The 55040-nt window shown below is 69.9% G+C and carries 52 protein-coding genes and 4 pseudogenes (1 of these 56 running past the window's edge); 26 read left to right on the top strand and 30 right to left on the bottom strand.

What is annotated here, in order from left to right:
* The 3 genes from ACWGIH_RS36465 to ACWGIH_RS36455 form a co-directional block, all read left to right on the top strand.
* Nucleotides 1-901 carry the 3' portion of an ROK family protein gene (locus ACWGIH_RS36465; RefSeq protein WP_453449345.1) on the top strand. 320 nt of this gene lie to the left of the window's left edge, so only the last 901 of its 1221 coding nucleotides appear in the window; its start codon lies off the left edge, out of view; the stop codon is at nucleotides 899-901.
* Between the two features lie 261 nt (nucleotides 902-1162).
* Nucleotides 1163-2065, top strand: coding sequence for a Gfo/Idh/MocA family protein (locus ACWGIH_RS36460; protein ID WP_453449344.1), 903 nt, complete (start codon nucleotides 1163-1165; stop codon nucleotides 2063-2065).
* A gap of 156 nt (nucleotides 2066-2221) precedes the next feature.
* Entirely contained in the window at nucleotides 2222-2683 is a 462-nt protein-coding gene (locus tag ACWGIH_RS36455) for a hypothetical protein (RefSeq protein WP_453449343.1), read from the top strand.
* Nucleotides 2684-2689: 6 nt separating this feature from the next.
* Here the strand turns inward: ACWGIH_RS36455 and ACWGIH_RS36450 are convergent, their stop codons facing one another.
* Complete coding sequence (locus ACWGIH_RS36450) at nucleotides 2690-2944, bottom strand: hypothetical protein (RefSeq protein WP_453449342.1); 255 nt, start codon at nucleotides 2942-2944, stop codon at nucleotides 2690-2692.
* A gap of 167 nt (nucleotides 2945-3111) precedes the next feature.
* Here ACWGIH_RS36450 and ACWGIH_RS36445 point away from each other — a divergent pair, with 167 nt between their 5' ends.
* Both ACWGIH_RS36445 and ACWGIH_RS36440 read left to right on the top strand, forming a co-directional pair.
* Entirely contained in the window at nucleotides 3112-3795 is a 684-nt protein-coding gene (locus ACWGIH_RS36445) for an alpha/beta fold hydrolase (protein WP_453449341.1), read from the top strand.
* A gap of 67 nt (nucleotides 3796-3862) precedes the next feature.
* On the top strand, nucleotides 3863-4240 hold the full coding sequence (locus tag ACWGIH_RS36440) for a nuclear transport factor 2 family protein (RefSeq protein WP_053663874.1): 378 nt from the start codon (nucleotides 3863-3865) through the stop codon (nucleotides 4238-4240).
* 270 nt (nucleotides 4241-4510) lie between these two features.
* On the opposite strand, the gene ACWGIH_RS36435 is transcribed toward ACWGIH_RS36440, so the two are convergent.
* Nucleotides 4511-5521, bottom strand: coding sequence for an NADP-dependent oxidoreductase (locus ACWGIH_RS36435; protein ID WP_453449340.1), 1011 nt, complete (start codon nucleotides 5519-5521; stop codon nucleotides 4511-4513).
* A gap of 111 nt (nucleotides 5522-5632) precedes the next feature.
* On the opposite strand from ACWGIH_RS36435, the gene ACWGIH_RS36430 reads away from it, so the two are divergent.
* Entirely contained in the window at nucleotides 5633-6199 is a 567-nt protein-coding gene (locus ACWGIH_RS36430; RefSeq protein ID WP_453449339.1) for a TetR/AcrR family transcriptional regulator, read from the top strand.
* 128 nt (nucleotides 6200-6327) lie between these two features.
* Nucleotides 6328-6867, top strand: a complete 540-nt coding sequence (locus ACWGIH_RS36425) for an SMI1/KNR4 family protein (protein ID WP_453449338.1) — start codon at nucleotides 6328-6330, stop codon at nucleotides 6865-6867.
* 73 nt (nucleotides 6868-6940) lie between these two features.
* Here ACWGIH_RS36425 and ACWGIH_RS36420 read toward each other — a convergent pair whose 3' ends face one another.
* Nucleotides 6941-8899, bottom strand: coding sequence for an acyl-CoA dehydrogenase family protein (locus ACWGIH_RS36420; RefSeq protein ID WP_453449337.1), 1959 nt, complete (start codon nucleotides 8897-8899; stop codon nucleotides 6941-6943).
* 134 nt (nucleotides 8900-9033) lie between these two features.
* Between ACWGIH_RS36420 and ACWGIH_RS36415 the strand changes: the two genes are divergently transcribed.
* From ACWGIH_RS36415 to ACWGIH_RS36395, 5 genes and pseudogenes are all read left to right on the top strand, one after another.
* Nucleotides 9034-9204: a hypothetical protein gene (locus ACWGIH_RS36415; RefSeq protein WP_453449336.1), complete on the top strand. Its 171-nt coding sequence runs from the start codon at nucleotides 9034-9036 to the stop codon at nucleotides 9202-9204.
* A gap of 4 nt (nucleotides 9205-9208) precedes the next feature.
* Nucleotides 9209-9460: a hypothetical protein gene (locus ACWGIH_RS36410; RefSeq protein ID WP_453449335.1), complete on the top strand. Its 252-nt coding sequence runs from the start codon at nucleotides 9209-9211 to the stop codon at nucleotides 9458-9460.
* A 74-nt stretch (nucleotides 9461-9534) separates the two neighbouring features.
* A pseudogene (locus ACWGIH_RS36405) lies at nucleotides 9535-9714 on the top strand (YwqG family protein); the annotation flags it as partial.
* Between the two features lie 241 nt (nucleotides 9715-9955).
* A complete protein-coding gene (locus ACWGIH_RS36400; RefSeq protein WP_453449334.1) occupies nucleotides 9956-10906 on the top strand; it encodes an RNA-binding protein in 951 nt (316 codons plus the stop codon).
* Between the two features lie 186 nt (nucleotides 10907-11092).
* The gene (locus ACWGIH_RS36395; protein WP_453449333.1) at nucleotides 11093-12730 is read left to right on the top strand and encodes an amidase; all 1638 of its coding nucleotides are present in this window, start codon (nucleotides 11093-11095) and stop codon (nucleotides 12728-12730) included.
* 36 nt (nucleotides 12731-12766) lie between these two features.
* On the opposite strand, the gene ACWGIH_RS36390 is transcribed toward ACWGIH_RS36395, so the two are convergent.
* Together ACWGIH_RS36390 and ACWGIH_RS36385 are read right to left on the bottom strand one after the other, a co-directional pair.
* Entirely contained in the window at nucleotides 12767-14089 is a 1323-nt protein-coding gene (locus ACWGIH_RS36390) for an MFS transporter (protein ID WP_453449377.1), read from the bottom strand.
* 312 nt (nucleotides 14090-14401) lie between these two features.
* The gene (locus ACWGIH_RS36385) at nucleotides 14402-15043 is read right to left on the bottom strand and encodes a TetR/AcrR family transcriptional regulator (protein WP_453449332.1); all 642 of its coding nucleotides are present in this window, start codon (nucleotides 15041-15043) and stop codon (nucleotides 14402-14404) included.
* A 169-nt stretch (nucleotides 15044-15212) separates the two neighbouring features.
* Here ACWGIH_RS36385 and ACWGIH_RS36380 point away from each other — a divergent pair, with 169 nt between their 5' ends.
* Together ACWGIH_RS36380 and ACWGIH_RS36375 are read left to right on the top strand one after the other, a co-directional pair.
* Nucleotides 15213-16622, top strand: a complete 1410-nt coding sequence (locus ACWGIH_RS36380) for an MFS transporter (protein WP_453449331.1) — start codon at nucleotides 15213-15215, stop codon at nucleotides 16620-16622.
* Nucleotides 16622-17842 carry an FAD-dependent monooxygenase gene (locus ACWGIH_RS36375; RefSeq protein ID WP_453449330.1) on the top strand — a complete coding sequence of 407 codons (1221 nt, stop codon included), beginning with the start codon at nucleotides 16622-16624 and terminating at the stop codon, nucleotides 17840-17842. The genes ACWGIH_RS36380 and ACWGIH_RS36375 overlap by 1 nt, the downstream gene beginning before the upstream one ends.
* 31 nt (nucleotides 17843-17873) lie before the next feature.
* Here the strand turns inward: ACWGIH_RS36375 and ACWGIH_RS36370 are convergent, their stop codons facing one another.
* The 6 genes from ACWGIH_RS36370 to ACWGIH_RS36345 form a co-directional block, all read right to left on the bottom strand.
* Nucleotides 17874-18347, bottom strand: coding sequence for an ATP-binding protein (locus tag ACWGIH_RS36370; RefSeq protein WP_453449329.1), 474 nt, complete (start codon nucleotides 18345-18347; stop codon nucleotides 17874-17876).
* 91 nt (nucleotides 18348-18438) lie between these two features.
* Nucleotides 18439-18843 carry a response regulator gene (locus tag ACWGIH_RS36365; RefSeq protein ID WP_453449328.1) on the bottom strand — a complete coding sequence of 135 codons (405 nt, stop codon included), beginning with the start codon at nucleotides 18841-18843 and terminating at the stop codon, nucleotides 18439-18441.
* On the bottom strand, nucleotides 18840-19904 hold the full coding sequence (locus ACWGIH_RS36360; RefSeq protein WP_453449327.1) for a PAS domain-containing sensor histidine kinase: 1065 nt from the start codon (nucleotides 19902-19904) through the stop codon (nucleotides 18840-18842). The genes ACWGIH_RS36365 and ACWGIH_RS36360 overlap by 4 nt, the downstream gene beginning before the upstream one ends.
* Before the next feature lie 47 nt (nucleotides 19905-19951).
* A complete protein-coding gene (locus tag ACWGIH_RS36355; RefSeq protein ID WP_453449326.1) occupies nucleotides 19952-20563 on the bottom strand; it encodes a response regulator in 612 nt (203 codons plus the stop codon).
* Nucleotides 20564-20640: 77 nt separating this feature from the next.
* Entirely contained in the window at nucleotides 20641-21084 is a 444-nt protein-coding gene (locus ACWGIH_RS36350; protein WP_453449325.1) for an STAS domain-containing protein, read from the bottom strand.
* Nucleotides 21085-21425: 341 nt separating this feature from the next.
* Nucleotides 21426-21869, bottom strand: a complete 444-nt coding sequence (locus ACWGIH_RS36345) for a MarR family winged helix-turn-helix transcriptional regulator (protein ID WP_453449324.1) — start codon at nucleotides 21867-21869, stop codon at nucleotides 21426-21428.
* 171 nt (nucleotides 21870-22040) lie between these two features.
* Here ACWGIH_RS36345 and eno point away from each other — a divergent pair, with 171 nt between their 5' ends.
* Complete coding sequence (gene eno / locus ACWGIH_RS36340) at nucleotides 22041-23330, top strand: phosphopyruvate hydratase (RefSeq protein ID WP_453449323.1); 1290 nt, start codon at nucleotides 22041-22043, stop codon at nucleotides 23328-23330.
* 129 nt (nucleotides 23331-23459) lie between these two features.
* On the opposite strand, the gene ACWGIH_RS36335 is transcribed toward eno, so the two are convergent.
* The 3 genes and pseudogenes from ACWGIH_RS36335 to ACWGIH_RS36325 form a co-directional block, all read right to left on the bottom strand.
* On the bottom strand, nucleotides 23460-24296 hold the full coding sequence (locus ACWGIH_RS36335) for an alpha/beta fold hydrolase (protein ID WP_453449322.1): 837 nt from the start codon (nucleotides 24294-24296) through the stop codon (nucleotides 23460-23462).
* Nucleotides 24293-24885 (bottom strand): annotated as a pseudogene (locus tag ACWGIH_RS36330) (TetR/AcrR family transcriptional regulator). Before ACWGIH_RS36330 ends, ACWGIH_RS36335 begins: the two are co-directional and overlap by 4 nt.
* Nucleotides 24886-24980: 95 nt before the next feature.
* Nucleotides 24981-25244 (bottom strand): annotated as a pseudogene (locus ACWGIH_RS36325) (MmyB family transcriptional regulator); the annotation flags it as partial.
* On the opposite strand from ACWGIH_RS36325, the pseudogene ACWGIH_RS36320 reads away from it, so the two are divergent.
* Nucleotides 25230-25499: pseudogene (locus tag ACWGIH_RS36320) on the top strand (short chain dehydrogenase); the annotation flags it as partial. The pseudogenes ACWGIH_RS36325 and ACWGIH_RS36320 overlap by 15 nt on opposite strands.
* A gap of 42 nt (nucleotides 25500-25541) precedes the next feature.
* Here the strand turns inward: ACWGIH_RS36320 and ACWGIH_RS36315 are convergent.
* The 4 genes from ACWGIH_RS36315 to ACWGIH_RS36300 form a co-directional block, all read right to left on the bottom strand.
* Nucleotides 25542-26726 carry a PP2C family protein-serine/threonine phosphatase gene (locus tag ACWGIH_RS36315; RefSeq protein WP_453449321.1) on the bottom strand — a complete coding sequence of 395 codons (1185 nt, stop codon included), beginning with the start codon at nucleotides 26724-26726 and terminating at the stop codon, nucleotides 25542-25544.
* A 430-nt stretch (nucleotides 26727-27156) separates the two neighbouring features.
* Nucleotides 27157-28395, bottom strand: a complete 1239-nt coding sequence (locus ACWGIH_RS36310; protein ID WP_453449320.1) for an MFS transporter — start codon at nucleotides 28393-28395, stop codon at nucleotides 27157-27159.
* 138 nt (nucleotides 28396-28533) lie between these two features.
* A complete protein-coding gene (locus tag ACWGIH_RS36305) occupies nucleotides 28534-29013 on the bottom strand; it encodes a hypothetical protein (RefSeq protein ID WP_453449319.1) in 480 nt (159 codons plus the stop codon).
* Between the two features lie 66 nt (nucleotides 29014-29079).
* Nucleotides 29080-29589, bottom strand: a complete 510-nt coding sequence (locus ACWGIH_RS36300) for a nucleoside deaminase (protein WP_453449318.1) — start codon at nucleotides 29587-29589, stop codon at nucleotides 29080-29082.
* 134 nt (nucleotides 29590-29723) lie between these two features.
* Between ACWGIH_RS36300 and cynR the strand changes: the two genes are divergently transcribed.
* The 3 genes from cynR (at nucleotide 29724) to ACWGIH_RS36285 (ending at nucleotide 32068) form a co-directional block, all read left to right on the top strand.
* Nucleotides 29724-30626, top strand: coding sequence for a transcriptional regulator CynR (cynR, locus tag ACWGIH_RS36295; protein WP_453449317.1), 903 nt, complete (start codon nucleotides 29724-29726; stop codon nucleotides 30624-30626).
* A 220-nt stretch (nucleotides 30627-30846) separates the two neighbouring features.
* The gene (locus ACWGIH_RS36290) at nucleotides 30847-31497 is read left to right on the top strand and encodes a DUF1707 SHOCT-like domain-containing protein (protein ID WP_453449316.1); all 651 of its coding nucleotides are present in this window, start codon (nucleotides 30847-30849) and stop codon (nucleotides 31495-31497) included.
* Between the two features lie 187 nt (nucleotides 31498-31684).
* Complete coding sequence (locus ACWGIH_RS36285; RefSeq protein WP_453449315.1) at nucleotides 31685-32068, top strand: winged helix-turn-helix transcriptional regulator; 384 nt, start codon at nucleotides 31685-31687, stop codon at nucleotides 32066-32068.
* 739 nt (nucleotides 32069-32807) lie between these two features.
* Here ACWGIH_RS36285 and ACWGIH_RS36280 read toward each other — a convergent pair.
* On the bottom strand, nucleotides 32808-33800 hold the full coding sequence (locus tag ACWGIH_RS36280; RefSeq protein ID WP_453449314.1) for a MerR family transcriptional regulator: 993 nt from the start codon (nucleotides 33798-33800) through the stop codon (nucleotides 32808-32810).
* A 199-nt stretch (nucleotides 33801-33999) separates the two neighbouring features.
* Here ACWGIH_RS36280 and ACWGIH_RS36275 point away from each other — a divergent pair, with 199 nt between their 5' ends.
* The 5 genes from ACWGIH_RS36275 (at nucleotide 34000) to ACWGIH_RS36255 (ending at nucleotide 39399) form a co-directional block, all read left to right on the top strand.
* The gene (locus tag ACWGIH_RS36275) at nucleotides 34000-34617 is read left to right on the top strand and encodes a sigma-70 family RNA polymerase sigma factor (RefSeq protein WP_453449313.1); all 618 of its coding nucleotides are present in this window, start codon (nucleotides 34000-34002) and stop codon (nucleotides 34615-34617) included.
* Between the two features lie 244 nt (nucleotides 34618-34861).
* On the top strand, nucleotides 34862-35623 hold the full coding sequence (locus tag ACWGIH_RS36270; RefSeq protein WP_453449312.1) for an anti-sigma factor: 762 nt from the start codon (nucleotides 34862-34864) through the stop codon (nucleotides 35621-35623).
* Nucleotides 35624-35782: 159 nt separating this feature from the next.
* Nucleotides 35783-37033 carry a lycopene cyclase family protein gene (locus ACWGIH_RS36265; RefSeq protein ID WP_453449311.1) on the top strand — a complete coding sequence of 417 codons (1251 nt, stop codon included), beginning with the start codon at nucleotides 35783-35785 and terminating at the stop codon, nucleotides 37031-37033.
* 69 nt (nucleotides 37034-37102) lie between these two features.
* Complete coding sequence (locus tag ACWGIH_RS36260; RefSeq protein ID WP_453449310.1) at nucleotides 37103-37822, top strand: methyltransferase domain-containing protein; 720 nt, start codon at nucleotides 37103-37105, stop codon at nucleotides 37820-37822.
* On the top strand, nucleotides 37819-39399 hold the full coding sequence (locus ACWGIH_RS36255; RefSeq protein ID WP_453449309.1) for an FAD-dependent oxidoreductase: 1581 nt from the start codon (nucleotides 37819-37821) through the stop codon (nucleotides 39397-39399). Before ACWGIH_RS36260 ends, ACWGIH_RS36255 begins: the two co-directional genes overlap by 4 nt.
* A 20-nt stretch (nucleotides 39400-39419) precedes the next feature.
* Here ACWGIH_RS36255 and ACWGIH_RS36250 read toward each other — a convergent pair whose 3' ends face one another.
* Genes ACWGIH_RS36250 through ACWGIH_RS36235 form a run of 4 tightly spaced genes read right to left on the bottom strand, consistent with a single transcriptional unit; the run spans nucleotide 39420 to nucleotide 44225 of the window.
* Complete coding sequence (locus tag ACWGIH_RS36250; protein WP_453449308.1) at nucleotides 39420-40439, bottom strand: DUF5914 domain-containing protein; 1020 nt, start codon at nucleotides 40437-40439, stop codon at nucleotides 39420-39422.
* On the bottom strand, nucleotides 40436-41473 hold the full coding sequence (locus ACWGIH_RS36245; RefSeq protein ID WP_453449307.1) for a phytoene/squalene synthase family protein: 1038 nt from the start codon (nucleotides 41471-41473) through the stop codon (nucleotides 40436-40438). The genes ACWGIH_RS36250 and ACWGIH_RS36245 overlap by 4 nt, the downstream gene beginning before the upstream one ends.
* Nucleotides 41470-43005: a phytoene desaturase gene (locus ACWGIH_RS36240; protein WP_453449306.1), complete on the bottom strand. Its 1536-nt coding sequence runs from the start codon at nucleotides 43003-43005 to the stop codon at nucleotides 41470-41472. Before ACWGIH_RS36240 ends, ACWGIH_RS36245 begins: the two co-directional genes overlap by 4 nt.
* The gene (locus tag ACWGIH_RS36235; protein WP_453449305.1) at nucleotides 43002-44225 is read right to left on the bottom strand and encodes a polyprenyl synthetase family protein; all 1224 of its coding nucleotides are present in this window, start codon (nucleotides 44223-44225) and stop codon (nucleotides 43002-43004) included. The genes ACWGIH_RS36240 and ACWGIH_RS36235 overlap by 4 nt, the downstream gene beginning before the upstream one ends.
* Before the next feature lie 627 nt (nucleotides 44226-44852).
* Between ACWGIH_RS36235 and ACWGIH_RS36230 the strand changes: the two genes are divergently transcribed.
* A complete protein-coding gene (locus tag ACWGIH_RS36230; protein ID WP_453449304.1) occupies nucleotides 44853-45794 on the top strand; it encodes a winged helix-turn-helix domain-containing protein in 942 nt (313 codons plus the stop codon).
* A 376-nt stretch (nucleotides 45795-46170) separates the two neighbouring features.
* Here the strand turns inward: ACWGIH_RS36230 and ACWGIH_RS36225 are convergent, their stop codons facing one another.
* From ACWGIH_RS36225 to ACWGIH_RS36200, 6 genes are all read right to left on the bottom strand, one after another.
* Nucleotides 46171-47121: a helix-turn-helix transcriptional regulator gene (locus ACWGIH_RS36225; RefSeq protein ID WP_453449303.1), complete on the bottom strand. Its 951-nt coding sequence runs from the start codon at nucleotides 47119-47121 to the stop codon at nucleotides 46171-46173.
* A gap of 170 nt (nucleotides 47122-47291) precedes the next feature.
* A complete protein-coding gene (locus ACWGIH_RS36220) occupies nucleotides 47292-50294 on the bottom strand; it encodes a helix-turn-helix transcriptional regulator (protein ID WP_453510353.1) in 3003 nt (1000 codons plus the stop codon).
* Between the two features lie 94 nt (nucleotides 50295-50388).
* Nucleotides 50389-50817 (bottom strand): VOC family protein, encoded by a 429-nt coding sequence (locus ACWGIH_RS36215; RefSeq protein ID WP_453449301.1) that lies wholly within the window; start codon nucleotides 50815-50817, stop codon nucleotides 50389-50391.
* Between the two features lie 109 nt (nucleotides 50818-50926).
* Entirely contained in the window at nucleotides 50927-51718 is a 792-nt protein-coding gene (locus ACWGIH_RS36210; RefSeq protein WP_453449300.1) for an alpha/beta hydrolase, read from the bottom strand.
* A 14-nt stretch (nucleotides 51719-51732) separates the two neighbouring features.
* Nucleotides 51733-52563, bottom strand: a complete 831-nt coding sequence (locus tag ACWGIH_RS36205) for an alpha/beta fold hydrolase (protein ID WP_453449299.1) — start codon at nucleotides 52561-52563, stop codon at nucleotides 51733-51735.
* 72 nt (nucleotides 52564-52635) lie between these two features.
* The gene (locus ACWGIH_RS36200) at nucleotides 52636-53460 is read right to left on the bottom strand and encodes an alpha/beta fold hydrolase (RefSeq protein ID WP_453449298.1); all 825 of its coding nucleotides are present in this window, start codon (nucleotides 53458-53460) and stop codon (nucleotides 52636-52638) included.
* Between the two features lie 296 nt (nucleotides 53461-53756).
* On the opposite strand from ACWGIH_RS36200, the gene ACWGIH_RS36195 reads away from it, so the two are divergent.
* The gene (locus ACWGIH_RS36195) at nucleotides 53757-54731 is read left to right on the top strand and encodes a helix-turn-helix domain-containing protein (RefSeq protein ID WP_453449297.1); all 975 of its coding nucleotides are present in this window, start codon (nucleotides 53757-53759) and stop codon (nucleotides 54729-54731) included.
* Between the two features lie 79 nt (nucleotides 54732-54810).
* Here ACWGIH_RS36195 and ACWGIH_RS36190 read toward each other — a convergent pair.
* On the bottom strand, nucleotides 54811-55040 hold a 230-nt coding region (locus ACWGIH_RS36190; protein ID WP_453691749.1), incomplete at its 5' end, for a DNA-directed RNA polymerase subunit alpha C-terminal domain-containing protein.

Here is a 55040-nt window from a genome sequence, read left to right as displayed (position 1 = left end):
CGACGGACCCGACCGCGTCCTCGACGAGCTGGCCCGCTGGTTCGCCCCGCTGCTCGCCGAGGCCGGTGTCGACGCCTCGCGCATCTGCGGCATCGGCCTGTCCGTACCCGGTCCCGTCGACTGGGAGACGGCCCAGATCGTGCAGCCGCCGATCATGCCGGGCTGGGACCGCTTTCCCGTACGGGAACGCCTGCGCGAGGCATGGTCCGAGCACGTCGTCCCGGCGGCTGACGCGGGGCCTCCGCCTCCGCCCGTCTACGTCGACAACGACGCCAACCTGATGGCTCTGGCGGAGCAGCGCGCCGGCCATCCCGACTGCAGTGCCTTCGTTCTGATCAAGGCCTCCACGGGCATCGGCGCGGGCGTCATCGTCGGCGGTGAGGTCTATCGGGGCATCGACGGCGGCGCGGGCGACATCGGCCACATCCGGCTGCACGACCGCCCGGACGCCCTGTGCATGTGCGGCTCCTACGGCTGCCTCGCCGCGGTCGCCTCGGGTGGCGCCATCGCCAGACAGCTCACGGCCGCCGGCGTGCCCACCGCCTCCGGCTCGGACGTCCGCGCCCATCTCGCCACCGGCCATCCGGACGCCGTGCGCTTCGCCCGAGAGGCGGGCCAGCGTGTGGGTGAAGTCCTGGTCACCGTCGTCACCCTGCTGAACCCCGGCGTCCTGGTCCTCACCGGCGACCTGGCCGGCACTCCGTTCCTCACCGGCGTACGCGAACTCCTCTATCAGCGCGCCATGCCCCGCACCACCTCCCACCTCCAGGTCGTCACCTCTGAACTGGGCGACCACGCCGCCCTGATGGGAGCCACCCTCATGGTCGTCGAACACCTCTATGCCCCGAACATGGCGGACGCGCGGCTCGCGGAGCTCCTGGCGCCGGACACGACGGGGTGAAACGCGAACCGGTTTTGCGCGTGCCGGCCGGACGCGGCTTGTGTGGCGTGACGTTTCCGGGCAGACACGGTCCCGCTGGTGGTACCACCGTCCCGCCGGGGTGAGGCCCGGCCATGCCACCGCCGGAAAAGCCCGCGCCGCGCCGCAACTCGCCGCGGGGCGGCGGGTGTTGTCCACCCCCTACTCCCGACGACACCTGCCCACCCACGGAGAAGCACGATTCACCCACGAAGAAGCACGATTCACTCACGGAGAAGCACCATGTCCCACGCCACCCCCGACCCCTCCGCCGCCTGGCCCCACACGCCCGTCCGCGTGGGGCTCGTGGGTGCCGGCCCCTGGGCCCGCGCCATGCACGCCCGCATGCTGGCCGCCGGTCCCGAGACAACGCTCGCCGCGGTCTGGGCGCGCCGCCCCGAGGCAGCCGCCGAAGTCGCCGCGGCGTACGGTGCTCCGGCCGCCGCCTCCTTCGAGGAGCTCCTCGACATGTGCGAGGCGGTGGCCTTCGCGGTGCCTCCCGCCGTTCAGGCCGCTCTGGCTCCGCGCGCCGCGGCGGCGGGACGCGCCCTGCTCCTGGAGAAGCCGCTCGGCGCCGACCTGGAAGCCGCCCGCGCCGTCGCGGACGCCGTCGCCGAGCACCAGGTGATCTCGCAACTCGTCCTGACCAAGCGATACCACCCGGCCACCCGCGCCTTCCTCGCCGAAGCGGCGACGCGCGAGGTGACCGCTGCACGCTCGTGCTACCTCCACGGAGCCTTCCTGGAGGGCGACTTCGCCACCGCCTGGCGGCTCGAACACGGCGCGCTGCTCGACCTCGGCCCGCACATCCTGGACCTGCTCGACACCGCGGTCGCACCGATCGTCTCCGTACGCGCCACGGGCGACCCCACACGCTGGATCGAGCTGACCTGCGAACACGAGAACGGCGCGGTCAGTCAGGCGTCCCTGTCCGGCAGCGTGAACCTCCCACGCGCCAGGACCCGCGTGGAGCTCTTCGGGCCCGGTGAAGAACTGGTCTACGACACGGCCGACATCGACCATGAGGAGTGCTGGCCCATCCTGCGCCGCGAGTTCGCCACCGCGGTCCGTACCGGCCACGGCACGGGAATCGACGCGGCCCACGGCCTGCACATCCAACGGCTGCTCGACAGCGCCCGCGCGTAGACCCCGCGAACGTCGAGGCGCGGACGATCAGGAGACCTCACAAACCAAGGATCTCAAAACCAGGGACCTCACAAACAACGGACCTCACGAACCAGGGCGCCGCATCGTCGGACAGTTATCCGGAAGGGCAACTAGCCGAAAGAACTGGGGACTTCGATGCAGGACACCTCTGCCGAGGGTGCGCCCTCCCACGCGGGGACGGACGCGGCGGCCGTGACGGCCCGGGTCGTGAAGGGCCGAGGCACGGTCGCCCTGCTGCGGGTGGTGGCGGCCCTCGCCTGTCTGGACACCCTGGTGCAGGGCCTGCTGGCCGGGATGCTGCTGAACGGCGACGTGCAGTCGATCGACCCGCACGGTGTCAACGCCTACGTCTTCGAGCTCCTGGTGTGCCTTCAGGTCGCGTCGGCCGCCCTGTTGTGGCGCCGCAACCGCGGGCTGACGTGGCCACTCATGGCAACCATCGGCATCCTGCTGGCCACCTTCACCCAGACCGCCCTTGGCCTGGAGGGTTCGCTCGCCGCGCACGTCCTCCTCGGCGTCGCCCTCTGCGCGATGGAAACAGCGCTGGTGCTGTGGGCCTTCACGCTTCGGGTGGACCACTCGACCGCGCCCGCTTGAGCGACGCTACTTGGGCGGTACGTGGGTGAAGTGCTGCCGGATGCCGTCCTTGGCGTCGCTGTCGAGGAGGAGGCGCCATTCCAGACGTCCGCAGTTCGCGCAGACCAGCGCCGACGTCGGCACGGTCTCCCCACGGAGCGCCCCGAACTTCAGGCGTACCTTCGGGAGGGCCTGTCCGTAGTAGGCCTGCCCTTCGTACACCTCGCTGCCCCCGCAGCCCGTGCACACCCCGTGCGCCATTCCCGTCCCCTGCTCACTCATGGCCCCACCCTAGGCCCGGTGGCGCCCGGCCTTGCCGGGAGGGGCGCAGGTAACCCCGTGCTGCGCGGCTCACATGTGCGGGCCCATCGGTGGGACGCTGACTGCGGAAGGGTGGACGCCACGTGCCGTTGTCCGGTCATCGCCACCCCCAGGACGGGAGCCCTGCTGTGAGTACATTCGTGCTGATCCATGGTGCCGGCGACGTCGGCTGGTCCTGGCATCTGGTCGAGGCGGAGCTGCGGGCGCGAGGGCACGAGGTCGTGGCACCGGACCTTCCGGGTGACGATGACTCGCTGACGCTCGACGACTACGCGGATGCCGTGGTCGAGGCAGTCGGCGACCGTCGCGATCTCGTGGTCGTGGGCCATTCGTACGGCGCGTTCACCGCGCCCCTGGTCGCCGCCCGCCGTCAGGCCGAGGCGCTGATCCTGGTCGCCGGAATGATCCCCGCACCAGGTGAGACACCGGACGAGTGGTGGAGCAACACCGGCTACACCGAGGCCGCGCGACGCCAGGCAGACCAGGACGGCGGCCTCACCGGCAGCGACGACCCGCACGTCTCCTTCTACCACGACGTCCCGCACGCGCTCGCCGAGGAAGCGATGAGCAAGGAACGGGCACATCCGTCCTCGGCCGCGTCAGCCCAACCGTGGCCGCTCGCTGCCTGGCCGGCCGTGCCGACCAGGTTCGTGGTGTGCACCGAGGACCGTTTCCTTCCGCCGGAGTTCCAGCGGCGGCTCGCGCTGGAACGTCTCGACGTGACCCCCGACGAGATCGCGGCTAGCCACTGCGTCGCACTCAGTCGCCCCGGGGAACTGGCGGACATGCTGACTGCGGCAGCCAAGCACTGACGTCACTTCCTCGAAGAGCCGGAACCTGAGGGATGAGCGCACGCGCAACGGCTGGTATTACTGGGGCATGCAGGAAGAGACGGCACGCTCCGCGATCGACACGTTCATCTCCGCGTTCAACGCCTCGGACGACAGCTATGTGACTGCCCTGCTCTCCCAGGCACTGACCTCAGACGTGGTCTTCTGGGGGCCGTTGGGCCGCAGCGAAGGGATCGCGGCGGTCGAGCGGTTCGTGCTGGACATCCGGCGCCACCCGGCGGGGACCGGCACGATGGTGCGCTGCTCAGCGGTGGACATGCCTGACGAGTGGGCCCGGTACCAGTGGGTCTTCACCACGCCGGATGGAGGCCCCCGCCTGGCCGGAACGGACGTCGTCCATCTGCGGCGGAGCCTCATCGACCAGGTCATCGTCTTCGCGGGGGAGATCAAGCCGTCCGCCTCCTGAATCGTCCTTCTGTCACTGTCCTTCTCGTGAACGTGTCCCTTTCGGCAGTCCGGGGCTGAGGTTCGCGGTCGGTCAGGCTGCGGCGTTGAGGGGGCGTCCGCCCCAGCGGATGCCCTTCTCGCTGCGGATGCGGGCGCGTTCCTTGCGTTGGGCGCCAAGTACGTCGGGGCACGGACAGGGTCAGCCACCGCGCCTCCAGCGGTCGTACGGACGTCACCGCACATCCAACCGTCACGACCACCAACCCGGCGAACCTACGCGGTCACAGCACTAGGCGACCGTGAGCACGATCTTCCCGCGGATATGCCCTCGGGCGGCCCGTTCGTGCGCGGCCCGGGCATCCGCGAGCCCGAACGTGCTGTCGACCGCCACGCGGACCGTGCCGGCCTCGAGCAGGCGCCCCAGTTCGGCGAGCTGCGCGCCGTTCGAGCGGACCTGGGTGCCCGTGACCGTGACGCCCAGCTTCCGGGTCTCTTCCTCGTCGAACTCGCCGAAGAATACGGGGAAATGGGAGCCGCCTCGCTTGAGCGTACGCAGGAATCGCTTGCTGTCGGGACCGCCGACGGTGTCGAGAACGAGGTCGACGTCACGCACGACTTCCTCGGGGCGACTCTTGGTGTAGTCGATGAACTGATCGGCGCCGAGCTCGCGCAGGAACGATTCATGTGCGCCCGATGCCACCGCGATGACCTGCGCGCCCTTCCACTTCGCCAGCTGTAGCGCGAAGTGCCCCACGCCGCCCGCGGCGCCGTTGACGAGCACCGTCGTGTCGGCGCCGAGCGCTGTGGGACGGTGCGGTGCCGCCTGGAAGGGCGACGGGTGATCGTGTCCGAGGTCGATCAGGAACTGCCACGCGGTGAGGCCGGCCATGGGCGCCCCGGCGGCGTGCACGTGATCGATGCCGATCGGCTTGAGTGCCAGGTCCGACGCGGGCGCGGCCACGTACTCGGCATAGGTGCTGCCTTCAAAGCTGGGGAAGCGCAGGAGACCGAAGACTTCATCACCGACGGAGAAGCCGTGCACGTCCGGGGCCACGGCCTCGACGACGCCCGAGAGGTCCGTCCCCGGAATCACGGGCAGTTCGAACTTCGGCCTCGTCTCGGGAGGCAGGTTGGACATGCCGTCGCGCAGATACCAGTCGGGCGGGTTGATGCCGACCGCGTGGACGCGGACGAGTGCCTCGCCAGGCCCCGGTTCGGGCAGCGGCACCTCCTCGTAACGCAGAACTTCCGGGCCGCCGTGCTCGTGGAGCCGGATTGCCCTCATCGTGTGTCTCGGCATCGTTCTACTCCTGTTCACGCCGCGGGATACGCTTATACGGATCAGCGATCCACATAAATGGACCACTGATCCGAATATATGGACCAGTGATCCGGATAGTCAAGGGGACCCATGCGGGCCGACGCCAGGAAGAACCGCGACCACCTGCTCTCAGTAGCGGGCACCGCCCTCGCCGAGCAAGGCGTCGACGTGTCCCTGCGCGACATCGCGCGCAGGGCGGATGTCGGGCTCGCCACGCTGCTGCGGCACTTCCCGACGCGCGAGGCGCTGCTCGACGCCCTGCTCCGCACGAGCTTCGACGAACTGACGGCGAAGGCGTGCGCGCTCGAGACGTCGAGTCCGCCCGAGGACGCTCTCGTCTCCTGGCTCCGCGACTGTGTCGCGTGGACGACCGAGTACCGAGGCGTGACCGTGCTGATGGCAGCCGCCATCGAGGACGCCGAATCCGCACTGCACGCATCGTGCGTGACCTTGCGCGCGGCCGGTGCACGGCTTCTCACGCGTGCTCAGACGGCGGGCGTGGCGCGGAGGGACATCGATGGCGCCGATCTGTTCGCGCTGGTGGCCATGCTCGCTTGGACCGGCGATCAACCCTCGCTCGCGCCGAGCGCCGATCACCTCTTCGAGGTGGTGGTGAGCGCCATCCTGACGACGGCGCGGGGCGGCGATGCCGAGTAGGAACGTAGCTCTCGGTGCTCGCCCTCCGGGGGTGGCCGTCGCGCCTGCGGACCCGCGAAGCAGGCCCGCGGGTGCGGCACCCGCAGATCGCCCGGACTCCATCCCCACCCACCCGAGCAGGAGCCCGGATGCAATCCACCGTCGAACGTCTCACCGCGCTCGTTCCGCCTCCGGGGCCTCGCCGTCCACGGGACTGGGTCACCGTGGAGCAGCAACTCGGCACGGCCCTGCCACAGGACTACAAGGAACTCGTCGAGGCCTACGGAGGCGGAATCTTCGACGAGGAGATCTGGCTTCTGGACCCCGAATGCCCCGACAAGGACTACAACCTCGTTGACGAGGCCGGGGCGCGCGCGGAGATCCTGGCGAACTTGTGGGAAACCGAGCCCAGGCCACCGCAACTGCGGGAAGACGACGGGGCTCAGGTGCTGCCCTGGGCCTACAGCGAGGGCAGCGGCGCCATGCTGTACTGGCTGCGCCGCCCGGGACAGAGGCCGGAGGAGTGGACCACCCTGTTCAACGAGGGCCGTGGCCCGGAATGGGAGCACCACCCTCACCCCTGCACGCAGTTCCTCCTCCTGGTGCTCACCGGCGAAGCCGACACGGTCTACTTCGACGACTTTCCCCCTCAGCAGCACCAGTTCGACTCCAACGACGACGTCCTCTGACGTCACGGACGGCCCGTCGGAGTGCCTTGAGAGGCGATACAGCGGCAAGGGGGTTCACCAAGGCCGCACCCGGTCACCCCACCAGATCGGGCGAGCGCAGCAGCTGGGGCGGGATACCCCAGGCGTCGACTAGGTCGGTTGCGAGGGGGCGGATCTTGCGGCACAGGTCGTTCACCTCGCGGCGGATCGCCTTGGAGCGCTGTGTCGTCAGGCGGCCGTGTTCCATGAACCAGGCGCGGTCCGCCTCGATGGTGGAGAGGGCGAAGAGGTCGCACAGCAGCCCCAGTGCGACCTTGTTGTCGCTGTCGGGCAACTGGCGCATCTTGTCGACGAAGGCTTCGAGCACCAGCCGCTCCACGTGGGCGTGGGCCACCGCGATGACATGGTCCTGCACCTGGGAGAAGACGACGCCGGGGTGGGTCTTCTGGTCCATTCCGCGCTTGAGCCGACGTGCGACACCGGCGAGCATGTGCTCCTCGCGGAAGCGGAGCATGGCCAGTTGATACTCCGAGTCGAACAGGCCTGCTTCCTGGTCCCATTCGTCGCCGCCGGGCAGCAAGTCGCGTACCCGCTCGAGCAGTTTGTGGGCCGAGGTCTTCTCGATGACCGTTTCGACGGCGAGATTGGTGACGTAGCGGACCATGCCGAGCTGGTCCAGGTTCTCGAACTCGCTGGCGTAGTGGGTGAGCAAGCCCTTCGCCACCAGCTGGAGCAGCACGTGGTTGTCGCCCTCGAACGTCGCGAAGACGTCACTGTCGGCCTTCAGGGCGGCGAAGCGGTTGACGGCGAGGTAACCGGCACCCCCACAGGCCTCGCGGCACTCCTGGATCGTGCGGGTGGCGTGCCAGGTGCCAAGTGCCTTGGTGCCTGCGGCCCGTGCCTCCAGTTCCCGTCGGGCGAGTTCGTCGTCATTGCCGCCGGAGAAGACTTCGTGCAGCTGTGTGCGGACGACGTCCTGGGCGAAGTGCAGCGCGTAGGTGCGGGCGATGAGCGGGAGCAGCCGGCGCTGATGCATGCCGTAGTCGAGGAGCACCTGCTCCTCGGTGTCCGAGGCGGCCTGGAACTGCCGTCGGCGCTCGGCGTACTTGGTGGCGATCGCCAGGGCGACCTTGGCGGCGTTGATGGCACCGCCGCCGACGCTGACCCGCCCCTGCACCAGCGTGCCGAGCATCGTGAAGAATCGGCGGTCGGGGTTGTCGATCGGGCTCTGGTAGGCGCCCTCAGGAGTGACGTCGGCGAACTGGTTGAGCAGCGCCTCGCGTGGCACGCGTACGCCGTCGAACCAGATGCGGCCGTTGTCCACGCCGTTGAGGCCCATCTTGCGGCCGTCGTCCTCGATCCGGACGCCGGGGGCCACATCACCGTCGACACGGATCGGCACGACGAACGCGTGCACACCCTCGCGCTTTCCGTCCACCTCGAGCTGGGCGAAGACCACCGCCAGCTCGGCGTGCCGGGCCGCGTTGCCGATGTAGTCCTTCCTGGCCTCGTCCCCGCCGGTGGTGATGACGAACTCCTGGCTGTCGGCGTCGTATCGAGCCACCGTGCCGAGCGCCTGGACATTGGAGCCGTGTCCCGTCTCGGTCATCGCGAAGCACCCCATCAGCTCCCCGGTGATCAGGCGCGGCAGGTAGGCCTCGTGGTGACGCTTGGTGCCCAGGTGCAGGATCGCACCGCCGAAGAGCCCGAACTGCACGCCGACCTTCACCAGCACCGACAGATCGCCGAACGCGAGCGTCTCGAACGCGGCGATCGACGCACCGATGTCGCCGCCCCCGCCGTACTCCTTCGGAAAGCCCATGCCCGTCTGGCCCGTCGCCGCCATCTCGACGACGAGCTCACGCACCCGCTCGCGGAACTCGTCGAAGCCGAGCTCCTCCGCTTCGTCCAGTACGCCTGCGTACGTCGTCAGATTGGTGCGCACCAGATCGCGGACCTCGGCGTATTCGCCGTCGAGCAGCTCGGCGAGAGCCTGGATGTCGATGGTGGGCTGCGCGTAGCCGCTCGGGGAAGCAAAGGTTTCGGTGACCATGTCGCCCTGCTACCCGCGCGTAGGACGATCAAATCGGTCGCCTGGGCCATCTGCGCTGCCGCCGTTGAGGCCGCCCGACGGGCGGAGCCGTCGACGGGACGGCATCGTCAGTGGGGCGGTGCATGATCGGGCGTATGACATTCGGTTCACTCGACGCCCTGCGTACGCTCGCCCGCCACCACCTGTCCTCCGACGTCGCCGAGCGATGGGTGAGCCTGCTCCGTCCGGCTGCCGGGCTCGATGGTGCCGGGCTCGACGCGGCCGGGGGAGCGACAGCCGGGGGAGTGAGCACTGTGGTGGGCTGACTCGGTGGTCTGCCGCACCCTCGCCGCGCTGGACATCGACCTCCCATCCGAGGGGACGCTGTCGTTCTTCCATTTCGACGGACAGGTGGACGACGGCGACGCGCTGGTGCTGGTGGAGGATCGCGAGAGCTGGGCAGGCGCTCGCGCCCTGTACACATCCCCCGACGAGACGCCGGTCGAGCGTGCCGCGCCCCAGGGATTGCAGCCGTATCCGCAGCTACTGCTCACCGCCCGGCCCGGCCTGACCGCGGCCTAGCCCTGGCATCCTCGCCTCCGAGACGCCTTCGCCCCCGGAGCCCAGCTGGGAAAGCGCTACCAGAACCAATCGCAGTGCTCCGACCGGGGCACCAAATAGGCGGTCATGCGCACGCGAACCAGAACCTGGTGGAGATCGAGGTGGCCGAAGCGGTCCTCGGCGAGGCCACGGCCTGCGACGCCCTGGCGCTCGATCAGGAGATCAGCGAGTGGGTACTGCTGGCCCAGTTCGCCGGCGACGACGACGCCGCCATGATGTGGGGCGACGCCGGCACGCAGTACTGGCTCATCCGCCCCACAGACCTGGCCCAGCGCGCTTCGACCGGGCGATGTTCACCTGGCAGTGCAGCTGATCGGCAGGGCACTGTTCCGGCGCTTGGCGTTGACGGCGGGGAGCTGAGGCGGACAGGGGCGTGGGGGCGAGTTTGGGCTCAACGGCGTGGAGCTGAGGGAGACAGGGTCATTAGGCTGGAGGCCCCATCGTCCAGGGAGCAGTGTGCCGCCAGCCTTCGTCCACCGGATCACCAAGTACGACCCCGCCGACCGCGACGAGCGCGGTCACTACACCGGTGCGGAGGACACGGCCTGCGACCACGGGCCGGTCGAGGCGGCGTATCTGGCGGCAATAGCCGCCTTCGCGGCGGCCTCGGGCGTCGAGCGGCTGGAGATCCGCGAGCCCGCGGTCACCGGCTTCGTGCACTTCGGCCTGGAGCCGCCGGTCGAGGGGCACGGCCTCGCCGGGCTCTTCCCGCCCGACCTCACCGGCTTCCACGACGGGGCCGAGATCTCCCTTTCCGTCGCTCTGGAGCTGGTCCGGGCCATGCTCCGCGACCAGGGCGCCTGGTGTCGGCTGGAGGTGGAGGACGTGTTCACCGTGCATGTCGGGTGGGACCAGTACGTGTACGTGGGTACCGATCAGCCCTGCGGTGACGCAGTGGCCCGCACTCGGGAGCTAGGTCTCTTCGCTGAGCCGATGACGGCCTCGCCTTACGCTGCGAGCTTCGAGGAATCAGAGGTGACGGAGGCAGCCGACGAGGGCTTCTGGGCGCGTGTGCGCACGGAACTGGCCGCACGGAAGACGTTGCTCCTGGAGGAGGCTTTCGTCGGCAATGCCGCACGCTGGCACCGCCTCACGGCGGCCAACCTCGACGAGGTGCGCGCCGGTTTCAGCCCGCGCGCCCTGCTGACCGTCTGGCCCGACCTGGACCCTGATGTCGGCGCGGTTCTCGCGGCGCTGCCCGAGGAGGGAACGGTGGAGTTCGTCTGGGAGGCGCGGGACGGGAGGATCAGTCACGTGCTCGTCGATGACAGCGAGTACCAGGAGCTTGCCGCCCTGTCAGCCGGCATGCGGGCGGCCCTCGCCTTGCCCATGGACGTCGACGAACGTCATCCGTTGCTCTGTGCCGCTCTGCCCGACAGCGACGGCGTGCTGCGTGCCAGGTGGTGACCTGGTGTCAGCCATCGCTGGCGGAGAGCGCCGATCGGTCCGCAGTCCGCAGTCCGCAGCCCGGAGCCCGCAGCCCGTTCGAAGCCGCCTTCTCAGCTCGCGAAGTACCTGACCCCCCGGCCCCCTTGCGCCGGACGCGGCTGCTGTAGTCCGCTGGGCCGCATGGGGAAGAGGAGCATTGCCGCAATGACCGCCGCCCTCGTCGCGGGGTCCCTTCTGACAGGTGTGCCGCATGCCGGTGCGCAGACCGCCGGGCATTCCACCGAAAGCTCATCACCGCCGACCGGGTCGCCTCACGTTCCCGGGGTCGACCTGGACACGGTGACGATCCCGGAGTTACAGGCGCGCATGGGGGACGGATCGCTGACCTCGTCGGCGCTGACCAGGGCCTACCTGCGGCGCATCGCGCACGTCGATCCCAAGATTCACTCGGTGCTGCGCACCAGCCCGACGGCCCTGCGCCAGGCGGCGGCCAGCGATGTGCGCCACCGACGCGGGAAGACCCTTGGGCCGTTGGACGGTATCCCCGTTCTGCTCAAGGACAACGTGAACACCCGTGACATGCCGACGACGGCCGGGTCGCTCGCGCTCGCCGGGAGCCCGCCCGACGCCGACGCCGCGCTGGTGACCCGGTTGAGGAAGGCCGGCGCGGTGATTCTCGGCAAGACGAATCTGTCCGAGTGGGCCAACTTCCGTGCTGCGAAGCCGACATCGGGGTGGTCGGCGGTGGGCGGCCAGACCAAGAATCCCTATGTGCTCGACCGCAATCCGTGCGGATCGTCCTCCGGCTCCGCCGCCGCGCTCGCCGCGTCGTTGTCGCAGGTGGCGATCGGCACGGAGACGGACGGCTCCATCGTGTGCCCGGCCGGGATGAACGGTGTCGTCGGCCACAAGCCCAGCCTCGGCCTGGTCAGCCAGTCAGGCGTGGTGCCGATCTCCGCGGAGCAGGACACGGCCGGGCCCATGGCGCGCAACGTCATCGACACCGCGCTCACGCTCTCAGTGCTGAGCGAGCGCCAGAGCTCGCGAGACGGTGCCCGCTCCGGCTCCCTCCCGGACCGCCCAAGTCACCGCGGTTCGTCAGGCTTCCCGGCCGAGAACGCGACGGCTGACCAGGCGGCCCCCAGCCTCCGCGGCAAGCGGATCGGCCTGTGGCGCCTGCCCTCGCTGGGAACGGACGTGGACGCGGTGATGACCCGTACGGCGAAGAAGCTGCGCAAGGCCGGAGCGGTGGTCGTCGAGGTGACACCCCCGTACCAGGCACGGCTGGCCGAGCTCGAGTTCCCGGCGCTGCTCAGCGAGTTCCACCGGGACATCGACGCCTACCTCGGCACGCGCAAGGGGCCCCGTGACCTCGCCGAGCTGATCGAGTTCAACCGCGCTCACCCCGAGGAACAGACCTGCTTCGCCGGACAGGAGTTGTTCGAGCAGGCCCTCGCCGCGCCGCCCACCACCGACCCCGATTACCGGGCGATGCGCGCCGAACTGAAGGACCTCTCACGGCGCTCCATCGACGAGACCATGTCCGCCCACCGCCTGGACGCCATCGCCGCGCCCACGAATCCGCCCGCCTGGACCACCGACTGCGCGCGCGGCGACAACGACGTCATCCCCTCCTCCACCCCGGCAGCCGTTGCCGGATACCCGTCCCTCTCGGTGCCCGCCGGGTCCGTCAACGAACTGCCGGTCGGCCTGCTCCTGATGGCCGGCGACCGCCAGGACGCCAAACTCCTGTCCGTGGGGGCCGCGGTGGAGGACCGGCTGAAGGCCTGGCGAGCACCGCGTTACCTGCCGACGGTCGGGTCCGGTGCGCCGCAGCAGTGAGGCGGCAGGGGGAGTGGGGTCACCGGCCAGGAAGGGCTACTTGGTGGGCGTGGGGATCCTCCAGGTGACGAGCGCGGCCGCGGTGAGCCCGGCGACGGCCAGGCAGCCGGCGGTGAGGAACGGGTCGGTGCCGTCCAGGGCGGGAGCGAACCCGACGCCCACGTAGAGAGTGATCCCGGTGGCACCACCCAGTTGGTCGGCGGCTCGCTGGACACCGGAGGCGATGCCCGCGTCGTCTTCGGTCACTCCGGTCACCGCGATGTACTGCAGCCCTACGAGCCCGAAGCCCATCCCGGCGGCGATGAGCAGCATCGCCGGAATCAGGGCCGGGCTGCCGTAGCCGCGGCAGGAGACCAGAGCGATGACTGCCATCGCCAGCATGGTGAAGCCGATCCCCGCCAGGACACAACTGCGGGCGCCCCACCGCTCGACGAGGCGAGGAACCAGTACCGACGCCGCGACCAGGAACACCGCCAACGGCAGCATGGTCAGGCCGGCTTGGAGCGGCCCGGTGTCCAGGCGGTCTTGCAGGTAGTACGTGAACAGCAGGAAGGAAGCGGACAGCGCCGCGCTCAGCAACGCGGTGGCGAGGTTGGCCAGGATGCGCGGCCGGTTGTGGATGATGCGCAGTGGCACGACCGGGTTACGTGAACGGCGCTCGGTCCTGATGAACAGGGCCCCGGCCGCCACCGCACCGGCCAGCGCCGTCGGCGGCAGCCAGGGCAGGGGGCTGTCCGCCTTCCCGGCCTCGACCACCCCAAGGGTGAACAGCAGCGGAGCGGCGACCAGCAGGAGCGAACCGAGAAGGTCCACCGGTGACGAGCCGGCCGGTCGTTCACCCGGCACGAGCAAGACCACCGCGGCGATCACGACCGCGACGAAAGGCACGGACACCAGGAAGATCCACCGCCAGCCCAACAGCTCGATGATGATGCCGGAGAGTGCGAAGCCGAGGACGAGACCACAGCTGGCGACGGCCGCCCACACGCTCAGTGCCCGGGACCTGCGCGGCCCCTCGGGGAACAGGAGGACGATCACTGACATCGCTGCCGGAAGCGTGATCGCCTCGCCAACTCCCTGCAGCAACCGGGCCGTTACCAGCAGGGCGAGAGAGGGAGCGAGTCCGGCCATCAGGGACGCGGCTCCGAAGAGAGTGGTGCCGAGCAGGAGAATGCGGCGCCTGCCAAGGACGTCGCCCAGCCGGCCGCCGAGCATCAGCAGCCCTCCACCCGTGATCGTGTACCCGACCACGACCCAGGTCAGTGCGTGACCGTCGACGCCGAAGTCGGCGCCGATCGAGGGCGGGGCGACGTTGACGACGGTCACGTCGACCGCGATGAAGAACTGCAGCATGGCCATGCAGCACAGCAGCAGCCACGCACGCGCCGGGGCCGTCCGGCCCCGGCGCGAGAAGAGAATGCCTGAAAACACTGAGTGCTCCGTTACTCAGGGGGAGTTCGGAGCAGCACGAGCGTGCCGCTCCGGTACGACCACGGAGCGACGGATCGTTCAAGAGGTGTGAGACGAACGCCCCGCCGCTAGCGGAGCGTCCTCGTCACCGCGGCACAAGCGGCCGCGCATGAAGCAGCAGACATGCCGATGATGCTACCGGGGCCGAGGGGGCGTCCGCCTCGGTGGGCCCCCGTCCGGACTACTCGGCAGTTGGCAGCTCTACTTGGCCTGGTAGGCCCGCAGGAAGGTTCGCACTCCCTCGACGATGAGGGGCTGGACCCGTGTGTCCTCCGCGGCGTTCGCCGAACCGAATCTGTTGAGGGCGACGTTGAAGGTCAACGCGATGAACTGGTCGGCCGCGAGGCGGGTGTCGGGGACGTCGAGCAGGCCGGCATCGGCGAGGGCGGCGAACCGCTCGGCGAGTGCCTCCTCGGGGGCGTCGGCCATGGAGTTCTCGCCGCCGTCCGGCAGTTGGCCGGTCTGCGTGCGGACCAGCCTCTGCAGGGTGGCGTACTCCGCTGAGCCGAGCATGTCGGTCGCGATGCGCATCGAGAACGTGACCAGCACGTCCTCCAGGTCGGTGGTTCCGGCGAGGTCGGCGGGGTCGGTGAGGGTGTCGTCGAGGATGCGCCGGATCGTGGTGATCAGTGACTGGCCGACGCCGTCGACGACTGCTTGCAGCAGTGTCTGCTTGTCGCCGAAGTAGTCATAGACCGTCCGCTTGGACACCTCGGCCCGGGCGGCGACCGCGTCGACGCTGGTGCGGTCGAAGCCGTCGGCGAGGAACAGTTCCCGGGCCGCGGAGAGGATGGCGGCCCGCTTCTTCGTGGACCCCTCGCGCAGTGTCTTCGTGGTTGGCATGGCCGTATCTTAACGCGACTTTACTACACGGTGTAGTGTAATTCTGGGTCTGGGGAGACCGCTCGGGGGAGGTGCCTCGGGCGGTGTCATCGGCGAGGCGGCAGCCCTGCGTCCGCGTCGAACCCCACCACCCCATCTCGCTCACCCGGCAATGAGGGAAGGGAAGTTCATGACCGCCACAACCCTGGCGCCCCAAGTCCGCATCGGAAGGGCCGCGATCGCGGCCCTCGGCGCGCTGGCAGCCGCCACCGGGGCCCTGGAGTCGGTGGTGACACCGACGCTCCCGCTGTTACAACGCGAGTTATCAATGAGCCCCGCCCAAGGGGCACTTCTCAGCATCACCATGCTCATCACCGGTGCGCTCGTCACGCCCGTCGCGGGCAGCCTCGGTGACCGCTACGGCGGGAAACGGGTCATGCTCCGGCTGATGGCGGTGGTCGCGGCCGGTGGTCTGGTCTCCTCGCTGGCACCGAACCTGCCGGTGCTGCTGCTCGGCCAGGTACTGGAAGGCGCCATGGTCGGCGCGATGCCCCTCTCGTTCATCCTGGTACGCAAGCACCTGTCGACGGGGGAGTCCCAGGTGGCCATCGGGGTGGTCAGCGGGCTGTTCGTGGGCGGGGGCATGCTGGGAACGCTGATGGCCGGGCCCATCGCCGAAGGGCTTTCCCGGCACTGGATGTTCGCGATACCGACGATCGCGATCGTCGTGGCGACGCTGTTCGTCCACAAGCTGATGCCGAATGATCCGCCGGCCCGCTCGGACGCCCGGATCGACTGGCCCGGACTGGTCCTGCTGAGCGGCGTTCTGCTGACCCTCATGCTCGGGCTCTCGATGGCGCCCGAGGTCGGCAGCCGGCCGTTCGCGCTCGCCGCACTCGTCGTGCTCCTGGCCCTCCTGGTGACCGGATGGGTCGCCGTCGAACGCCGGTCACCCTCACCCATGGTCGATCTGCAGCTGCTGGCCAAGCCCGCGATCTGGAGCTCGTACGTCGTCACCTTCGCCGTCTGCCTGGGCACCTCGGTGGCGATGTATCTCGTTCCGCAGCTGTTCGCGGTGTCCGCCGACGGGTACGGCTTCGCGGCAAGCTCCACCGACATCGGGCGGTATCTGCTGCCCGGCGCCATCGCGGGGGCGATCAGCGGACCCCTGGGCGGGGCCGCGGCGCGGCGTTTCGGCTCAAGTGCCGTGGTGGCAGCCGGAATCGGCGTCATGGCCACCACGTTGCTCGCCCTGGCCTTCCTGCACACCGAGGTCTGGCAGCTCACCGTCGGCAAGGCGCTGATCGCCCTGGCCAGTGGTGTCTGCATCACGGCGATGGTCATCAAGACCGCCACCTCCGTCGATCACGAGAACACCGGCACCGCCACCAGCCTGGTCCTGGTGACACGCGTGATCGGCTTCGCCGCGGGCGCCCAGATCTCCGGCGCCATCCTCACCGCGGGGACCCGCCCCGGAATGGACGACCCGACCGAATCGGCCTTCGTCACCGGCTTCGTCATCGCCGGCACCGTGACGGCACTGTCCCTGCTCGTCGTCCGCACCATGAACATCCGCACCATGGGCAAAGGAGTCAAGTGATGACCCACACCGACAAGTTGACGGACAGCCGTACGGAGCCGCGCCGTGAGGTCCTGGTCTCGGGGGCCGGCATCGCGGGTCCCGCCCTCGCGTTCTGGCTGACCCGCCACGGATACGCGGTCACGGTGGTGGAGAAGGCGTTCACACCACGCAGCGGCGGCTATCCCGTCGACATACGCGGCACCGCACTGGAGGTCGTCCGCAGGATGGGCATCCTGCCCCAGCTGCGGGACGCGCACATCGACACGCGCCGCATCACCTTCCTCGACGCGGACGGCGGCAAGGTGGCCGCGATCAACCCGCACACCGTCGCCGGCGGCGTCAGGGGAGAGGACATCGAGGTGCGGCGCGGGGATCTGACCGGCGCTCTGTACGCGGCAATCCGTGACGACGTGGAATTCCTGTTCGACGACTCCATCGAGACCCTTGACCAGTCCGGCCACGGGGTCGACGTCACCTTCCGCGGGGGCGGCAGGCGTACGTTCGACATGGTGTTCGGCGCGGACGGCCTGCATTCACGTACCCGGAAGCTGCTGTTCGGCCCTGAGGAACAATTCCACCGATACCTCGGCTACTGCTTCGCCGTGTTCACCATGCGCAACACCCTCGACCTTTCCCACGAGGTCATGATGTGGAACACCCCGGGCAGAGCCGCCGCTCTCTACGCCGTGGAGGACGCGGCCGAAGTGCACGCCTTCCTGAACTTCGCCCGACCGGAACCTCCCTTCGACGCGCTCGGTGACCCAGGGACCCAAAGGGAGTTGGTCGCCTCGGTCTTCGCCGACGCGAAATGGGAGGTGCCAGCAATGATCGCCGCCCTGCATGACACGGACGACCTGTACTGCGACATGGTCAGCCAGATCCGCATGCCACGCTGGTCCAGCGGCCGGGTCGCACTGGTGGGCGACGCCGCGTACGCACCCTCGTTCCTCACCGGACAAGGCACCAGTCTCGCGCTCGTCGGTGCGTACATGCTCGCTGCTTCACTGGCCGACCGGGACGCCACCGCGGGTCTTGCCGCCTACGAACACAGCACCCGCGATTTCGTGACCGCGAACCAGGGACAGATCGGCAAGGGCGACGCCACACTCTTCCCCACCACGACGCGTGCCCTCGCCCAGCGCAACACTATGCTGCGCAACCTCAGCGCCATGCCCGCGAACCAGGGCCGACGGGCGCACACGGCTCTCACCCTGCCCGAATTTGTGCCCACGAGGTGACGCTCCGTTCGCCAAGCGGGGGGGGATCAACTCACACGTGGCCGTGGGCCGGACTCCCGCCCAAGCCATCGGCCAGGCCGAGCACCGCGGTGATGCGCTTGCCCGACGGTTCCCGGTCCACCCGAAGTTTCCGGCACACGGCCTGCACGACCTCCAGACCGTGCTGTCCGAGGCGGCTCGGATCCGGCGCCGAGACCGCGGGCAGTACGGAGTTGCTGTCCCGTACGGTGACCTCGATGTCGGCTCCGTGCACCGCGAGGGCGAGCAGACAGGGCCCTGGTGCGTACTTGCGGGCGTTGGTCACCAGCTCACTGACCACCAGCTCCACCATCCCCATGGCCTGACTGGACACGGAGAGCCCGTGAACGGATCGTAGGTCTGACAGGAAGTCACGGGCCAGATGCCGCGCGCGTGCGATCCCCTCGCTGCCCTCGAACAGCTGGGAGACCGACACGGATCCGTCGCTTGCCGACGGCTGGCCGCCGTCGTCCGCTGTCTGGTCCATGCAGTCCGCCTTGCTCCTCGATCAGCCCGGCCTCATGGGGGCCGACTACCCCCATAGTTCCGCTTAATCCCGCCCCCCGGGGGGCGTCGGCTCATCGTGGTGCGGCCGCCCGGCGCAAGGCCGCGAGAAGTTCCCTGTTGCTGGCACCTTTAAGGACGTACTCGGCCACTCCCGCGTTCTGCATCTGCTCGACGGAGCCCTTGTCGTCGTACGCGGAGAACGCCACGATCCGGCTGGCCGGGGAGCACTGGGCGATGTCTCTGGCGACCACGTGGCCGCCGCCGGGGAAGCGGACATCCAGGACGACGAGATCCGGTTGATGGTGGGCGGCGAGTCGCAGCGCCTGCTCGCTGTCGCGCGCGGTGCCCACGACCTCCAAGTCGGGCTGTGCCTCCACGACCTCGCTCAGGGTCTCCAGGAGCAGCGCGTTGTCATCGCACAGGACGACGCGGAGCGGTGGACGGGGGCAGTCGTCCGCGGGAGTCGCCGCGGTCACGGCGCGTCGTCCGGTGATGCCGCAGGCGACGGCGGAAAGGGGAGAGGGTTCGGCACCCAGAACTCGACGGTCGTGCCCGTGCCGGGCCGGCCGTGCATGGACCACCAGCCGCCGGCCGTTTCGGCTCTCTCCCGCATCTCGATGACCCCGAAGTGGTCACGGGCGCTGTCCTGGGAGATCGGTGTGCCGGTTCCGTCGTCCACGACACGCGTCACGATGCCCCCGTCGGCGGACGCGACACGGACGTCGACTCTGCTCCCACGCGCGTGCTTGTGCACGTTCAGCAATGCCTCTTGGACGATACGGAAGATGGTGATGGCTGTCTCGGGTGAGGGTTCACGATCCAGGTGGTGCTCGAACGAGTAGGGCATGCCCCAGGAGGAGCCCACGACGTCGGCCAGGTGGCTGGAAAGGCCGTCCACCAGGCCATGCCTGTCGATCCCCGGCGGATGCAGCCGGAAGGTCAGGCTGCGCAGGCGCCCGATCGCCTCGCGCACCGATGCGTCCAGGCGCTGCAGTTCCGCGGCGTGCGACTCCGGCACCTGATCCGCCAGCAGCTCAAGACGCATCCCGACGGCGACCATGGCCTGGATGGAGTCGTCGTGGACATCCCACGCGATGCGGCGTCGTTCCGTTTCCTGCGCCTGGACCAGGTGGTCGAACAAGCGTCGACGCTCGCTGAGCGCGTGCTGCGCTGCCCGCCGCTCCGACATGTCACGGGTGACCTTGCCAAATCCCCGCAGTACACCCTCTTCGTCCCACAGGGCGGTGATGACCACGTTCGCCCAGAAGCGAGAGCCGTCCTTGCGGACGCGCCACCCCTCGTCCTCCAGCCTGCCGTCGGCCACGGCGGTCTTCAACTCCCATTGGGGCTTGCCGGAAGCCTGGTCCTCGGGCGGATAGAAGACGGAGAAGTGCTGTCCGACGATGTCCTCCGCTTGGTATCCCTTGATCCGCTCCGCTCCCGCGTTCCAACTGATGATGTGGCCCTGCGGGTCGAGCATGAAGATGCCGTAGTCCAGCACGCCCTGAACCAGGAGGGTGAACGCGGCGTCCGACATCGGAGCCGCCTGCTTCCGCGCGTGTCTCTGCTGCCGCGGCTCCCGCGTCACGTGAGGAGCCCCTCACGTCGCGCGATCGTCACGGCCTCCAGCTGGGAACGTGCTCCCAGCTTCTCCAGGACCCGCTGGACGTGGTTGCGCCCGGTGTTGAGAGCGACCCCCAGCTGATCGCTGATCTCGGCGGTGGTGCGGCCCTGCCCCAGCAGTTGCAGGGCTTCCCGCTCCCGCGGAGTCAGGTTCGCGCCCAGGCTGGGCGTTCTGCCGGCCAGCCGTCCCAGCACGTCGCCCAGCAGCTCCTGGCTGAACACCACCTCACCCGCTGCCACCCGGCGTACGGCATCCTCCAGTTCGCTCAGGCCGCGAGCCTTCAGGATCAGGCCGGACCCGCCCGTCTCCGCGACGCGCGCGGCCACCGATGCGCTGCCTTCGGCCGCCAGGACCAGTACCCGGGCTTCCGGCTTGAGTGCGAGCAGGTCGGCGATGGCGGTGACCCCATCGCCGTCCGGCAGGCGTCGGTCCATCAGCACGACATCAGGTTCGCATCGCTTCGCGTCCGCCAGCGCCGACGCGACCGATGCCGCGTGGCCCACGATCTGCAGATCAGGCGACCGCTCCAGGGCGAGGCGGATGGCCTCGGCCACCATGTCGTGATCCTCCACCAACAAGATTCTGATCGGACGGCTGGGCGGGGGAGATGAGGGCATCGGTGCATCCTTGCAGGTGGCGGACTGCACGATCATGCCAGTAGGTCCCGGAGCGGCGACTTGTCGGCGGACGCCGTGGTGGCGCGGCAGCCTGCGGCCGAATCCGAAGCGCGGGAAGCGGTCTCCGCGTCCGTGGATGTATCCCCCTCGGTGAAGATGGCGTCGGTGGTGAAGACATCGTCGGCCCCGATCAGGGAGAGGAGTCGCGCCAACTGGGCTCCGACGCCTTCGACGAGAAGATCCACGCCTGCCTGAAGGACGGAAAGCCGCGCCGTCAGCAGGGAGTTCAGACCGGCGCAGTCGCAGAAGGAGATGCCGGTCAGATCGAGGCAGAGACTCGTCGGCCGCTTGGCCAGGCAGGCGGCGACCGCTTCGAGGACGCTGGGCGCGGTGTCGAAGTCGAGTTCACCGGAGAGTGTCACCCGGGCGCGGCCGGAGAGAACGACGGCTTGCGACGTGAAGGGATGGAAGGTCACAGCGTTCCGTGCCTCCCCATGCTCACGTGCGGCGCGTACGCGCGCGATGCGATCCCGCGATCCCTTACCGCGGAGGGCTCTCCTGCTGTCAGCTGCGGCATCACTACCTCATAGCCTCATAGTGCGAGGGCATCAGTTGCGCTCTAGTGAATCTGCACTAGGTGCGGAAGTCAACACGCGTCAGCGGAGGTTGACGGCAGCGGGCAGTGCGGGGCACGGGCGCCGCGGGACGGGTGAATGCCGGACGGTGGCGCCTGGAGGGTCGAGTGCGCGATGACCGTCAGCGCCATCCTCGCGGGGGCGCGCCCAGCACAGTCCCCGGGCTGGTCGACCAATGATCCTCAGGGGTGCTCGGACGCGCCGTGGCGAGCGGCCAGCCGTTCCATAAGGGCCGTGCTGCGCGCGAGCAACTCCCGCTCTTGCTCGGTGAGTTCGGCCTCGATCGCCTGGGCCAGCCAGTCGGCCCTGCGGTCGCGTTCCGCTTCCAGCGCGGCCCGGCCCGCGTCGGACAGGCCGAGCAGGGTCTTGCGGCCGTCCGTGGGGTGGGCCGTGCGGGTCAGCAGGCCCTGCTCGAGGAGGAGGCCGACCGCGCGGGCCATCGACTGCGGGCGTACGCGCTGGTCGGTCGCGAGGTCGCTGGTGGTCATGGCGCCGTCGCGGTCCAGGACGCCGAGTACGGCGACCTGCCCGTGCGGAATCCGGTCCTCGTGCTTCACGCGCCGGGTGAGTTTGCCCATCGCGGTGCGCAGTTCGGCGGCGACGTTGGCGGCTTGCGGGGTGGGCATAGGGCACTTTAACCCGGAACCGCCGTCGTGCAGCGGAACTGAACAGCATGGCTAAACAGCCGAACTGAACAGCTGAACTGAACAGCAATGCTGTATTGTTTCGACGTGTCGGGCCGAGCGCCAGCGTCGTCGCAGCCGCGGCCCGGCAGGCGACAACGGGAAGGAACTCCCATGCCCGCACATACAGATGAGCCGACCAGTGTCCGAGGCGTCACCGCCCGCACCGTCCTCGACAGTCGCGGCAACCCCACCGTCGAGGTCGACGTCGTCCTCGCCGACGGATCGCTGGGCCGCGCCGCGGTTCCCTCCGGCGCCTCCACCGGCGCCCGTGAAGCGGTGGAGCTGCGCGACGGCGACCCTCGGCGGTGGCACGGCAAGGGCGTCGACCGGGCCGTGTCTCATGTGAACGGCGAGATAGCGGATGCCGTCACCGGGCGCGACGCCGACGACCAGGCCGGCCTTGATGTCGCGCTCGTCGCGCTCGACGGCACGCCCGCCAAGGCGCGGCTCGGCGCCAATGCCCTGCTCGGGGTGTCCCTGGCCACGGCGAAGGCCGCCGCCCTCTCGCACCGGCAGCCGCTGTACCGCTATCTCGGCGGCGCCGACGCCCGCGTGCTTCCGGTGCCGATGATGAACATCGTCAACGGGGGCGCCCACGCCGACAATCCGCTGGACTTCCAGGAGTTCATGATCGCGCCGGTGGGTGCGGGGACCTTCGCGGAGGCCGTCCGGATGGGCTCCGAGGTCTTTCACACCCTCCGCCGCGATCTGCTGGCCGCCGGCCACTCCACCGCCGTCGGCGACGAGGGCGGCTTCGCGCCCGCGCTGCGTACGGCCGAGGAGGCGCTGGACTTCGTCATGGCCGCGATCGAGCGGACCGGGTACCGGCCCGGCGCGGACATCGGCCTCGTCATGGACCCGGCGTCGTCGGAGTTCTACCGGGGCGGCGTGTACGAGTACGTGGGGGAGGGGGTGCGGCGTACGCCCGCCGAGCAGGTCGACTACTTCGTCAAGCTGATCGACGCGTACCCGATCGTCTCGGTGGAGGACCCGATGGCCGAGGACGACCACGACGGATGGCGGGAGCTGACGGCCCGGGTGGGGGAGCGGTGTCAGCTGACCGGGGACGACGTCTTCTGCACCAACGAGGCGCTGGTACGGGAAGGCATTCGTACGGGGGTGGGCAACGCGGTCCTGATCAAGGTCAACCAGATCGGGACGCTGACCGAGGCACTCGGCACGGTAGGTGCCGCGCGACGGGCCGGCTGGGCGGCGGTCATGTCGCACCGCTCCGGCGAGACGGAGGACACGACCATCGCGGACCTGGCCGTGGCCACGGGGTGCGGACAGATCAAGACGGGGTCGCTGTCCCGGTCGGACCGCACGGCCAAGTACAACCAACTCATCCGTATCGAGGAGGAGTTGGGGGAGTCGGCGGTGTACGGGTACGCCGCTGCGTGAGCCCGGCCGGTCGGCGCGCCGGAACCCGAATCATCAGTCAGGCGGGTCGAGCAGACCCTCGTATAGGTGCGCCGACGCCAGCGTGGCTTCACCCGGGGCGGGCGGGCTCCCCAACGCGCGCAGCGTGGTTCAGTCGCGGAATGCCTTGAGAAGGAGCTCGCCGAATGAGGCGGGGTGCGTGGTCAGTCCGGTGTGCCCGCCGGGGAAGTGCAGGAGTTCCGTGCCGAAGCGTTCGGCCAGCAAGGCGGCCGGACGGTAGGCCAGCTCACCTCGCGAGTTCTGACCCGCGGCGAGCACGAGCTGATCCGACAGTTCCTCCAGCCGGTGCAGGTCCGGCGTGTAGGACATGAAGCCGGGAACAATGCGGCTGACGAAGTACGGCAGGTTGGCCATGGTCTGTTCAGCCCTCGCCGCTGCCTGCGGCGGAAGCTCGATCCGGGCCTTCGGCTCGACGGTGTCGCCGTCCTTCCTGAGCCCCGCGGCGAACACGTTCATCGCAGGCATGAGCCCTTGCGTGCGGAATACCTCCTGCACGCGCGCGATGAGGGCGAGATGGGTGGAGGCGTCCGCCAGGACCGTCACCATCGGAGGCTCGTGCGCGACGACGCGCCGGACGCGCTCTGGGCGGGCGGTGAGCAGATGCAGGGCCGCGATGGCGCCCGAACTGGAGCCGAAAACCCGAGCGGGCTCACCGGGCGACAGCAGTTCCAGGATACGGAAGGCGTCGTCGGCGTGTTCGGCCACGCTCTGCTCGGCCTCGCGGGCGTCCAGCGTGCTCCGGGACATGCCGCGCGGGTCGTAGGTGGCCACTTTGTATGCGACGGCCAGGTCGTCGGCCAGCTCGTCGAAGGACGCCGCCCCGCCCGACCCGCCGGGGATCAGCAGCAAGAGCGGGCCCTGACCGCGCACTTCGTAGTGCAGGGTGGCGCCGTTCACGCGCAGGCTGCCGATGGTCGGGTCAGTCATGGAGAGTCTCCTTCTCGGGACGGGGCCAGCGCTCCAGGAGGATGTGCAGGGCGTCGAGGGCACGAACCCAGGAAAGCTGCGGCGAACGCCGGTGTGCGAACCCGCCCGCAGCCTCCAAGGCGACGAACCCGTGCAATGTGCTGCGCAGCAGCCGCACCGCGTCGGTCAGGTCGGGCTCGGCCAGTCCGTAGCCGTGCAACATCCCGTAGGTCAGCTCGACAGCGCGCCGGGGGCCGGGCGCCTTCGCGGCGAGCTCGGGGTCGATCCGGATCTGGGTCTGTGTGGCCAGGTAGCGGCCGGGATGCTTGTGCGCGTACTCCCGCCAGGCGTTCGCGAAGGCGATCAGCGCGTCCTTGCCGGACCGGCCGGCGGTCGCCTCCGCGATACGGATGGTCTTCTCGTCCGCCGCCAGCAACGCGATCCGTCCGCGCAGATCCTCCAGGCCGCGCACATGCGTGTAGAGGCTCGCGTCCTTCACGCCGAGCCGCCGGGCCACCTGCGACATGGTCACGTGGTCAAGCCCTGCCTCGTCCGCCAGTTCGGCGCCCGCGACTGTCACACGCTCCGCCGTCAGCCCTGCCCGCGCCATGTGCCCTCCACATCGGTCCTAGGGGTCCTAGGTTAAACCTAGGGGCCCTAGGAAAGGCAAGTGATTTGCTCATCCAGCAGGTCGGGTCGGTCGGGTCAGCTCAGAGCCTGCGCCCCGATGGCGGAGAGCAACTGCAGCTTTTCGTGGCTCTCGCTGCCGGGGACGGCGGTGTAGACGAGCAGGAGATGCGACTGGTTCGGATCGAGCAGCGTCTGGCAGGTCAGTTCCACCGCGCCGAGCTGGGGGTGAACGAAGCGCTTCACCTCCTTGGGGCGGATGCCGATCTCATGGTCGTTCCACACCTGACGGAACTCCTCGCTCTGGGCGAGCAGCAGGTCGGCGTAGTGGGCCGCGCGGGAGTGCGCCTGATCCGGGCTCTGTCTGCCCGCGGCATCGTCGTCGGGACGGTCCGCACCGCGCGACTTCCCGCCCTGTACGCCGCCACCTCACCCGACGCCGAGCGCGGCGGGTTCTACGGGCCGCGCGGGCCCGGGCACATGGGCGGTCCTCCCGCAGAGCAGAAGCTCTACTCACGCCTTCGCGGCACCGAGGAAGCCCGGCGTGTCTGGCAGGTCTCCGAAGAGCTCACGAAGGTTCCCTTCCTCGTCAGCTGAGAGGCCCGCCGCCGCGTCATGCGTGGTCGCTGCCTCGTCGGCCTAGGCGTCCGGAGCGGGCTGCGCGGCGCCGTGCCAGTCCAGGACCATGACGGTGGCGTCGTCCTTGAGGTTGCCGCGGCAGGCGTCCAGGACCGCCGTCGTCAGGGTGCGAACGGCCTCCCGGGGATGTGAGGCACGGGTGCCACGCACGAGAGAGGGCAGGTCGACGGCTGACGCGCCGCGTTCCTGCATGCCGTCGGTGAGCAGGACCAGGCGGTCGCCGGGGCTCAGCTGAAGCTCCTGCAGCCGGTACGAGGCCGGTGACGCCACCCCGAACGGCAGGTTGATGGCCAGCTCGACCTCCTCGACCTCTGTCGCGCCCTCCCGGAGGCGCAGCGGCCAGGGATGCCCCGCGTTGACCAGTTCGCAGGTGCCCGTCTCCAGGCGGATGCAGAGCAGTTGCCCGGTGGCGAGCCCGCGATTGTGGGCCAGCAAGGCCTCGTGGGCACGACGGGCCTGCTGAAGCGCGTCGCAACCGGTACGGCGGGCACCGCGCAACGCGGCCACCACCAGCGTGGCCAGCAGAGCGGAGTCGGTGTCGTGGCCCATGGCATCGGTGATGGACAGGTGCAGCGTGTCCTGGTCGAGCGTGTAGTCATAGGTGTCGCCACCGATGTCGTCGGCAGGCACCAGTCCCGCGGCGAGGGTGAACTGGGGGGCTTCACAACAAGAGGCCGAGGGCAGCAGTTGGTGCTGGATCTCGGCCGCGAGACTGGTCCGGGTGGTGCGGCGGCCCGCGTGATAGAGGTCGGTGAAGCGGCGGTCCGTGACGATGATGTAGGCCAGTGCGTGAGCTGCTTCGCGGATCTGTCCGAGCACGGCGTCGTCGGCGTACTGCAACGTCACTTCCAGGACGCCGATGCAGTCGCCGCGGTTGGTCACCGGCGAGATCACGCGCCGTCCGCCCTGACTGTCCGGCTCCACATGCTGTTCCTGGGTGCGCAGAACCGTCTCGTAGACGCTGCCCCGCAAGTTGAGCCGCTCCGTGGCGACGGCCGCCTCTCCCTCGGCGGGCGCGCTCAGACGCAGAAGCTGTTGCTCCATGAGATCGACGAACAAGAACGACACACGATCCGCTCCGAACCGCTTGCGCAGATCGTGCGCTATGACACCGACGGACTCCCCGGGCGGCGCGGACTCCGCGGCGGCCAAAAGCTCGCCCAGTTCCAGATCTCTACCATCCATGGCAACCTCCATCGTCTCGTCGCCACTTCTTCCCCGGGATTTGCCGATCTCACCCAGCAAGTTCGTCACACCCGGCCGCGGCCCTGTTCCTCCCGGCCGGCCCATCGGTGTGGCGACAGGGGCCCGCCCGAAGCGCGTTTCGACGCGATGACCTGCCAGTTCGTTCCCGTACCGACCCGAGAAGCAGATGGTGCTGTCGCTTGGCCAATGAGGGACGAGGCCAACACATTCCGATCACGGAGCTGCCGGCCGTCGGCGGCCGATTCAGCCAAACCGGTTGGTGAGGTCGAACGGGGGTACGCGCCTTCGATAGTGACGATGTCGAACGGCCACTCGAAGCGCCATGCCCTTTCGACCGGCCGACGTTCGACCGGCCGACGGAGGCAGTCGGAGGCCCACGGATGGCCCGCAGGCGACTCCGCCTACACCCTCACGCACGCGCCTCGTCGGCCACTGCGCCGGAATCCGCCGTACCTGCTCCGTACCTGGATCGGGTCCGCATGCCCCAGCGTTCGAGCGGCGGGCCGACAGCGCCCACCGCCGCGAAGAACACGCCGAGGAACAGCCAGCCAGTAGTGCCGTACCCCAGCACGAGGGTGGTGAGGATGGCCGGGGCCAGCGCCTGGCCTGCGCTGAAGCCAAGTCCGAGGAGACCTTGGTACTGACCCTGGGCGTGGTCTGGCGCAAGGCCGAATCCGAGGGCGAATCCTGCCGAGGACTCCCAGATCTCCCCGAGGCTGTGGATGCATATCGCCGCGACCACGAGACCAACGGCCACCCAGACGGGAGCGTGTGCGGTCAGGGCCATCAGCGGACAGCTGACCAGGAAGAGGAGCCCCGCGGTGCGAAAGGCCCGGCCGCCGTCGCGCGGGGTTTCGATGCGGGAACCGATCCTGGTCTGCAGCAGAACACAGACGGCAGCGTTCAGCGCCGACACCGCGGGCACCGTCCAGCGCGGTGCGTCCGTGTGTTCCGAGATCCAGATCGGCAGCAGCAGGGACACCACCGGGTACTGCAGCCCCATGGCCCCGAAAAGGGCTGTGAACGAGACGAAGGGGCGGTCGCGAAGGGCGATCCAGCGGCGTTGCCGCGGCGGAGGCGCCAACGCCTTGTAATGAGGAAGCAGAAACAGAAGGAGGGCGCAGAGCGCGAAGCTGGCGGCGTTGCCAACAATCAGTACGACGTAGGCGGTTCGGGTGCCGGCTGCCACGGCGAGTCCGGCGCCGACGGTGCCGAGGACGACGCCCAGGTTGACGTAGGTGCGCAACTTGGCCCGGAAGAGAGCGGGTTGCTCCGTTCCGACCCGGACGACGAGGGCACCCCACGCCGCTCCTCCCGCGGACGCGGCAAGCTGGTCGATGGTGGCGATGGCCGCGAGGGCGGTCCAGCTCTCGACGAAGACGAGGGCCGACATCGCCACCGCCTGAACGGCGAGAGCCAGCATCATGATGGTGCGGGGACCTCGGCGATCAGCGAGGTGCCCTCCCGGGATCCCCGCGAGCAGGCCGATCAGCCCGGCGACGGTGAGCGCGATGCCCACCTGCACTGCCGGGAGTTGCACGACCAAGGTGAAGTACAGCGCTGACGCGGTGTTGAAGAGGCCGTTGCCGACGCGGTTCACGAAACTGGCCAGGATCAGCACTCGTTCCGACCGGGTGTCTCCCGCCATGCGCGCTATTCGTCCGGCTGATCTCCCCTTGATCATGGGACGCAGATTAACAGCGGCCTCACGAGGCCTCCGCGGACGCTGGGCGCCGCGATCAACGACTCGAAGGGCGCCCCCTCTGCTCCCTCTTCCGTCCGGTGGTCACTCGATCCCGAGGGGGCCGAAGCCCAGGTCCTCGCGCATGCGGTGGCGCATGTCCGCCATGGCCGTGCGGCGCTGTCGGATGAAGGCCCTGTCCTCCTCGGAACCGACCTCCACCCCGCGGGCGTAGGCGTCGCGCATCCGGCGCAGGCTGTGAAACGCCTCGTTCGCGGCCGCGACGACGGCCGGCGGGCCCACGAGCCACAGCTGCTCGCTGGCCATGTGCAGCCCGGTGCCACGAAAGGCTTCGCGCACCGCCGCGTCACGCGCTGACTCGGACATGTGATCACCCAGGGCGACAGCCCGTATCTCTTCCCCCGCGTCCTTGAGGGCGGAGGCGTACTCGGTGTAGACGCCACGCCGCACTTCCAGCGCGTGCCGCCCCTCCTCGCGACGCCATCTGTTGCGATCGGCGACGAGGGTGGCAGCGATGCCGATGGCAGCACCGGTCAGCGTGGAGAGCAGAGGCATCCAGTCCATGTGCCGCATGCTGTCTCAACCACCGCGGCAGCACCAGCGGCCTACGAGGTATCCCCGGGCGCCGCCTCAGTGGGCGTCGTCGGCCTTCGGTGCGCCAGGAACGCGGCGATCGCCGCTGTTGCGGTCCTGCCACAGGCGGTAGACCTCCACGGCGTTTTCGCGCGGCTCGTGGCGCATCGGCAGGCGGCGCTCCTGCCAGGGCTTGGCGAACTCGTCGTAGAACGTGCTCAGTTCGAAGTACTTGCGGTCATCGACGTAGTGCGGCTCGTAGGCCTCGCGGGTCGTGACGAAGACGACCTCGTCAGGGGAGCAGTAGTAGAGCGCGCCCAAACACATCGGGCACGGTTGCGCCAGGACGTAGATCGTGGTGCCGGTCAGGTGCTCGGTGCCGAGCCGCACGCATGCGTCCCGGATGGCCAGCACTTCGGCGTGCGCCGTGGGGTCGTGGGTCTGGGCGACCTGGTTGGCGCGCTCCGCGATGATCTCGCCGTCCTTGACGATGACGGTGGCGAAGGGGCGCCCGCCGTCGAGGACGTTGGCGCGTGCAAGGTCGATGGTGCGCCGGACGAAGTCCATCAGGTACCTCCGGTCGGATCGTTCTCGCTGCTTTCGGACCTCCTTCAGTGTGGCTGATCTGCTGCTATAGCGTCCAAGACGCGCTGTGCATGCCTCCCATAGATGTGAGCAATACGCGGCGATACGCTCGCGGTATGGCTCCTGTGGAACTGCGGCACCTGCGTTATCTCCTCGCCGTCGTCGAACACGGCTCCTTCACCCGGGCCGCCGAGACGTTGCACGTATCCCAGCCGACTCTGTCGCAGCAGATCCGGGCGCTGGAGCGAGCCGTCGGCCTGCCGCTGCTCGACCGGGCGGGGCGCACCGTGCGGCCCACCGACGCGGGTCAGGTGTATGTGGACCATGCGCGAAGAGCGCTGCGCGAACTGGCAGCCGCCGACCGGGCTGTGCAGGACGTACGGGACCTCTCACGTGGGCAGCTGCGGCTCGGGGTCACGCCCACCTTCACCGCCTATCTCGTCGGACCGCTCATGGCCGCCCTGCACGCCAGGTATCCCGGGCTCGGCCTGACCGTCCGTGAGGGGACGCAGGAGCGCATCGGGGAGGCGCTGATCGCCGACGAGCTGGACGCGGGGATCGGCTTCACCGGTGACCCGGTGCCCGGCGTCGAGGCCGATCCGCTGTTCATCGAGACGCTCGGTGTGGTCGCGGGCGCCGGGAATGGTTCCGGGCCGCTGTCGGTGGGGGAGCTGGCCGGGCGGGACCTGGCGCTGCTCGCAGGCGACTTCGCGACCCGGGCCCGGATCGACGCCTACTTCGCCGAGCAGGGTGCCGCACCGCGGGTGGTCGTCGAGGCGGACTCGGCGCTGGCGCTGCTGGAGATCGTACGCGGTGGGGCGCTGACCACCGTGCTGCCCGACGCCGTGACCCTGGACCGGCCGGGGCTGTCGCAGGTTCCGCTGTCGCCGCCGCTGCCCCACCGCACGGCGGCGCTGCTGACCCGGGCCGGTGGCTACCGCTCGGCGGCCGTGCACGCCTTCGTCGCGCTGCTGCGCGCGCAGGTGACCGAGCGAGGGCTTCCGCCCGCCCGGCAGTGAACTGGCCCCTGACGCACGGTTGTTGTCGGGCCAGGGCCTCGGCATGATGGGTGCCGCCTACGGTGGATTGACGCCGGTCGTCGCCTCTTCGCTGCTCGCGGTGGACGCATGGCGAGGTGGGTGAGGCTCAGCCAGGATGCATGTCGCGATATAGCGCTAGTCTTCTGTACGCGCCGCTTCCCGCGTCGCGCTCGGCGTTCGACAGGAGCAGGACGGAAGCATGTCGGGAGAGAATGCGCCCACCGGTAGGCATGTCGGCCCCGGCTCGTCGCCCGAGTTGCGGGCCTCCCATGCGGACCGGGACCGGGTGGTCGATGTGCTGCGCATCGCGGCGGGGGACGGCCTGCTGACCGCGCAGGAGTTGGACGAACGCCTGGAAACCGCTCTGTCGGCGCGGACTCTGGGTGAACTGGCCGAGCTCACCACCGACCTGCCGCCCGTATCGGTCACGGGTGGGGCCGTTGCGGCAGAGGTCAAGGAAGTCGTCCGCATCGAGCAGGTCCACAGCGGTGCGGTCGAGCGAGTGGGACGCTGGGTGGTGCCGCGGCGGCTGGAGCTCGCGGTGATCTGGTGCGACGTGACCCTCGACTTCACCGAGGCCGTGATCACGCAGGACGTCCTTCGGATCGACGTGACCATGGCGGGGAAGAGCCTGACGCTGATCACGGGGCCGGGCGTCGAGGTCGATACCGACGGCTTGACCCTGGTCCACTGCAAGCTGGTGGACCGCGGCACGCGGACGCCCCCAGGCGTGCCGACCAGGCTGCGGGTGGAGCTGGTCGGCCAGAAGGCTCACGGCCGTGTGGTGGTGCGGCCCCCGCGCCGGACGTTCGCCCAGTGGTTGTTGCGCAGGCCCGCGTCCTCGGGCTGAGCGAGGCTCCGTCGTGAAGGCGGCGCTGGGGTCGGGTTCACGTTCAGGCGGGCGGTTTCGTGTCGACGACGTAGCTGATCTCGATGATGTGTACGGGGGCCGTACTGTGCTCTCTTGTGGTTACTGAGGAACCATAGGAGAGTGGCTTCCGATGTAGAGGGCAGCACTTTCGGTGACGGGGGAATCTATGGGGACCAAGCAGCAACTCAAGGGCCTACCCGAGGACGCCGACCTGAGGCGCGCGGACTCGTTGGCGCGGGAGATCTTCTCGGACGTCGCCAACAAGTGGGCGCTCCTGATCATCGAGGCGTTGGGTGAACGCACCCTGCGCTTCAGTGAGTTGCGCAACGAGGTCGAGGGCGTCAGCCACAAGATGCTCACCCAGAACCTGCGCATGCTGGAGCGCAACGGACTGCTCAGCCGGAAGGTGTACCCCACCGTGCCGCCGCGGGTCGAGTACACCCTCACCGATCCGGGCCGCGCCCTGCGCGCCGCGGTCGACGCCATCTGCGGCTGGACCCATCGGTACCTGGGACACATCGAGGACGCGCGCCATCGCTTCGGCACCTGACGGACACGCGCCACCATGCCGCGGCCCAAGAACCCTAGCCCGAGGGCTCATTGGCCCAGACTGCCCCGGCACAACGCCACCGTGACCGGTTCCGTGACACCCTCGGCCATGTCGCACACGATCTTGCCGTCGTAGGTCGTCCGGGGACGCGGAGGACGGGGCGCCACCGGTTCGGGGCGTCGCTCGGGCGGCCGTTGCGCCACGCGCCGGGGTGCCTTGGGCGCCCGCTGAACCGGTGAGCGGGCAGGGGCCGGTGACGGGGGTTCACGGTCGACGGCAGGCGCCTGATGGCGAGGCATGGGCTCAGCGCCCTTCCTGTCCTCCTTGCTCTTCGGCCTGCCCGTGCTGCTCCTCACCAGCGCGTCCCGCGCCGAGGGCTGAGTGGCGGGAGCATGAGCCTCCCGCGAAGCCGGCGCCCGACCACCCGCAGGATCAAGTGACGGGGCCGGCCCCGGCTTCACGGAGGTGCACCCCGCGGTACTCAGCAGGATCAGGACGACGAGCGTGACGAGGCGGCGGCGCATCGGGCCACTGTCCCGCTGCACTGAGGCCGCGCGCAGCCAACTGTGGCCGGACCACCGGAGTGAGTGACGGACAGGCTGCGCGCCGCGCCAGACGCGAGGTCGTGACAAGGGACGGCGACGACTAAGCCGAAGCGGGGAGCAGGGCGGTCTGCCCGGCGACGGGGACAGGGCACCCTCACCATTCACCCTCACCATCCCCCCTCACCACTTACGACTCACAGCTCACAGAGAGCTAGGAGTGAGGTGACGGCGTCGCTCAGCCGGTGGGGGCGCAGGGTGCCCGCAAGGTGTGGTCCTGCCCAGCCGGGGCCGGCCACCATGACGGCTGATTGCGTACGGGCTCCGGGAACGCCCCACTGCAGAGAGCGGAAATGCTGGGCGAGGGGGCGGCTGGCGGTGCCGTAGGACTGCGCCCACAGCACAACCGCGACGGGACCGATGCGGCGTACGGCTTTGTCGAGTGCCTCGGCGGGGACCGAAGACCCGAACATGCTCACCGGAACGCCGCGCTCCGAAAGTGCCGCCGAGAGGGCTTCCAGCGGCAGGGTGTGCGCCTCGCCCGGCACGCAGGCGAGGAGGACGGGCGAGATCGAGGCCCCGGCCTCGCGTTGCACCGCGCCGTAAGGTTTCGTCACGCGCCGCAGAGCCGTCGACACATGCCACGACAGCAGATGCTCGACCTCGACGTAGCGCTCGCCGGAGGTCTCCCACTTGCGGCCGACCGCATGCAGGGCAGGCATGATCACCTCGTCCCACGCGGGGATCAGTCCCAACTGCGAGATGGCCGTACCGAGCAGGCTCTCGATGGCGGGAGAGTCGAGCCTCAGCGCCGCCCGGTTCAGCCCGCGCAGGTGTTTTCGGGTCTGCCCGGGCAAAGCAGGCCGCTGGAGCGGGGAGGGCCGGCCGCTCGGATCAGGGTCCAGAGGTTCCGGCGGGCTCGACGGAGCCACGGAGGCCCGCAGGGCGGCCCGCGCGGCTTCGGATGGCGGCACGCCCGCACTGGTGAGCCGGCACATGTGCTCCAGGACCGCGATGTCCTCGCGCGTCCACCGTCGGTGGCGGCCGCTCTGGTGGTCGGCGGGGCCGACGCCGTAGCGCTGGCCCCACGAGCGCAGAGTCGTCGGCGCCACGCCGAATCGTCTGGCGACAGCCCCGGTGCTCAGGCCCGCCACGGACGACAGCGGGCGCTGCAGCTCGGAGTTCCTCATCGGTTCACGGTACGACGCAAGACCGACGCATGTTGCACCGCCCAGCGCGTGATCGCGAGCCTTGGCCCATCGCAGCGCGCAAGACGCTCGGTGGAACCGGACTGCGGGGGAGCCCATTGGACAGCGGTGAGCCCTCGCAGCCCCACCGAGCCGACTGGACCGAGCTCACCGGGCCGCCTGGTCCGGCAGGAGGAAACCCATGGCGGTGGACGCGGCACCCGTTCCCACAACGGTCCCCTCGCATGTGCCGTTCGAGGAGAGCCAGGACGCCGAGGAGATCGCGGCGGGGTTCATCCGCGGCGACGAACGCTGCGTCGCAGCGCTCTATCAGCGCTGGGGCGCCCTGGTGCACACGCTCGCCGCGCGCGCTCTGGGCGATGCCCGTGAGGCGGAGGACGTCACGCAACAGGTCTTCCTCGCCGCGTGGCGCGGCCGGTCGGGCTACCGGCCCGACCGAGGGCCTCTCTCGGCGTGGCTCGTCGGCATCACGCGCCGGAAGACGGCGGACGCGCTGACTGCCCGCACTCGTCGGCTCGCGCTCACCACGGCCGCAGGCGTGCAGGTCGAGACCGGGGTGCTTCCGACGCACGATCACCCGGAAGCAGCGCTGGACAGGGTGCTCATCGTGCAGGAACTCGGCAAACTGCCGCCGATACAGCGGCTCATGCTGGGCATGGCGTTCTATCAAGACCTCACCCAAGTGCAGATCGCCCAGCGAACGGGCCTTCCCCTGGGCACCGTCAAGAGCCACATCCGCCGGGGCCTGCACCGGCTGAGGCACACCCTGGAATGCGACGAGGGTCCGGTGGACGGCTAGGCGGGACCCCGCAGAAGCGATGCGATTTCGGTGCGAGGGCAGCGTACGCGCGACTGGTTGAGCACTCTTCCCGCATCCGCATCCGCATCCGCATCCGCGTCCGCTTTCGCCCTCGGGTCCGCATCCGGCGACGTGCCATCGCGGGAAGTGGTCCGAGAGCCTGCGCCGCGCGGATCCGCCGCGAAGGGGTGTCCGAGATCTGAGGTGCCGGGCGACATGGGTGAAGTCGGCGAGGTGGGCGATCGTGAAGCATGTTGACTCATCGGACCTCGCCGAACTAGCTCTCACGAAGGCCGATGCGGCGCGAACTGGGCCCGTCGGCGCCCACCTGCACCAGTGCGGCGCGTGTCGGGCGCATCTCGATGCTCTGCGCAGGGTCGTCGAGGCGGCGCGGTCCGCTTCCCCGGCCGACGTACCGACGCCGCCACCGCAACGTGTGTGGCAGGCCATCTCCGCGGAGTTGACCGTCGATCTGGGCGCCTCGCAGGCGCGCCCGCCGCATTCCGCCGCTGCGCGAGACGCCGCACGACAGCGGCCGAGCGGACACGACACTTCGGTGCGCCGCCGCGCCGGACGCGGCTCCGCGCTGCTGCTCGCCGCGGCCTGTCTTCTTGTCGGTGCGGCGCTGGGGAGCGTCGCCACCTGGTGGCAGACACACCTGGACCCGGGCACTGCCCGTCCGGGCGCCGATGCCACCCTCGCCCCACTGGCCGTCGCCCGGGCCAAGGGAGTTGCGCATCTCGTCGTGGACGACAGCACGCACAAAGCTCTGCGCATCGAGGTGAAGGGGCTGCCGAGCACCAAGGGGTACTTCGAGGTGTGGCTGATGGACTCGACGCATCGAAGGCTCATTGCCGTCGGCGTCCTCGGGCCCGACGGATCGGCCACACTGCCGCTCCCGCAGGGCGTGAACCTGTCCGGCTACCCCGTGGTGGACGTCTCCGTCCAGGCGTACAACGGAAATCCCGCCCACTCCGGCAAGAGCATCGTCCGCGGGGCTCTATGAGGCTGGGGCGGGCAGGTGCCGGCCGGTTCTCGTACGACACAACGCACCGATGGGGGGCTCTCGTACCCATGTCTGTGCATCCAACGGCTCCCTTCGTAAGGAATGCTGGCAGCAAGGGCAGCAGCAAGGGCAGACGCAGGGAAGGGTACGAGGGGCGGCATGGACGACGCGGAGATCGCCATCGTGGGCGCCGGCGCGGCCGGGCTGTCCCTGGCCTATCGGCTCTGCGCCACTCCTCCCGCAGACACCGCCCCTTCTGCACGCACCGGCTCTCACGCGCGCGACAGGCCTTCGATCGTTCTCATCGACGCTCCGCACGGCGCGCTGAGGCCGCCCGAACGGACCTGGTGTTTCTGGGAGAAGAGCGAGGGAGAATTCGACACGTCGTTGTCCGGCGTGTGGGACACCCTGCGGGTACGCGCCCCCGACGGAACAACCGTGATCGGTTCTCCGGCACCGCTGCGCTACAAGATGCTCCGCTCCAGCTCCTTCGAGGAACTGGTCGCGGCGCGACTCGACGGCGACGACCGGGTGCGGCGCGTGGAAGCCGAGGTCAGGGAGGTGCGCGACCTGCCGCAGGGAGCTGAGGTGCGCGGAACCACCGCAGGGGGCGAGTCGTTGGCCCTGCGTGCCCGGTGGGTGTTCGACTCACGCCCACTCGCGACGTTGCCGCCCGCCAGGACCACGCTGCTGCAGCACTTCCGCGGCTGGTTCGTCAGCACGGACCGGCCCGTCTTCGAGGCCGGCCTGGCCGACCTGATGGACTTTCGCACCCCACAGCCCGCGCACGGTCTCTCCTTCGCGTACGTGCTGCCCATGACGCCGTACGACGCCTTGGTCGAGTACACGGAATTCTCCGGCGCCGTGCTCGAGGAGCAGGCCTACGAGGAGGCGCTGCGCAGGCACGTGACGGAGCGACTCGGCCTGGAACGCTATGAGGTCAGGCGTGTCGAGCAGGGCGTCATCCCCATGACCGACGCGCGCTTTCCCCGTCGCTCCGGCCGGTCGGTCTTCCGCATCGGCACGGCCGGCGGGGCGACACGCCCTTCCACCGGCTACACCTTCGCGGCGGTGCAGCGGCAGACTTCCGCCATCGCGGCCGCCTATCACCTCGGCCGTACGCCCGAGCCCCCGCCCGTCCACGCCAGGCGCTCGCTGGCCATGGACTCCGTCATGCTGCGGGCCCTGGACACCGGACGCGTGGACGGCGCCGCGTTCTTCGCCGGACTGTTCGGCAAGGTGCCCATGCAACGGCTGCTGCGCTTCCTCGACGGACGTACCCGCTGGGACGAGGACTTCAGGATCGGACTGCGTACGCCGGTCCTGCCCATGCTGCGTACGGTCGCGGAGCTGCCGTGGCTGCCCCGGCGCCACCAGCAGCACGCCCTGCCGCAGCGCCGGGTTTCGTGACGCCGACCAAACAGTCGCGACCTCCGACCCCTCAGTCGTGACCGGCAATCAACCGAAGGAGACGCCGAGATGACGCTGCTGCGCGACGACGAACTGTCCGCCGCGTTCGATCACGCCGCCCACACCTACGACCGGCTGGTGTCCGCCAATCCCGGCTACCACGCCCATCTGCGACGCTCCGCCCGACGCCTGGGGCTGGCGGACGAAGGTGCGGGACTGCGCGTGCTCGACCTGGGGTGCGGCACCGGTGCCTCGACCGCCGCCCTCCTGCACGCGGCACCCCGTGCCGAGATCGTCGCGGTGGACGCCTCGCAGGGCATGCTGGACCGGGCCGCGGCCAAGCCGTGGCCTCCTGGCGTGCGCTTCGTGCACGCTCCGGCCGAGCAGCTCGCCCGGGCCGGAGTCGAGGGCCCCTTCGACGCGATCTTCGCGGCCTACCTGTTCCGCAATCTCGACGACCCCGATGCGGTATTGACGGCTATGCGTGAACTCCTCGCCCCGCATGGCCGGTTGGGCGTGCACGAGTACACGCTCAGCGGCCGGGCGCTGGACCGCGCGGTGTGGACCGCCGTGTGCAAGGGTGTGGTCCTGCCCGCCGGTACGGTCGCCGGCGACCGTCGCCTCTACCGGCATCTGTTTCGCAGCGTCGTCGATTTCGACACGGCGGCCGAGTTCGCGGCTCGGGTGGGGCGGTCAGGCTTCCGCCAGGTCCGTGTGCTGCCGATGCCGGGCTGGCAGACGGGCATCGTGCACACCGTGGTCGCCGCGGCCCCGGGCGCGGCGCGATGAGCGGACGCGGTGTGGCGAGCGGACGGGGTGCGGCGAACGGCGGCGCGAGGCGCCACGGACGTGACCGGCGCGCCCGGGTGGTGCCGGGCCCGTCGGGGATGAGGCGGGTCTCCGGTGAGGTGCGTGGCGCAGCGGTCATCGGCGGGGGCATCGCCGGTCTGGCCGCGGCGACCGCTCTGGCGGAGCGGGGTGTCGAGGTGACGCTCTACGAGCGGGACGACCAGCTGGGGGGCCGGCTCGCGGGATGGTCCACGGAACTGGCGGACGGCTCCACGGTCACCATGAGCCGAGGGTTTCATGCCTTCTTCCGCCAGTACTACAACCTGCGCGGGCTGCTGCGTCGCGCCGACCCCAGCCTGAGCATGCTCCGGGGCCTGCCCGACTATCCGCTGCGGCACAGCGGCGGCCTGCAGGACAGCTTCGCGCGGGTGCCGCGCACGCCGCCCTGGAGCGCGCTCGGCTTCGTGGCCTTGAGCCCCACGTTCGGCTGGCGTGACCTGACCCGGATGAGTCCGCGCTCCGCGTTGCCGCTGCTCGACGTACGGGTACCCGATGTCTACCGGCGCTTCGACCACATCAGCGCCTGGGATCTGCTGGAACGCATCCGATTCCCGCAGGCGGCCCACCACTTGGCCTTCGAGGTGTTCTCCCGCAGCTTCTTCGCCGACCCCCGGCAGTTGTCGGCGGCCGAACTCGCCCTGATGTTCCACATCTACTTCCTCGGCTCCAGCGAGGGGCTGCTGTTCGACGTGCCGCGAGCCCCTTTCCCGGCCGCGTTGTGGGAACCGCTGGCCCGGTATCTGACCGGTCACCGGGCCGACATCCGTACCGGCCAAGGTGTCGAGAGCATCGAGCCCGCGCGCCAGGGCGGTTTCCACGTCGTCACCCGGGACGGCCACAAGCGGCACGACGCCGTCGTCCTGGCCCTGGACATCAAGGGTCTTCAGCAGGTGGTGGAACAGTCGCCGCTGCTCATCGACAGCGACTGGCGTACGCGGATCATGAGCCTGCGCACGGCCCCGCCCTTCCTTGTGTCCCGGCTGTGGCTCGACCGGCGGCCGTCGCCCGAGCGGCCCGGCTTTCTGGGCACTAGCGGATACGGGTCACTGGACAACGTCAGTGTGCTGGAGCGCTGGGAGAGCGAGGCGGCCGACTGGTCGGCCCGTACGGGTGGCTCGGTCATCGAACTGCACGCCTACGCGGTCCACCCGGGAGCGGACCGGGCGGCGGAACAACGCAATCTGCTGGCCCAGTTGCACCGGGTCTACCCGGAGACTCGTGACGCCAAGATCGTCGACGCGCGGCACGAGTGGCGCGCCGACTGCCCGCTTTTCCCCGTCGGCGGATACCTGGACAGGCCTGCGGTTCGCACCTCGGACCCGGACGTCACGCTGGCCGGCGACATCGTGCGCAGCGATGTGCCGGTCGCCTTGATGGAGCGGGCGGCAACGACCGGCTTCCTCGCGGCGAACGCCCTGCTCGAACGCTGGGGCGTCGCCGGACAGACGCTGTGGACCGTCCCGGACAAGGGCAGGACGGCGGCGCTGAGGGGCCTCAACCAGTTGGCCGGTACCTGACTGGCCGTCACCCGAGATGCTCAGCCCGGGAATCGCCCGCTGCTCCGCAGGGACCAACGCCTCTCCGCGTACGCCATGTCATCACGCCACAGCCGCCCGGCCGCCGCCCGCATGACGGGGCGCAGCAGCGGAGTCAGGGACCTGGCGACCGCGAACCCGCGCCGGTCGGACGCGGCGATGACCGCTTCGAACACGACCGTACGAGGTTGTCCCGCGGCGTCCGGCTCGAGCGGCGTGGCGTGGGTTTCCACGACGGAACCCGCTCCCTCGCCCTGGGTGATGTGCATGACCACGGTGCGCGGTTCGGGAGCCGTGAAGACGGCTGTGACCGGTACCACCGCGCGTGCGGCCACCTTGAAGGACACCTCCACGGCGAATTTGTCCTCGGCCTCGCTCACGGGCCCGGCTCCGGGCTCGTCCACGACGCGGAGATCGACGAACGAGTAGGGGTGGAACCAGGCGCCGTGCCAGGGATCCAGGCGATTGGCGATGATGTCTTCGGGCTCGCAGGCCCCTATGGCAGTGCAGACCGCCGCCACACTCCCGGCCAACCGCGGACGCTCGGGAATCACCGGCCGGTCCAGGGGCTGTTCACCGCCGACCGAGTCGAGGCGCACCCAGGCCAGGACCCCGTCGTCGTGGGCAGGATAGGGCTGCCAGCCCGCACGCGCCGATCCGTCGAGGGCAAGGCCGTGCCAGTGGCAGAAGAGGGTGCCGCATCGCACGACACCGTCCTTCAGCGGCGCCCCGAGGTGGGGGCAGGCGCCGGCGCCGGCCCGTAGCGCTCCCGCGGCGTCGCGCCAGGCGACGACCTCGGTGCCGGCGATGGTGCGGCCCAGCGGTCGCTCGGCCGTGATGTTGCGTGCGTCGTCCAGCACGTACCAATTGCCGGACGGCCTGGCCTGGGCGCGCTTCAGCGCCTGCGCGATGACGGCCGGCTTCGCCTCGCGCCAGGTCGGCTGCTGCCGCTCCCAGGCCACGGGACGACGCCGCAGCCGCAGCGGATAGCGGCCGTTGCCGGAGAAGCGTCCGGAGCTCATACTGCCTCCGTCCTCGGCTGCCGAGTTCGTACCTGCGAGGTGTGCGGCATGTGCCGGGGTGGCGGTGCGTCGGGTGCGCCCGGGACGGTGGCGTCCATGGAGCGGGCGCGCAGGCGAGCCGCGGCGAGGCGGGCCATGCCGTCACAGGCGACCGCCGCCCGGCGGCGGCGGGGTACCACGGCACGGCGGTGCAGAACGGCGAAACCGTCGCGTGCGATGGCGTCGAGGATCGCGCCGTACAGCACGAAGGCGGTGCGGATGCAGGGCCGGGACACGGGGTCGAGCAGCGGCAGGCCGGGAGCTGCCTCGCGATAGACGCGCCGGGTGAGCGAGGCGGCGTCCTGCAGGGCCGCCGTGATGCGCCGGTCATGGCGTCCGCTGTCCCTGCTCCAGCGCAGGAGGGCCCGGTCGACGCCGTGTGCGGCCAGCAAGTCCAGGGGGAGGTAGACGCGTCCGCGGTCGAGGTCCTCTCCGACGTCTCTGAGGAAATTGGTCAGTTGGAAGGCGACGCCCAGGGCGGCGGCGTGCGGGGCGGCCTCCTCGCGGGGGACGACCGTGCCCAGCACGGGGAGCATCTGCAGGCCGATGACGGCTGCCGAGCCGTGCATGTAGTTCCGCAGGTCCGCGTAACGGGGGTATTCGGTGACCTCCAGGTCGAGTCGCATCGACGTCATGAAGTCCGTGAAGAGCTCCGGGGCGATGGCATAGCGGGCAGCGGTGTCGGACAGTGCCGCCACCACCGGGTCCGTGCTCCCTCCCCTGCGCAGGCCGGCTTCGAGGTCCCTTTGCAGGAGGAGCAGGGCCGAGGCGCGCTCACCTGTCGTGGCCGTGGAGTCGAGGTCGTCGACGATGTCGTCGGCCCAGCGGGCGAAGCCGTACAGGGCGTGTACGGCGGGCCTGCGCTCGACGGGCAGCAGCCGGGTGGCGAGGAAGTACGTCTTGCCGTGCCGTGCGTTGAGTCGGCGGCACTGGGTGTAGGCAGCGCGCAGGGCGGGGTCGGTGATGCCGGCGCTGTCGAGTTCCCGGGCGGTCATGGCGCGAGGCCCTTCGTGTCGGTCGGAGCCTGGATCCGGGCGGGTGGTGTCGGCCGTGGGCCGGTGACGCGTGCCGCGGCGAGCTTTCCCGAGATCAAGACGGTCGGTACGCCGACTCCCGGGGTCGTGCCGCAGCCGGCGAGGACGGCGTTCTCGACGCCGCGCACGAGGTTGCGCGGGCGGAAGGGGCCGGTCTGGGCGAAGGTGTGGGCGGCGGAGAACGGGGTGCCGGCCGCGTGCCCCTGCGCGGTCCAGTCCGCGGGCGTCACCAGGCACTCCTCTTCGATGGCGGAGGCCATGCCGTGCAACCCGCGCTGCTCCAGCTCGGCCAGGAGACTGTCGCGATACCGGGGTGTGAGGTCGCGCCATTGGTGGGCCGAGGGGCCGACGCGGGTGTTGGGGCAGGGCGCCAGGATGTAGTGCAGATGGCGCCCTGCCGGGGCGAGCCCGGGGTCGGTGGCCGTGGGGCGCGTGATCAGCAGGGAAGGGTCGGACATCAGGCTGCCTGTACGGGTCAGTTCGTGAAAGGTGCGCTTCCAGGCGGAGCCGAACGAGATGGTGTGGTGGGCCAGTTGGGGCCAGGTGCGGTCGGTGCCCGCGTGCAGGACCACCGCCGAGGGAGAGTGGCTCAGGCGGACGGGACGGCGCGGCTGAGAACCGAGCAGGCGGTAGGCGACCGGCAGATCCGGCGTCAGGACCACGGCGTCGCACGGGAATCGTTCCTGATCGGTGACCACGGCCGTGATCCGGCCCCCGCGGCGTTCGAGGCGTGTCACCTCCTGCCCGAAGCGCAGCTCGGCACCGGCGTCGGCGGCGGACGCCGCCATGGCCCGTGGCAGGGCGTGCATCCCGCCCCGCGGGAAGTAGACGCCGGCGACGGTGTCCATGTACGCGATGACGGCGTACGCGGCCAGTGCGCGGGCCGGGGGTACACCCGCGTACAGCGCCTGGAAGGTGAAGACGCGGCGGAGCCGCTCGTCGGAGATGAACCGCCCGATGCGCGCGTCCATGCGGCCGAAACCGCCAAGAGCCGCCAGGCGGACCAGATCTGGTGTCAGCAGTCCCAGGGGCGAGTCGAAGTTGGTGTCGATGAACCGGCGCATCTGGGCCTTGTACAAGCGATGCAGCCACGTACGCAGCCTGCGGTATCCGGCGGCCTCCCTGGCGCCGGCGAAGCGCTCGATCTCGGCTTCCATCGCCTCCGCCCGGGTGTGGACGTCCAGGCTGCTGCCGTCGGCGAACCGCGCCCGGTAGGCCGGGTGCAGCTCGAGCAGCTCCATACGGTCGCTGAGCCGGTCGCCGACCGCGGCGAATGCCTCGTCCGCCAGGTCGGGCATGGTCAGGACGGTGGGCCCGGTGTCCATCCGGTATCCGCCGCGTTCGAGCAATCCGGCCCGGCCGCCGGGCTCCAGGCCTCGCTCGACCACCGTGACGCGGCGTCCGGCGCCCAGGAGGTGCAGTGCGGCGGACAGGCCCGCCAATCCCGCTCCGACGACCACCACATGATCCGTCGGCCCTGGCAGACGCCTCATCGATTCCTCTCCTCGCGGACGGCAGCGGCAAGCAGGTGGTCTGTGTCATCCGCGTGTGTGGTGCCGCGTGTCGCGAGCCCTGGCGCCCCACCGCGCGCAACGCCGCTGACCAGGTAGAAGAGGTCACGCAGTTGTGCCTCGGCGGCGGGGCAGGGGAGCGCGGCGTCGGCGAGATGGTGCAGGCTGCGCGCGGCGAGCCGCGCTACGCGGTTCTCGACGGCGCCGCGGGCTCCGGTCGCCTCCAGCACGCCGCGTACGCGGTCGAGGCCGATCCCCATCGGTTCGGCCCGGCCGCCGAGAACGGCATCGAGGACGCCGATCGAGTGGTGGTCGGCCCTGGCCTCGGCGCGCTCCCGGGCCACGGCCATCAGATAGGTCGCCTTGCCTTCGCGGATGTCATCGCCCGCAGGCTTGCCGGTGTGCTCGGGATCCGCGTAGACCCCGAGCAGGTCGTCGCGCAGCTGGAAGGCCAGGCCGGCGCAGCGGCCTGCCGCGCACAGGGCCCGCGTGGTCCGGTCATCCGCTCCGGCCAGCGCCGCGCCGAAGGCCAGCGGCCGTTCCACCGAGTACAGGGCGCTCTTCAGCGTCGCCGTACGGGCGGCCCTGGCCAGGGAGCGGGCACCGGTCGCCTGTCCGTGCAGGTCCAGGTACTGGCCCGCGACCATTTCCGTGCGCATGTTCTGCCACAGGGTGCGGACGGCCCGTGCTGTCCCTGTGTCGAGCGCCGTGTCGGCCACCAGGTCATCGGCCCAAGCCAGGGCCAGGTCGCCGACGAGGATGGCCGCGGACGTCCCGAACGAGGCACCGGCCCCGCGGGCAGTGGTGCTGTAGTGGGCCTCAAGCTCGGCATGGACGGCTTGTTGGCCCCTGCGCAGCGGCGATCCGTCCATCACGTCGTCATGCACCAACGCGCAGGTCTGGATCAGCTCGAGGCCGACGCACAGGCGCAGCGCGGCCCGGACCTGGTCGGCGTCGAGCGTCTCGGCGCACGCCCGCAGCCCCCACCACAGGAAGCGCGGGCGCAGGCGCTTGCCGCCGTTGGAGGTGAAGTGGGCGACGCGTCCGGCCACGTCCTGGGCGAAGGTGGGGTCGATGCCGCGGGCGGCCTCGAGGCGCTCGGCCAGAACTTTTTCCAGCGTCCGGCCCACCGCCGCGGAAACATCGGCGTCGACGACGGTCGGGTCGTCCGCGCCTTCCGGTACGTCCCGTGCCTGCTTCATCCCGGGCGAGGTGCAGTGACCCTGCCCAGGCCTCGCCCGAGCGTGTCCGTGGTCGTACGCGGTCCTCGGATCGCCCAGGTCAGGGGCGAGGGATGCCTCCGTCCGGGCGCGGTGCATCGCATTTCCTCTCGTCGCATTCGATCGGCATCACGTCTCCCTCCCCTTCTGTCCGTCTGCGCGGGACGGATGCAGTTCACCCGCAAACCCATGAGGATCGGGCTCGGGGTGGCACGGCGAAGGCGGGGCGTCTGCGGCCGAAAGCCCGAGAGAGGTCATGAGCACACCGTCTCGCGGTGAGGCCCGACACGCATGTCGGCGGGCCCTTCGCACAAGGCCGGAGCGGGCCCTTCGCACAAGGCCGGAGCGGCACCAGCAAGGTCGGACGGCCGCATCCCCCCGCGTCACGGCCGTCCGACCGCATCCAGGTCGGGCCACCGGTGAAGGGGCCGAACTGGAGCTTCTCGTGTTCGCTCACGGACAAGAGTGACCCAGCAGGTGACAGAGGATCGACGTGATTTGGCCTAGCCCGAATAACGACATCTTGATCAGGCTCGGCGCATGCCTCTACGCATCCACTTCACAGCAGCGGATCTGGCCCGCACTCGGCTGGCCGAGGGACCTCGTCCCATGCTGGAGCTGGATATCGCGTTGCGACTGCTGCAAGAAGGAAGCCATGCGACCCGGTTCGGCGCCTGGCGCAGGGAATCGCTGCGCCGCCTGTCGCCGAGGGTGAGACGGCTGTTCGATCTGATCCCGCCGACGGGCTGGAGCGTGGACTTCCTCGATCAGACGGCGGCCGACAGCATCGACGAGGCGCTGGAACGGGTGCGGGCCACCCCCGCCACTCGTGTCCGCAACGACACGGAGGCCTGGGCGGGACGCGGCCACCAGCGTGCCGTGCCGTTCTGGACACGGTCACTCGGCAGCGACGGCCAACTACTCTCGGAGCTGGCCGACACGGTCGCCCACGCCCACAAGCAGGTCATCGCCCCGTATCAGCGGCACATGGACGCCCTCAGCCGCGCGGATCAGGCACTGCGCGCCCGCCAGGCCACCCACGGCGGCCTCGACATGCTGCTGTCCGGCCTCAACCCCCGCTACATCCGGTGGCAAGCACCCGTGCTCGAACTCACCATGGCTTCCGGCAGCACCGGCGACATCCACCTCGCGGGCCGCGGCCTGCTCCTGATTCCCTCGGTCTTCGGGGCGGTGTACCCGGCGCTGGACGACACAGCCGACCCCCAGCCGTGGCTGACCTACCCCGTCGGCCTGCGTGAGTCGGACCTGTTCCTGCCGTCCACCGACACCGCACGAGCCCTCAGTACCGTCCCCGACTCCCTGACCGCGCTCCTCGGTCACACCCGCGCCGTGGTGCTGTGGACCATCGCCCGGCACCCCGGCTGCACCACCACCGAACTCGCCCGCCGCGCGGGCATCTCGCCGGCCAGCGCCAGCCAGCACGCGACCGTGTTGCGCACCGCAGGCCTCTCCCACACCACCCGCCACCACAACACCGCTTTGCACACCACCACGTCCGCGGGTACCGACCTCCTCAACACCGCAGCCTGAGAGCGCCGTCCCGCACGCTCACCAACCCAGGCTCGTCCAGGTCCGGCGAGGAGCGGAAGCGCTCGTTTTCTGGACGGACTGCCGCGTTTACCGGGCAGACGCCGCACCGACGGAACGGCAGGCTGGTCAGCGGAGGCGACTCGGTGCGCCGGGGCGGGTCGTTCGCCGGCCACGTGGTCTCCCTCCTGGCGGTGGTTCACCTGCCGCGGTCGGGATGGCCCAGGCCCCCGCGCCATGTGGACATCGTTTGGCGAAAGGCCGTCCACGCGGCGGCAGTGGGCTTTGCGGGAGTAAGCCCATTCGGTCGCGTGGACGGCGGTGGCGGGCGGCGATGTGGTCGCTCGTCGGCATGCGCGTGGCCGGTGATGCCAACACGTCAAAGCTGTCGGCTGCTCTGGCGCAGGGTCATGCCCGGGGATTGGCCGAAGGCCGAGCGGTAGTGACCGGCGAAGCGGCTGGTGTGGGCGAACCCCCAGTGCGCGGCGATCCGGGTGACGGTCGACGTGTCCGGCGTGGCGGCCTCCAAATCGCGGTGCGCATGCTCCAGTCGGGCCCGCCGCAGGTAGGCGAGCGGTGTGGTGCCGCGATGGCGGCGGAAGGCCTCTTGCACGGCTCGGGGAGACGCGTACGCGGCCCGGGCGATATCGGTGAGCGTGACGTCCTGATGGGCATGGGAGTCGATGTAGGCGAGGGCGCGGAGCAGGGTCGCCGGTGTCGCATCGGTGCTGTCGATCCGCCGATGTTCAGGAGGCTGGTGGGGGAACAGAGCCAGCATGGTCGTCGCGAGCAGACGTGCCATCTGCCCGGACAGCAGGGCAGGCACCGTCTCCATGCCGTCGAGCCGGTGGGACACGAAGGAGGTCGTGGCTTGCCACAACTGGGCGGCTGCAGGGTCGGGAGCCTGTAGCTCGAAGAAGTTGAGCTGGGTGCGGTCCTCGGTGGGAGTGCCCAGCGTGTCGTGGAGGAGGACGGGGTCGAGGGCGGTCACGTGCGTCACCGCCTCCTGACATACGACTCGGTACGGCATTCCGTACGGGGTCAGCAGGGGAGTAACAGGCCCGGGAAGGTCACTCCGGTCCGGGAAGTCGACTCTCAGATGCCCTTGCCTGACCACGCTCACTACGGGACGGCTCAGCGCGTCACACGCGAAGCGCAGCGTGCCAGGAAGCACCACGTGGTCGACAGTGAACTGGTCGGTGCCCACACGAGAGAACCGCAGGTCCTCGCCCTCCAGTCGGCCGCTGAGCCGCAGGCTCGCCCCGTAGGAGGCATCCATGAACTCCCGGGCCAACGCGGTCTCTTTGGTGACGAGAGCGCTGCGTATCAAGCGCACATCCTCCGGCGCAACGCCCACAGCCGCCCCCTTGGCCTTGGGACACGAGCTGTCGATCCTTGAGTCACTGCGTTGACCGACATGGCGAATCTACTCGCAACGGCGCACCGGAGACAGGTACTGAATCCAGCCGCGGAGCCGCTCAGCGCGACGATGTCCGACCCTCAGGTGTCGAAGACCCCCAGCCGGTGTGCGATGGCCGCGGCCTCCCCGCGGCCTGAAACGGCCAGCTTGGTCAGGATGTTGGAGACGTGCACGCTCGCCGTCTTCGGCGAGATGAACAGCTCCTCCGCGATCTGCCGGTTGCTCCGCCCGGCGGCGACTCGTTGCAGCACCTCCCGTTCCCGCGCGGTCAGCCCCAGTGCCGCCGCCGGTGTCGGGGGCCGGCCGGCCGCCTCCCCCTCGCCCCGGTGCAGCGGGATCCGCGCGCGATCGGCCAGCGCGGTGATCTCCCTCTCGAGTGGCGCCGCGCCCAGCTCGCACGCCACCGCATGGGCCTGGCACAGCAGCTCGCCGGCCGATGTGCGGGAACCGGCACCGCCCTGGGTGATGAGGGTCTCCGCGAGCCGCAACCGGGCGGTGGCCGGTAGCACCGCAGCCTCCAACTGCTCGGTGGCCGCCAGGGCCTGGGCCCATGCCGCGGTCGCGTCGTGGCCCTCGGCGGTGAGCAGCTCGGCGTGGATCATCAGGGAGTGCGCAGCCCACAACGGTACGAACTCGGGTTGGCCCTTCATGGCCTCGCGGATGCGCTGCACCGCCGCCGCGCGCCCCGGAGCGGCTACGGCGAGCCCGCGGGTCCGTGCCTCCGCCGCGGCGGCCTCGTACAGCAGCGGCCAGCCGTAGCGATGGTGGCCGGGGGCGATGGCGTCGCCGACCGTCGTGTCCAGGAGTGAGCGCACGTCGAGAATCCGGCCGTCGGCGGCCGCCAGTGCGATGGTGATGCGTGCCACGGTCAGGGTGCGCTGCAGTTCCGGATAGGGGCCGGTGTTCTGCCGGCCGGCCTCCTCGAGTTGACGCAGGGTTTCGTCGTACCTGCCTCGGGCCAGGGCCAGTTCGGCGCGTTGCTCGGCGAGCTGGCCCCAGGTGCGGGAGCTCACGCCGCGGCGGCCGGATGCCCGTTCGAGCACGGTGTCGGCCGCCGTCCAGCGGCCGAGCTGGATGAGGGACTCGGCGAGGTTGCCGTCGATGAACGAGGCGGTGTCCGGCAACCCGTACCGCTCGGCGAGTCCGCTGCCCTCTTCGGCGACCTCGGCGGCTTCGGCGTAGCGGCCGAGGCCGTGCAGCGCCGTGGACAGGTTGCCGAAGCCGCGCAGCAGGACGTTGGCGTTGCCGGGCTGGAGTTCCCGGGCGCACACCTCGCGGGCCTGTTCGAGCCCGGTCTCGACGTCGCCCGCGTGGATGGTGAGCCAGGACAGGGTGTGCCGCGCGGTGAGACCGCTGGTCTCCGCGCCCGTCAGCCGGCAGAGCTCCACCGCCTGTTGGGCGATCTCGATGGCCTTCGGTCCCGGCTGGTGCACCACGTACCAGTGCGCCGCATGCGTCAGCGCGTAGGCGTGTATGACGGACGGCGGCAGGCCCTCCAAGAGCTTCAGGGCCTGGGCGATCTCGTCCCAGCCGTCCGAGCGGGAGAGGTCGCGCATCAGCTGGTAGCGCTCGGTCCAGAACCAGGCCGCGCGCAGCGGGTCGGTGTCCTCCAGCTCGCGCAACGCCCGCTTGCAGATGGCGAGTGCTCGCTCCCGCTCTCCGGTCAGGCGGGCGGCGGCGGTGATCGCGGCCAGCAGGACCACGAAGTCGCCGGGCGAATCCTGGGACATGGCCGGGCACAGGCCGTCGTGAATCCCTTGGCGCATGGCCCGCCGGCGCAATTCATCAGGAACGTCGTCCCACAGTTCCAGCGCCCGCTCCAACAGTTGGTGCTGCTCGGCGAACGCGTGACGTCCGCGGGAGGCGCCTGCCGCGGCGAGCACGGCGGGCAGCGCTTTGGCGGGGTCGCGGGCGTCGAACCAGTAGGCGGCAAGGCGCCCGGCTCGCTCCTCGGACCGTACGAGGGTGGGGTCGGCCTCCAATGCCTCGGCATAGCGGCGACTGAGCCGGGAGCGTTCGCCGGGCAGCAGGTCGCCGGCCACGGCCTCGCGCATCAGGGCATGTCGGAAACGGAAGGATTCACCCTCGTCGGAGGGCTGCAGGACAGCGGCACCGACAGCGGTACGCAGGATGGCGATCAGCTCGTCCTCGGCCAGACCCGTCACGGTGGACAACAAGCGGAACTCCACCTCGGAGCCGGCCTGGGCAGCGACCCGCACCACGCGCTGCACTTCTTCCGGCAGCGCCTCCACTCGGACCAGCAGCAGGTCGCGCAGGGAGTCGCTGATGCCACCGGGGGAACCCTCGCGGATGCTGCCGGCCAGCTCCTCGACGAAGAACGCGTTGCCCTCGGAGCGCGCGAAGACGCGGTCGAGGATCTGTTCGGACGGGGCCTCGCCGTGGAGGGCCGCGAGCTGGCGGCGCACTTCGGCGCGTTCGAAGCGGGGGAGTTCGAGACGGGTGACGGTGCGCAGCCGCTCGTACTCGGCCAGGGCGGGGCGCAGCGGATGGCGGCGGTGCAGATCGTCGGCGCGGTAGGTGGCGACGATGAGCAGGCGGCTGTCGGTGAGGGCGCGCAGCAGATAGCTGAGCAGCTCGCGGGTCGAGCGGTCGGCCCAGTGCAGGTCTTCAAGGGCCACCACGAGAGTCCGGCCCGCGGAGAGCCGCTCGAGGAGGCGGACGGTGAGCTCGAAGAGGCGGGCGCGACCGTCGGTCTCGGGGCGGTCCCGGTCCATCTCGCCGAGCTCGGGAAGGAGCCGGGCGAGCTCGCCCTCCTGACCGGCGACGGCGGCGTCCAGTTCCGCGCCGAGCTGCCGGCGCAGGGAGCGCAGGGCGGCCGAGACGGGGTGGTACGGCAGGGCGTCGGCGCCGGTTTCGACGCAACCACCAAGGGCGACGACGGCCCCGCCCTCGGCGGCCCGGTCAAGGAATTCCCGAAGCAGCCGGGTCTTGCCCACACCGGCCTCGCCGCCCAAGAAGACGGCGCCCGACTCCTCGGCGTCCGCCCTGGACAAGGCTTCGCCGAGTCTGGTCAGTTCGGCGCTGCGGCCCACGAGAACAGGGCTTGTATGACTACTGTGCACAGCGCTGAGCATGGCATCTCGTCCGCGGCGGGGACAGGGGGGTCAGTGGGTCAGTGCCCCCGGGCCGAACGCCGGTGGGCGCGGCCGCGGTCGCTCAGTCGACGCAGAACTCGTTGCCCTCGATGTCCAGCATCGGGATGCACGAATCGTTGCCGTCATACAGGGTCTGTACGTGGGTTGCCCCGAGCGGGACGAGGCGTGCGCACTCGGCCTCGAGCGCGGCGAGGCGCTCCTCACCCACGAGTCCGGTGCCGACCCGCACGTCGAGATGCACCCGGTTCTTGGCTGCCTTCCCTTCGGGGACGCGCTGGAAGTACAGTCGCGGGCCCTCGCCCGAGGGGTCGACGCACGCACACCAAGCGTCCTGCTCCTCAAGTGGCCGGGAGCGCTTGAATTCGTCCCATGTGGCGAACCCGTTCGGTGGCGGCGCCACGACGTACCCCAACACCTCGCACCAGAAGCGAGCGAGGCGCTCGGGTTCCGCGCAGTCGAAGGTGACTTGGAACTTCTTGATCGATGTCATCGGGTCACCGTACGACGGCCAACTGCTCACCGTCGCCCGTGAAAGGCAGCTTCGGCGCCCAACTGGCCCGGTCCACCACGCATTTCGCGGTCGGTGGGGCTTGTGCCGGTCAGGTGTGGTCGAGGGCCCAGGCCAGGGCGTGGTCGGCGATTTCCTCCCAGCCCTCCTGGGCGGGCATCAGATGGGAGCGTCCCGGATATTCGACGATCTCGGTGACGGTGTCGGACTTGTAGTGCTTGGCGTTGGACTGCTGGATCTTCGGCGGCATCAGGTGGTCGTTCTCGCCGGAGACGAACAGCAGCGGCGCCCGGTCGTCGTTGCGGTAGTTCACGTAGGAGTCGGCATGGCCGGGGTGGATGTTGGCCAGTGCGCTGCCCCAGAACACATGGCCGGACGCGGGGATGTGGTAGCGCTCGTACAGGGCGCGGGATTCGTCCTCGGGGAAGGTGTTGGTGAAGGCGTAGCGCCACTGGTCGTAGGTGAATCCGACGGCCTTGTGACGGTTGGCCGGGTTCTTCAGGACCGGGAACGTCGCCTTCAGCTGTGACAGCGGGATCGTTGTCACGCCCTCGGTGGGTGCGGAGTTGATGGCCACTCCGGCGCTGCCGTATCCGTGGTCCAGGAGGATCTGGGTGAACACTCCGCCCGCGGAGTGGCCCATGATGATCGGCTGCGTGCCGAGGCCGTCGATCAGTTTCTCCAGTGACGCGATGATCGAGGGAACGCTGAGTTCCTCGATCGGGGTCGGGTCGGCGTTGAGGGCCTCCACCTCCACCTCGAAGCCGGGGTACGCCGGGGCCAGCACGCGGAAGCCCTGGGACTGGTAGCGGGTGATCCAGTGTTCCCAGCTGCGGGGGGTCACCCAGAAGCCGTGGACGAGGACGATGGTGTCCGGTTTCATGAGCGTTCGCTCCTTCAACGGGTGGCGGCGTGGGCCGCCTTGATGATGTTGGCGGCGGCTTCGGGGTGGGAAATCATGACCACGTGCGAGGACCGGATCTCGGTCACCTTGCTGCCCGCGCGCTCGGCCATGAACCGCTGTGCGGCGGGCGGGATGACCTTGTCCTGGGTGGGGATCAGGTACCAGGACGGGATGGTCTTCCAAGCAGGCGCGCCGCTGGGGCCGCTGAGGCCCTGGACACTGCCGGGGCGCTGGGTGGCCGCCATCAGACGGGTCCGGGAGGCGGGCAGGTCGGCGGCGAACACGGCCCGGAACTTCGCGGCGTCGATGTAGCCGTCGGTGCCCGGTTTGCTGCCGGGGATCGGATAGTCGCGCGGTATCAGGGCGGCGCCGAGTTCACTGCCGGGGAACTGGCCGGCCAGTTGCAGCGCGCTCTCGCCCTCGGCGGGCGCGAACGCCCCCATGTACACCAGAGCCTTGACGTTGGCGTGCCCGCGCGCGGCATTGGTGATGACGACGCCGCCGTAGGAATGGGCGGCCAGGATGACCGGCCCAGGAATGCTGTCCACCACGCTGGAGACGTACGCGGCGTCGCCGGCGGTGTCCCGCAGCGGGTTGGCCGGTGCGATGACGGGGAAGCCCGCCTTCTGCAGCAAGGCGATGGTGTCGTTGAAGCCGGAGGCGTCGGCGAATGCCCCGTGCACCAGGACAACGGTCGGCTTCGACCCCTTCGGCGCGCCCTGCCCGGGTGCGTCGGAGGTCGCCCGGGCGGCGACCGAGGCGGTGAGGAGGAGGACGGCGGCGGCCAGTGCCGTCAGCAGACGGCGCAACGCGGGTACACGCATGACGAACCCTTTCGGACGGAGGGTCGGACGGTGCGGATGTGCCGGCTCACGTGGCGTGGGGGCCGGTGTGTCTCAGGAGGCGAGGAACGCCAGCAGGTCGGCGTTGAACTCGTCCTTGAAGGCGCCCACGAGACCGTGCGGAGCACCCGGGTAGACCTTCAGCGTCGCGTCCTTGACGAGCTTGGCCGACTCCAGGCCGGCGGCCACGATCGGGACGATCTGGTCGTCGTCGCCGTGGGCGATGAAGGTGGGGATGTCGAAGCGCCCCAGATCCTCGGTGAAGTCGGTCTCGGAGAACGCGCGGACGCAGTCCAGCGCGCCCTTGAGCCCGACCTGCATGCTCTGCAGCCAGAACGCGTCCGACACCCCTTGCGAGACCTTCGCACCGGGCCGGTTGAAGCCGTAGAAGGGCACGCTCAGCTCGGCGTAGAACTGCGACCGGTCGGCCGACACACCCGAACGTATGGCGTCGAACGCCTCGATGGGCAGGCCCTGCGGATTGGCGTCGGTCTTGAGCATGAGGGGCGGCACGGCGCCCAGCAGGACGGCTTTGGCGACTCGGGACGTACCGTGCCGGCCGATGTAGCGGGTCACCTCGCCACCACCGGTCGAGTGCCCGACCAGCACGGCGTCGCGCAGATCGAGCGTCTCGACCAGCTGGGCGAGGTCGTCGGCGTACGTATCCATGCCGTTGCCGTCCCACGGCTGGCTCGAGCGGCCGTGGCCGCGCCGGTCGTGCGCGATCGCGCGGTAGCCGTGCGAGGCGACCAGGTGCAGTTGGTCGTCCCAGGCGTCGGCGTTCAACGGCCAGCCGTGGCTGAACACCACAGGCCGCCCGGTGCCCCAGTCCTTGTAGAAGATCTCCGTGCCGTCGTGCGTCGTGATGAAGTTACGCATGGGAGCGCTCCCGTCAACAGCCGTGTGGGCGGGCCTCGATGTCGGTGTCGGTGCCCGTCTTCGGTGAGGGGGATCGTGTCAGTGACGGGGGACCCGTTCTTTGCCCTGCGTGCCGAAAACTGTTCCCCGAGTGCCAAAGCGCCCTCCGCCGCGGTGACTCCTGTGGCGCGAGTTGCAAAAGCTCACGCGCGTGACCCGGCAGTACTGGGATCTGCCTGCCCCGGTGACCGCGTTGCTGAAGAATCCGGAGGACGGTACGGCAGCGGGAAGTCCGCTGCCGCCGCCCTGGGGGGGCCATGCTGGTTTTGGACACGGAGGACTTACCTGCCGCCGACCGGACCGAGGCATTTCACGCCGTGGCCGTGGGGGAGAGCGGAAGTTGCTCGGTCGAGCAGGAACGTCCTGCGGCCGGCATGCGCAAGAGGCTGGAGGTCTGGAACTTCGGCCCGCTGACCCTGTTCGCCACGCACGGTTCGGGCATGCGCATCTGGCGCACCCCGCGCCACTCGCGATTCGACTCGATGAACACCGTCTCGATCATCACTCAGAGCCAGGGGACGGGCTCCTTCACCTGGAACGGCCATCAACAGCACGTAGGGCCCGACGCCCTGGCACTGGCACACAAGACCGCCGGTTACGAGTACGCGTGGTCCGGGGACGGAGTCTCCGTCGCCTTCATGGTCGACACCGAGCGTCTCGGCCTGCCGGAACACCTGGTGAGGACCGCGATACCGCTCCTGGAGCACAGCAGTGTCGCGCCACTGTTGCTGCAGCACATACGGAGCCTGCACCACCGCGCCGACCAGCTCAGCGGCGACCCCGGTGCCGAGGCGCTCGGCTCGGCCACGCTGGAACTCACCCGCGCCCTCGTCGTCTCGGTGTCCTCCGACGAACGCACTCGGCGGTCGGTCGCGAAGGACACCCTCCTGACCCGCATCCTCGCCTACGTCCGCGCGCATCTGACCGACCCCGGGCTCACCCCGCAGAGCATCGCGGCGGCCCACAACATCTCCGTACGGACCCTCTACCGGCTCTGTGAGCAAGGCGGCCTCGGACTCGAGAAATGGATCATCCGCCGACGCCTCGAAGGCACGCGCCGCGATTTGGCCCTGCCCGAGCACGCCCACCGCACGATCGAGGCCGTCGCCCGATCCTGGGGCCTGACCAACCCGACCCACTTCTCCCGCCGCTTCCACCAGACCTACGGCGTCACGCCTCGCCAGTGGCGCCGCCTCCACCACCCGGCAGCCACCTCGTCCTCCGACGAGTGACGAGCAACGTTCCGTCCAGACATGAACATGGTCGCGCGGCCCGGCAGTGACTGCCGGACCGCGCGACCAGGAACAGCGATCAGTACTGCTGGGTCTCCACGAAGCCGGCGTCCGCGTCGTCCGCGGCGGCGAGGGAGTCCACCGCGGCGACGGGGTCGAAGCCGGGCGGGCTGTCACGGAGCGCGAGGCCCATGCCGTGCAGCTTCGCCTTGATCTCGTCGATCGACTTCGCACCGAAGTTGCGGATGTCGAGCAGGTCCGCCTCGGAGCGGGCCACGAGCTCACCCACGGAGTGGATGCCCTCGCGCT

The organism is Streptomyces sp. NPDC054872, from assembly GCF_053610705.1.
The sequence above is the reverse complement of the archived record's forward strand: the minus strand, read 5'-3'. Positions and strand labels throughout refer to the sequence as shown.

Excerpts from the sequence above, each read along its gene's own strand:
- cynR (WP_453449317.1), top strand. The coding sequence starts at position 29,724 with ATGGCTCCTGTGGAACTGCGGCACCTGCGTTATCTCCTCGCCGTCGTC.
- ACWGIH_RS36440 (WP_053663874.1), top strand. The coding sequence starts at position 3,863 with ATGCAGGAAGAGACGGCACGCTCCGCGATCGACACGTTCATCTCCGCG.
- ACWGIH_RS36285 (WP_453449315.1), top strand. The coding sequence starts at position 31,685 with ATGGGGACCAAGCAGCAACTCAAGGGCCTACCCGAGGACGCCGACCTG.
- ACWGIH_RS36395 (WP_453449333.1), top strand. The coding sequence starts at position 11,093 with ATGACCGCCGCCCTCGTCGCGGGGTCCCTTCTGACAGGTGTGCCGCAT.
- ACWGIH_RS36300 (WP_453449318.1), bottom strand. The coding sequence starts at position 29,589 with ATGGACTTCGTCCGGCGCACCATCGACCTTGCACGCGCCAACGTCCTC.
- ACWGIH_RS36245 (WP_453449307.1), bottom strand. The coding sequence starts at position 41,473 with ATGACCGCCCGGGAACTCGACAGCGCCGGCATCACCGACCCCGCCCTG.
- ACWGIH_RS36275 (WP_453449313.1), top strand. The coding sequence starts at position 34,000 with ATGGCGGTGGACGCGGCACCCGTTCCCACAACGGTCCCCTCGCATGTG.
- ACWGIH_RS36240 (WP_453449306.1), bottom strand. The coding sequence starts at position 43,005 with ATGAGGCGTCTGCCAGGGCCGACGGATCATGTGGTGGTCGTCGGAGCG.
- ACWGIH_RS36215 (WP_453449301.1), bottom strand. The coding sequence starts at position 50,817 with ATGACATCGATCAAGAAGTTCCAAGTCACCTTCGACTGCGCGGAACCC.
- ACWGIH_RS36260 (WP_453449310.1), top strand. The coding sequence starts at position 37,103 with ATGACGCTGCTGCGCGACGACGAACTGTCCGCCGCGTTCGATCACGCC.
- ACWGIH_RS36435 (WP_453449340.1), bottom strand. The coding sequence starts at position 5,521 with ATGCCGAGACACACGATGAGGGCAATCCGGCTCCACGAGCACGGCGGC.
- ACWGIH_RS36235 (WP_453449305.1), bottom strand. The coding sequence starts at position 44,225 with ATGAAGCAGGCACGGGACGTACCGGAAGGCGCGGACGACCCGACCGTC.
- ACWGIH_RS36255 (WP_453449309.1), top strand. The coding sequence starts at position 37,819 with ATGAGCGGACGCGGTGTGGCGAGCGGACGGGGTGCGGCGAACGGCGGC.
- eno (WP_453449323.1), top strand. The coding sequence starts at position 22,041 with ATGCCCGCACATACAGATGAGCCGACCAGTGTCCGAGGCGTCACCGCC.
- ACWGIH_RS36310 (WP_453449320.1), bottom strand. The coding sequence starts at position 28,395 with ATGGCGGGAGACACCCGGTCGGAACGAGTGCTGATCCTGGCCAGTTTC.
- ACWGIH_RS36230 (WP_453449304.1), top strand. The coding sequence starts at position 44,853 with ATGCTGGAGCTGGATATCGCGTTGCGACTGCTGCAAGAAGGAAGCCAT.
- ACWGIH_RS36195 (WP_453449297.1), top strand. The coding sequence starts at position 53,757 with ATGCTGGTTTTGGACACGGAGGACTTACCTGCCGCCGACCGGACCGAG.
- ACWGIH_RS36200 (WP_453449298.1), bottom strand. The coding sequence starts at position 53,460 with ATGCGTAACTTCATCACGACGCACGACGGCACGGAGATCTTCTACAAG.
- ACWGIH_RS36315 (WP_453449321.1), bottom strand. The coding sequence starts at position 26,726 with ATGGATGGTAGAGATCTGGAACTGGGCGAGCTTTTGGCCGCCGCGGAG.
- ACWGIH_RS36205 (WP_453449299.1), bottom strand. The coding sequence starts at position 52,563 with ATGCGTGTACCCGCGTTGCGCCGTCTGCTGACGGCACTGGCCGCCGCC.
- ACWGIH_RS36305 (WP_453449319.1), bottom strand. The coding sequence starts at position 29,013 with ATGGACTGGATGCCTCTGCTCTCCACGCTGACCGGTGCTGCCATCGGC.
- ACWGIH_RS36455 (WP_453449343.1), top strand. The coding sequence starts at position 2,222 with ATGCAGGACACCTCTGCCGAGGGTGCGCCCTCCCACGCGGGGACGGAC.
- ACWGIH_RS36280 (WP_453449314.1), bottom strand. The coding sequence starts at position 33,800 with ATGAGGAACTCCGAGCTGCAGCGCCCGCTGTCGTCCGTGGCGGGCCTG.
- ACWGIH_RS36430 (WP_453449339.1), top strand. The coding sequence starts at position 5,633 with ATGCGGGCCGACGCCAGGAAGAACCGCGACCACCTGCTCTCAGTAGCG.
- ACWGIH_RS36360 (WP_453449327.1), bottom strand. The coding sequence starts at position 19,904 with ATGTCGGACGCCGCGTTCACCCTCCTGGTTCAGGGCGTGCTGGACTAC.
- ACWGIH_RS36415 (WP_453449336.1), top strand. The coding sequence starts at position 9,034 with ATGACATTCGGTTCACTCGACGCCCTGCGTACGCTCGCCCGCCACCAC.
- ACWGIH_RS36265 (WP_453449311.1), top strand. The coding sequence starts at position 35,783 with ATGGACGACGCGGAGATCGCCATCGTGGGCGCCGGCGCGGCCGGGCTG.
- ACWGIH_RS36390 (WP_453449377.1), bottom strand. The coding sequence starts at position 14,089 with ATGGCCATGCTGCAGTTCTTCATCGCGGTCGACGTGACCGTCGTCAAC.
- ACWGIH_RS36345 (WP_453449324.1), bottom strand. The coding sequence starts at position 21,869 with ATGCCCACCCCGCAAGCCGCCAACGTCGCCGCCGAACTGCGCACCGCG.
- ACWGIH_RS36370 (WP_453449329.1), bottom strand. The coding sequence starts at position 18,347 with ATGGACCAGACAGCGGACGACGGCGGCCAGCCGTCGGCAAGCGACGGA.
- ACWGIH_RS36425 (WP_453449338.1), top strand. The coding sequence starts at position 6,328 with ATGCAATCCACCGTCGAACGTCTCACCGCGCTCGTTCCGCCTCCGGGG.
- ACWGIH_RS36375 (WP_453449330.1), top strand. The coding sequence starts at position 16,622 with ATGACCCACACCGACAAGTTGACGGACAGCCGTACGGAGCCGCGCCGT.
- ACWGIH_RS36385 (WP_453449332.1), bottom strand. The coding sequence starts at position 15,043 with ATGCCAACCACGAAGACACTGCGCGAGGGGTCCACGAAGAAGCGGGCC.
- ACWGIH_RS36210 (WP_453449300.1), bottom strand. The coding sequence starts at position 51,718 with ATGAAACCGGACACCATCGTCCTCGTCCACGGCTTCTGGGTGACCCCC.
- ACWGIH_RS36450 (WP_453449342.1), bottom strand. The coding sequence starts at position 2,944 with ATGAGTGAGCAGGGGACGGGAATGGCGCACGGGGTGTGCACGGGCTGC.
- ACWGIH_RS36460 (WP_453449344.1), top strand. The coding sequence starts at position 1,163 with ATGTCCCACGCCACCCCCGACCCCTCCGCCGCCTGGCCCCACACGCCC.
- ACWGIH_RS36290 (WP_453449316.1), top strand. The coding sequence starts at position 30,847 with ATGTCGGGAGAGAATGCGCCCACCGGTAGGCATGTCGGCCCCGGCTCG.
- ACWGIH_RS36380 (WP_453449331.1), top strand. The coding sequence starts at position 15,213 with ATGACCGCCACAACCCTGGCGCCCCAAGTCCGCATCGGAAGGGCCGCG.
- ACWGIH_RS36420 (WP_453449337.1), bottom strand. The coding sequence starts at position 8,899 with ATGGTCACCGAAACCTTTGCTTCCCCGAGCGGCTACGCGCAGCCCACC.
- ACWGIH_RS36335 (WP_453449322.1), bottom strand. The coding sequence starts at position 24,296 with ATGACTGACCCGACCATCGGCAGCCTGCGCGTGAACGGCGCCACCCTG.
- ACWGIH_RS36250 (WP_453449308.1), bottom strand. The coding sequence starts at position 40,439 with ATGAGCTCCGGACGCTTCTCCGGCAACGGCCGCTATCCGCTGCGGCTG.